52 protein-coding genes, 1 other RNA gene, 1 pseudogene and 1 riboswitch (1 of these 55 cut by a window edge) are annotated in these 57,319 nt (G+C 60.4%); of the genes and pseudogenes, 16 read left to right on the forward strand and 38 right to left on the reverse strand.

Translation table 11 applies throughout. From position 1 onward, the window contains the following. The 4 genes from PMI34_RS25460 to PMI34_RS25450 all read left to right on the forward strand — a co-directional run. Window positions 1-336: winged helix-turn-helix domain-containing protein (locus tag PMI34_RS25460; protein ID WP_008045906.1), on the forward strand; the 336-nt coding region annotated here is incomplete at its 5' end. Then, window positions 326-1,690, forward strand: coding sequence for a heavy metal sensor histidine kinase (locus tag PMI34_RS25455; RefSeq protein ID WP_008045909.1), 1,365 nt, complete (start codon window positions 326-328; stop codon window positions 1,688-1,690). The genes PMI34_RS25460 and PMI34_RS25455, both read left to right, overlap by 11 nt. Window positions 1,691-1,878: 188 nt before the next feature. Further along, complete coding sequence (locus tag PMI34_RS29570) at window positions 1,879-2,103, forward strand: hypothetical protein (RefSeq protein ID WP_032829320.1); 225 nt, start codon at window positions 1,879-1,881, stop codon at window positions 2,101-2,103. A gap of 247 nt (window positions 2,104-2,350) precedes the next feature. Further along, the gene (locus PMI34_RS25450) at window positions 2,351-3,853 is read left to right on the forward strand and encodes a sensor domain-containing diguanylate cyclase (protein WP_008045913.1); all 1,503 of its coding nucleotides are present in this window, start codon (window positions 2,351-2,353) and stop codon (window positions 3,851-3,853) included. 148 nt (window positions 3,854-4,001) lie between these two features. Here PMI34_RS25450 and lpxC read toward each other — a convergent pair whose 3' ends face one another. The 18 genes from lpxC to rsmI form a co-directional block, all read right to left on the reverse strand. Continuing rightward, window positions 4,002-4,913 carry a UDP-3-O-acyl-N-acetylglucosamine deacetylase gene (gene lpxC, locus PMI34_RS25445; RefSeq protein ID WP_007916984.1) on the reverse strand — a complete coding sequence of 304 codons (912 nt, stop codon included), beginning with the start codon at window positions 4,911-4,913 and terminating at the stop codon, window positions 4,002-4,004. Between the two features lie 112 nt (window positions 4,914-5,025). After that, a complete protein-coding gene (gene ftsZ / locus PMI34_RS25440; protein WP_007972612.1) occupies window positions 5,026-6,219 on the reverse strand; it encodes a cell division protein FtsZ in 1,194 nt (397 codons plus the stop codon). A 73-nt stretch (window positions 6,220-6,292) separates the two neighbouring features. After that, window positions 6,293-7,552 carry a cell division protein FtsA gene (ftsA, locus tag PMI34_RS25435; RefSeq protein WP_007989901.1) on the reverse strand — a complete coding sequence of 420 codons (1,260 nt, stop codon included), beginning with the start codon at window positions 7,550-7,552 and terminating at the stop codon, window positions 6,293-6,295. Between the two features lie 15 nt (window positions 7,553-7,567). Next, window positions 7,568-8,437 (reverse strand): cell division protein FtsQ/DivIB, encoded by an 870-nt coding sequence (locus PMI34_RS25430; RefSeq protein ID WP_008045915.1) that lies wholly within the window; start codon window positions 8,435-8,437, stop codon window positions 7,568-7,570. Window positions 8,438-8,441: 4 nt separating this feature from the next. Next, a complete protein-coding gene (locus tag PMI34_RS25425; RefSeq protein ID WP_008045916.1) occupies window positions 8,442-9,425 on the reverse strand; it encodes a D-alanine--D-alanine ligase in 984 nt (327 codons plus the stop codon). Continuing rightward, a complete protein-coding gene (murC, locus tag PMI34_RS25420) occupies window positions 9,422-10,882 on the reverse strand; it encodes a UDP-N-acetylmuramate--L-alanine ligase (protein ID WP_007989894.1) in 1,461 nt (486 codons plus the stop codon). The genes PMI34_RS25425 and murC overlap by 4 nt, the downstream gene beginning before the upstream one ends. After that, window positions 10,875-11,945: an undecaprenyldiphospho-muramoylpentapeptide beta-N-acetylglucosaminyltransferase gene (gene murG, locus PMI34_RS25415; RefSeq protein WP_008045918.1), complete on the reverse strand. Its 1,071-nt coding sequence runs from the start codon at window positions 11,943-11,945 to the stop codon at window positions 10,875-10,877. The genes murC and murG overlap by 8 nt, the downstream gene beginning before the upstream one ends. After that, window positions 11,935-13,152 carry a putative lipid II flippase FtsW gene (gene ftsW / locus PMI34_RS25410; protein WP_008045920.1) on the reverse strand — a complete coding sequence of 406 codons (1,218 nt, stop codon included), beginning with the start codon at window positions 13,150-13,152 and terminating at the stop codon, window positions 11,935-11,937. The genes murG and ftsW overlap by 11 nt, the downstream gene beginning before the upstream one ends. Continuing rightward, the gene (murD, locus tag PMI34_RS25405) at window positions 13,149-14,495 is read right to left on the reverse strand and encodes a UDP-N-acetylmuramoyl-L-alanine--D-glutamate ligase (RefSeq protein ID WP_008045922.1); all 1,347 of its coding nucleotides are present in this window, start codon (window positions 14,493-14,495) and stop codon (window positions 13,149-13,151) included. The genes ftsW and murD overlap by 4 nt, the downstream gene beginning before the upstream one ends. Window positions 14,496-14,501: 6 nt before the next feature. Beyond that, window positions 14,502-15,584, reverse strand: coding sequence for a phospho-N-acetylmuramoyl-pentapeptide-transferase (gene mraY, locus PMI34_RS25400; RefSeq protein ID WP_008045924.1), 1,083 nt, complete (start codon window positions 15,582-15,584; stop codon window positions 14,502-14,504). After that, window positions 15,584-16,951, reverse strand: coding sequence for a UDP-N-acetylmuramoyl-tripeptide--D-alanyl-D-alanine ligase (locus PMI34_RS25395; protein WP_008045926.1), 1,368 nt, complete (start codon window positions 16,949-16,951; stop codon window positions 15,584-15,586). The genes mraY and PMI34_RS25395 overlap by 1 nt, the downstream gene beginning before the upstream one ends. Beyond that, window positions 16,944-18,407: a UDP-N-acetylmuramoyl-L-alanyl-D-glutamate--2,6-diaminopimelate ligase gene (locus PMI34_RS25390; protein ID WP_008045928.1), complete on the reverse strand. Its 1,464-nt coding sequence runs from the start codon at window positions 18,405-18,407 to the stop codon at window positions 16,944-16,946. Before PMI34_RS25390 ends, PMI34_RS25395 begins: the two co-directional genes overlap by 8 nt. Continuing rightward, window positions 18,407-20,146, reverse strand: coding sequence for a peptidoglycan D,D-transpeptidase FtsI family protein (locus PMI34_RS25385; RefSeq protein ID WP_177318792.1), 1,740 nt, complete (start codon window positions 20,144-20,146; stop codon window positions 18,407-18,409). Before PMI34_RS25385 ends, PMI34_RS25390 begins: the two co-directional genes overlap by 1 nt. Then, window positions 20,146-20,439, reverse strand: coding sequence for a cell division protein FtsL (gene ftsL / locus PMI34_RS25380; protein WP_032829321.1), 294 nt, complete (start codon window positions 20,437-20,439; stop codon window positions 20,146-20,148). Before ftsL ends, PMI34_RS25385 begins: the two co-directional genes overlap by 1 nt. Continuing rightward, window positions 20,436-21,383 carry a 16S rRNA (cytosine(1402)-N(4))-methyltransferase RsmH gene (gene rsmH, locus PMI34_RS25375; RefSeq protein WP_008045933.1) on the reverse strand — a complete coding sequence of 316 codons (948 nt, stop codon included), beginning with the start codon at window positions 21,381-21,383 and terminating at the stop codon, window positions 20,436-20,438. The genes ftsL and rsmH overlap by 4 nt, the downstream gene beginning before the upstream one ends. Further along, window positions 21,380-21,835 carry a division/cell wall cluster transcriptional repressor MraZ gene (mraZ, locus tag PMI34_RS25370; RefSeq protein WP_007917012.1) on the reverse strand — a complete coding sequence of 152 codons (456 nt, stop codon included), beginning with the start codon at window positions 21,833-21,835 and terminating at the stop codon, window positions 21,380-21,382. Before mraZ ends, rsmH begins: the two co-directional genes overlap by 4 nt. Before the next feature lie 541 nt (window positions 21,836-22,376). After that, window positions 22,377-22,730: RNase P RNA component class A (gene rnpB, locus PMI34_RS27620), an RNA gene on the reverse strand. 75 nt (window positions 22,731-22,805) lie between these two features. Beyond that, on the reverse strand, window positions 22,806-23,711 hold the full coding sequence (gene rsmI, locus PMI34_RS25365) for a 16S rRNA (cytidine(1402)-2'-O)-methyltransferase (RefSeq protein ID WP_162130349.1): 906 nt from the start codon (window positions 23,709-23,711) through the stop codon (window positions 22,806-22,808). A gap of 177 nt (window positions 23,712-23,888) precedes the next feature. Here rsmI and PMI34_RS25360 point away from each other — a divergent pair, with 177 nt between their 5' ends. From PMI34_RS25360 to PMI34_RS25345, 4 genes are all read left to right on the forward strand, one after another. Further along, window positions 23,889-25,700, forward strand: coding sequence for a penicillin-binding protein activator (locus PMI34_RS25360; RefSeq protein WP_008045937.1), 1,812 nt, complete (start codon window positions 23,889-23,891; stop codon window positions 25,698-25,700). Then, the gene (locus PMI34_RS25355) at window positions 25,700-26,062 is read left to right on the forward strand and encodes a YraN family protein (protein ID WP_008045939.1); all 363 of its coding nucleotides are present in this window, start codon (window positions 25,700-25,702) and stop codon (window positions 26,060-26,062) included. The genes PMI34_RS25360 and PMI34_RS25355 overlap by 1 nt, the downstream gene beginning before the upstream one ends. Before the next feature lie 104 nt (window positions 26,063-26,166). After that, complete coding sequence (locus tag PMI34_RS25350) at window positions 26,167-26,760, forward strand: phosphoheptose isomerase (RefSeq protein ID WP_007972584.1); 594 nt, start codon at window positions 26,167-26,169, stop codon at window positions 26,758-26,760. After that, window positions 26,757-27,335 carry a BON domain-containing protein gene (locus PMI34_RS25345; RefSeq protein WP_008045952.1) on the forward strand — a complete coding sequence of 193 codons (579 nt, stop codon included), beginning with the start codon at window positions 26,757-26,759 and terminating at the stop codon, window positions 27,333-27,335. The genes PMI34_RS25350 and PMI34_RS25345 overlap by 4 nt, the downstream gene beginning before the upstream one ends. Window positions 27,336-27,484: 149 nt before the next feature. Here the strand turns inward: PMI34_RS25345 and PMI34_RS25340 are convergent, their stop codons facing one another. The 7 genes from PMI34_RS25340 to rplM form a co-directional block, all read right to left on the reverse strand. Next, entirely contained in the window at window positions 27,485-27,898 is a 414-nt protein-coding gene (locus PMI34_RS25340; RefSeq protein ID WP_007998247.1) for a ClpXP protease specificity-enhancing factor, read from the reverse strand. A 16-nt stretch (window positions 27,899-27,914) separates the two neighbouring features. Further along, window positions 27,915-28,532, reverse strand: a complete 618-nt coding sequence (locus tag PMI34_RS25335; protein WP_007989864.1) for a glutathione S-transferase N-terminal domain-containing protein — start codon at window positions 28,530-28,532, stop codon at window positions 27,915-27,917. 150 nt (window positions 28,533-28,682) lie between these two features. Then, window positions 28,683-29,465 (reverse strand): cytochrome c1, encoded by a 783-nt coding sequence (locus PMI34_RS25330; RefSeq protein WP_008045953.1) that lies wholly within the window; start codon window positions 29,463-29,465, stop codon window positions 28,683-28,685. Then, complete coding sequence (locus tag PMI34_RS25325) at window positions 29,465-30,676, reverse strand: cytochrome b (protein ID WP_008045954.1); 1,212 nt, start codon at window positions 30,674-30,676, stop codon at window positions 29,465-29,467. Before PMI34_RS25325 ends, PMI34_RS25330 begins: the two co-directional genes overlap by 1 nt. Beyond that, window positions 30,676-31,269 (reverse strand): ubiquinol-cytochrome c reductase iron-sulfur subunit, encoded by a 594-nt coding sequence (gene petA, locus PMI34_RS25320; protein ID WP_008045955.1) that lies wholly within the window; start codon window positions 31,267-31,269, stop codon window positions 30,676-30,678. Before petA ends, PMI34_RS25325 begins: the two co-directional genes overlap by 1 nt. Before the next feature lie 268 nt (window positions 31,270-31,537). Continuing rightward, window positions 31,538-31,930 (reverse strand): 30S ribosomal protein S9, encoded by a 393-nt coding sequence (rpsI, locus tag PMI34_RS25315; protein WP_003228056.1) that lies wholly within the window; start codon window positions 31,928-31,930, stop codon window positions 31,538-31,540. A 14-nt stretch (window positions 31,931-31,944) separates the two neighbouring features. Then, a complete protein-coding gene (gene rplM, locus PMI34_RS25310) occupies window positions 31,945-32,373 on the reverse strand; it encodes a 50S ribosomal protein L13 (protein WP_007917032.1) in 429 nt (142 codons plus the stop codon). Window positions 32,374-32,618: 245 nt separating this feature from the next. Between rplM and PMI34_RS25305 the strand changes: the two genes are divergently transcribed. Beyond that, window positions 32,619-33,659, forward strand: coding sequence for an NADP(H)-dependent aldo-keto reductase (locus tag PMI34_RS25305; protein WP_008045956.1), 1,041 nt, complete (start codon window positions 32,619-32,621; stop codon window positions 33,657-33,659). A gap of 104 nt (window positions 33,660-33,763) precedes the next feature. Here PMI34_RS25305 and PMI34_RS25300 read toward each other — a convergent pair whose 3' ends face one another. Next, window positions 33,764-34,900 (reverse strand): acyl-CoA dehydrogenase family protein, encoded by a 1,137-nt coding sequence (locus tag PMI34_RS25300; RefSeq protein WP_008045957.1) that lies wholly within the window; start codon window positions 34,898-34,900, stop codon window positions 33,764-33,766. 220 nt (window positions 34,901-35,120) lie between these two features. On the opposite strand from PMI34_RS25300, the gene PMI34_RS25295 reads away from it, so the two are divergent. After that, window positions 35,121-36,041 (forward strand): GlxA family transcriptional regulator, encoded by a 921-nt coding sequence (locus PMI34_RS25295; RefSeq protein WP_177318793.1) that lies wholly within the window; start codon window positions 35,121-35,123, stop codon window positions 36,039-36,041. Window positions 36,042-36,169: 128 nt separating this feature from the next. Here the strand turns inward: PMI34_RS25295 and zapE are convergent, their stop codons facing one another. From zapE to PMI34_RS25280, 3 genes are all read right to left on the reverse strand, one after another. Further along, a complete protein-coding gene (zapE, locus tag PMI34_RS25290) occupies window positions 36,170-37,264 on the reverse strand; it encodes a cell division protein ZapE (protein ID WP_007998226.1) in 1,095 nt (364 codons plus the stop codon). A gap of 90 nt (window positions 37,265-37,354) precedes the next feature. Beyond that, window positions 37,355-38,710: a tryptophan--tRNA ligase gene (locus tag PMI34_RS25285; protein ID WP_008045968.1), complete on the reverse strand. Its 1,356-nt coding sequence runs from the start codon at window positions 38,708-38,710 to the stop codon at window positions 37,355-37,357. Between the two features lie 24 nt (window positions 38,711-38,734). Beyond that, window positions 38,735-39,379, reverse strand: coding sequence for an alpha/beta hydrolase (locus PMI34_RS25280; RefSeq protein ID WP_032829323.1), 645 nt, complete (start codon window positions 39,377-39,379; stop codon window positions 38,735-38,737). Window positions 39,380-39,523: 144 nt separating this feature from the next. Here PMI34_RS25280 and PMI34_RS25275 point away from each other — a divergent pair, with 144 nt between their 5' ends. After that, window positions 39,524-39,958, forward strand: coding sequence for a YhcB family protein (locus PMI34_RS25275; protein ID WP_008045970.1), 435 nt, complete (start codon window positions 39,524-39,526; stop codon window positions 39,956-39,958). Window positions 39,959-40,230: 272 nt separating this feature from the next. Here the strand turns inward: PMI34_RS25275 and PMI34_RS25270 are convergent, their stop codons facing one another. From PMI34_RS25270 to PMI34_RS25240, 7 genes are all read right to left on the reverse strand, one after another. After that, window positions 40,231-40,971: an OmpA family lipoprotein gene (locus PMI34_RS25270; protein ID WP_008045971.1), complete on the reverse strand. Its 741-nt coding sequence runs from the start codon at window positions 40,969-40,971 to the stop codon at window positions 40,231-40,233. A gap of 103 nt (window positions 40,972-41,074) precedes the next feature. After that, window positions 41,075-41,716 carry an MBL fold metallo-hydrolase gene (locus tag PMI34_RS25265; protein WP_008045972.1) on the reverse strand — a complete coding sequence of 214 codons (642 nt, stop codon included), beginning with the start codon at window positions 41,714-41,716 and terminating at the stop codon, window positions 41,075-41,077. 86 nt (window positions 41,717-41,802) lie between these two features. After that, window positions 41,803-44,541, reverse strand: coding sequence for a LuxR C-terminal-related transcriptional regulator (locus PMI34_RS25260; protein ID WP_008045973.1), 2,739 nt, complete (start codon window positions 44,539-44,541; stop codon window positions 41,803-41,805). Between the two features lie 176 nt (window positions 44,542-44,717). Further along, window positions 44,718-46,082 (reverse strand): DUF1329 domain-containing protein, encoded by a 1,365-nt coding sequence (locus PMI34_RS25255; RefSeq protein ID WP_008045975.1) that lies wholly within the window; start codon window positions 46,080-46,082, stop codon window positions 44,718-44,720. Window positions 46,083-46,110: 28 nt separating this feature from the next. Further along, complete coding sequence (locus PMI34_RS25250) at window positions 46,111-48,012, reverse strand: DUF1302 domain-containing protein (RefSeq protein WP_008045976.1); 1,902 nt, start codon at window positions 48,010-48,012, stop codon at window positions 46,111-46,113. Window positions 48,013-48,350: 338 nt separating this feature from the next. Next, window positions 48,351-50,033 (reverse strand): fatty acid--CoA ligase, encoded by a 1,683-nt coding sequence (locus PMI34_RS25245; RefSeq protein WP_008045977.1) that lies wholly within the window; start codon window positions 50,031-50,033, stop codon window positions 48,351-48,353. Between the two features lie 161 nt (window positions 50,034-50,194). Continuing rightward, on the reverse strand, window positions 50,195-50,824 hold the full coding sequence (locus PMI34_RS25240; RefSeq protein WP_008045978.1) for a LysE family translocator: 630 nt from the start codon (window positions 50,822-50,824) through the stop codon (window positions 50,195-50,197). 91 nt (window positions 50,825-50,915) lie between these two features. Here PMI34_RS25240 and PMI34_RS25235 point away from each other — a divergent pair, with 91 nt between their 5' ends. The 3 genes from PMI34_RS25235 (at window position 50,916) to PMI34_RS25225 (ending at window position 53,763) form a co-directional block, all read left to right on the forward strand. Beyond that, on the forward strand, window positions 50,916-51,881 hold the full coding sequence (locus tag PMI34_RS25235; protein WP_008045979.1) for a 2-hydroxyacid dehydrogenase: 966 nt from the start codon (window positions 50,916-50,918) through the stop codon (window positions 51,879-51,881). A 33-nt stretch (window positions 51,882-51,914) separates the two neighbouring features. Further along, window positions 51,915-52,913 (forward strand): class I SAM-dependent methyltransferase, encoded by a 999-nt coding sequence (locus tag PMI34_RS25230; RefSeq protein WP_008045980.1) that lies wholly within the window; start codon window positions 51,915-51,917, stop codon window positions 52,911-52,913. 51 nt (window positions 52,914-52,964) lie between these two features. After that, a riboswitch (yybP-ykoY riboswitch) is annotated at window positions 52,965-53,089 on the forward strand. 89 nt (window positions 53,090-53,178) lie between these two features. Next, complete coding sequence (locus PMI34_RS25225; RefSeq protein ID WP_008016665.1) at window positions 53,179-53,763, forward strand: TMEM165/GDT1 family protein; 585 nt, start codon at window positions 53,179-53,181, stop codon at window positions 53,761-53,763. Window positions 53,764-53,843: 80 nt separating this feature from the next. Here PMI34_RS25225 and PMI34_RS25220 read toward each other — a convergent pair whose 3' ends face one another. Then, window positions 53,844-54,659, reverse strand: coding sequence for a M48 family metallopeptidase (locus PMI34_RS25220; protein WP_008045981.1), 816 nt, complete (start codon window positions 54,657-54,659; stop codon window positions 53,844-53,846). A 1,361-nt stretch (window positions 54,660-56,020) separates the two neighbouring features. On the opposite strand from PMI34_RS25220, the pseudogene PMI34_RS29605 reads away from it, so the two are divergent. Together PMI34_RS29605 and PMI34_RS29610 are read left to right on the forward strand one after the other, a co-directional pair. Further along, a pseudogene (locus PMI34_RS29605) lies at window positions 56,021-56,218 on the forward strand (HAMP domain-containing protein); the annotation flags it as partial. Window positions 56,219-56,329: 111 nt separating this feature from the next. Further along, window positions 56,330-57,073: a methyl-accepting chemotaxis protein gene (locus PMI34_RS29610; RefSeq protein WP_411741538.1), complete on the forward strand. Its 744-nt coding sequence runs from the start codon at window positions 56,330-56,332 to the stop codon at window positions 57,071-57,073. Window positions 57,074-57,178: 105 nt separating this feature from the next. On the opposite strand, the gene PMI34_RS25210 is transcribed toward PMI34_RS29610, so the two are convergent. Beyond that, window positions 57,179-57,319 carry the 3' portion of an SOS response-associated peptidase gene (locus PMI34_RS25210; RefSeq protein WP_007981312.1) on the reverse strand. It continues 483 nt past the right edge of the window, so the window shows 141 of its 624 coding nt (coding positions 484-624); its start codon lies off the right edge, out of view; its stop codon occupies window positions 57,179-57,181.

The following is a 57,319-nucleotide window of genomic DNA, read 5'->3' on the forward strand; positions in this document are numbered from 1 at the left end:
CCCCGCCGTAGCGGCGGCCATGAACCGGTGCAGGTGAGCATCGCCGACCTGTGGATCGATTTGATCAGCCGCAAGGCCACCCGCGCCGGTACACGCCTGGACCTGACCGCCAAGGAGTTCTCGCTGCTCAGCGTGCTGGCCCGGCGCCAGGGCGAAATCCTTTCGAAAACCGCCATTGCCGAAATGGTCTGGGACATCAATTTCGACAGCGACGCCAACGTCGTCGAAGTCGCGATCAAACGCCTGCGGGCCAAGCTCGACGGACCGTTCGAAGAGAAACTGCTGCACACCATTCGTGGCATGGGTTATGTGCTGGAGAGCCGTGGTGTCCAGTAATTCGATCGCGCTGCGCCTCAGCGGGATGTTTACGCTGGTAGCGCTGCTGGTGTTCCTGCTGATCGGCTGGGCACTGTACCAGCAGGTCGACAAAAGTCTGGGCCTGTTGCCCGAAGCCGAACTGGATGCGCGCTACAGCGTGCTCGAATCCACGGTCGGCCGTTATGGCACCCCCGAGCACTGGGTGAAGATCAAAAACAAGCTCAACCTGCTGAGCGAAGAAGACAAACGCATCAGTTTCTGGATCATCAGCGGTGATCCGCACTACGAATACGGCAACCTGACCCCGCAGCTCCGCGCCTTTGCCCAAGGGCCGCTGGGTACGCGCGACATGCATCTGCCGGATCACCCATATCCGCTGAAAGTGCTGGTCAGCGAGTTCCCGGCCAAGGATCAGCGCCCACCGTTGCGCTTCATGATCGCCATCGATACCGAAACGTTTTTCCATACCCAGCATGACCTGCTGGTCGCGCTGATCAGCCTGGCGATTGTCGGCGTGCTGCTGGCCTCGGCACTGGGTTATTGGGTGGCGCGGATCGGCCTCAAGCCGCTGATCAAACTGTCCCAGGAAGCCCAGCGCCTGGCCCCGCCGTTACGCTCGGGGCGCTTGCGACTGTCACCGTTGCCGCCGGAGCTGGATCAATTCGTCCGTTCGTTCAACTCGACCCTGGAACGGGTTGAACAAGCCTACTCACGCCTTGAATCGTTCAATGCCGACGTCGCCCACGAACTGCGCTCGCCACTGACCAACCTGATCGGCCAGACCCAGGTCGCTCTGACCCGCGGACGCTCCGCCGAGCATTACTTCGAAGTGCTGCAATCGAACCTCGAAGAGCTTGAGCGACTGCGCTCGATCATCAACGACATGCTGTTCCTCGCCAGCGCCGATCAGGGCAGCAAGGCGACCAAACTCACCTCGACCTCGCTGGCCGATGAGGTGGCCACGACCCTGGAATATCTGGACTTCATTCTCGAAGACGCTCAGGTCCAGGTTGAGGTCAGCGGTGACGCGCAGGTGTGCATCGAGATCGCCCATCTGCGCCGGGCATTGATTAACTTGTTGAATAACGCGGTACAGCACACCGCGCCCGGGCAGGTGATTCAAGTACGGATCGAAGCCCAGGAGCATCAAGTCAGCATCGGCATCGCCAACCCCGGCTCGCCGATTGCCAGCGAACATCTGCCGCGCCTGTTCGAACGCTTCTACCGGGTCGATGCCTCACGCAGCAACAGCGGCCACAATCACGGCCTGGGGCTGGCCATCGTCAAGGCGATTGCGTTGATGCATGGCGGGGATGTGTTCGTGCGCAGCGACCATGGGATGAATACCTTCGGCATACACCTGCCCGTCTGATCCCCAACTTTTCTGAACCACTTCCCCCCCTGTGGCGAGCGAGCTTGCTCGCCACAAAAGCGCTCGACACCGCCAACTGTTGCTCAAGTCGCAACAGTCCTTTCATGAATCCGCTCTTTTTCCCCTCGCCTCATATCCTTATCTTTGCCCGCACCAAACAGCACTTGCCAAGCAAGAAGGTTTTAAAGATGTACAACCGTATGGGTATTGCCAGCGCTTTCGTTTTGTCCTCTTTGTTCCTGTCGCCATTGGCGATGGCGGAAGAATCGCAGACTTTCGTCGCGCATAACACCGCACGCGCTGCGACGTTCGAAGAGCATCAGATCGAGATGACGGCCAAGGCTTCGCAAGACTCCCAGGCCCCGCAAACATCCAGCATCCAGGCCCAGCCACTGGCCGAAAAAGACAGCTGATCTGCACCAGTCTCTCGCGTTTCCCTCGACACTTTTCATCGGCTCTTCCCTTTGAAAAGTTGTCCTCAAAGCCGCTGCTGTCAGCGGCTTTTTTTATAGCTGCGACTCGGCCTTCATTGCAATTTATGCAACGAAAGTCACTGACGCCCAGGCAATTGATCAATCGTTCCGGCAACAGGAAGGATTCACTCGGCTGCGACGTTTATGCAACTACGCTTATAGCGTCCCTTTAGCAGACGTCAGCCCTATGACCGCAAGCCGCACCGCACATTTTCAAGGCCCGACCGGGCGACCCGAGATCATGGTGATCTTCGGCAGCACCCTGACAGTCATCTCGATCCTGTGCATCGTCACTTTCCTGCTGATCCGCGAACACGCCAACGCCCAGCAGACCGCCACACGCAGCGCGACCACCATCGCGCAACTGATCGATGCCGATGTCCTGCGTACGGTCGAGCTCTATGACTTGACCTTGCAAGGCCTGATCGCCGCCGCCCAACGGGACGACCTCAAACAGGTTGCACCGCAGATCCGACATCTGGTGCTGTTCGACCGCTCCACCACCGCGCGCTACAAGGGCGACATCCTGCTGCTGGACAAACACGGCGACGTGCTGGCCGACTCTTCATTGATCGAGCCAAAACCGGGCAACTTCGCTGACCGCGATTATTTCCTGGCCCATGTCTTCAACCACGACACCGGCATGTTTATCAGCCGGCCGTTCAAACCACGCTGCGACTGCGATGACAGCGACGAATGGCGCATCAGTTTCAGCCGGCGCATTTCTTCGCCCACGGGCGAGTTTCTGGGTGTCGCGGTGGCGTCGATGCGCATCAGCTACTTCGATCAACTGTTCAACAGCCTCGACATCGGCAACGGCAGTACGCTGGGCATCATCAACGATGACGGGATCCTCCTGGCGCAGAAACCGTACCGGGAACAAAACGCCATCGGCAAAAACTTCTCCAGCCGTCCCAACGTCGTACGCATGCTACGCGAGCGCAGTGGCACCTTTGAAAGCGTGTCGAGTGTCGACCATCAACGGCGCCTGTACACCTTTACCCGGGTCGGCAACCTGCCACTGACTGTCATCGTGGCCCTGTCCATCGACGAAGTGTTCGCCACCTGGAACCGCACGGCCTATGTGATCAGCGGTGCGACAGGGGTTTTGTGCATCGGCCTGTTGTGGCTGACCTGGATGCTCTGCCGCGAGCTGCGACGGCGCCAAAGTGCCGAGCAGGAACTGGCGCAACTGGCGGCCACCGATGCCTTGACCGGCGTGGCCAACCGTCGCTCCCTTGATCTGACCCTGCGCCATGAATGGTTTCGCGCGCAACGCAGCGGCAAGCCGTTGTCGTTGCTGATGATCGATGCCGATCACTTCAAGGCCTTCAACGACCGGCACGGGCATCAGGCCGGCGACGACGCCTTGCGGGCGTTGGCCGAAGTCATCCGCGCCAATGTCCATCGCCCGGCGGATCTGGTGGCTCGTTATGGCGGCGAAGAGTTTTCGGTGGTCCTGGCCGAAACTGAGAGTGAAGGCGCGAAGCAGATCGCCGAGCACATCCGCGAGGCGGTGCAGAAACTGCCGCTGGTAGACCCCGGTGAGCCGCCGATGAGCGTAAGTATCGGCATTGCCACCTGGACGGCGGCCAGCGAGATCAACCTGGAACAGTTGCTGTTCAGCGCGGACAAGGCGTTGTATCAAGCCAAGGAAGGGGGGCGTAACCGGGTGGTGTATGCCAGCTGAATTTTATGCTGAACCGACCGGCCTCTTCGCGAGCAAGCCCGCTCCGGGCGGCGTTCCGACGAAGGGGCCTTCATTGCCACCATCAAAATCAGGGCATAAAAAAAGGCCACCCGAAGGCAGCCTTTAAAAAACTAGAGAGGTTTTTTGCTTACACCGCCGCAACCGGACGCATGTAAGAGATCGGTGCAGTACTGGCGTCTTCGAACGTCACGACTTCCCAGGCATCTGTCTGCTCAATCAACTTGCGCAGCAGCTGGTTGTTCAGTGCGTGGCCGGACTTGAAGCCCTTGAACTCACCAATCAGGCTATTGCCCAGCAGGTAGAGGTCACCGATTGCATCGAGAATCTTGTGCTTCACGAATTCGTCTTCATAGCGAAGGCCGTCTTCGTTCAGTACGCCATCGGCATCGACCACGATTGCGTTTTCAACGCTGCCGCCGAGTGCGAGGTTGTGCTTGCGCAGGTACTCGATGTCACTCATGAAACCGAAAGTACGGGCGCGGCTGACTTCTTTTACGAACGAAGTGCTGGAAAAATCCACGCTTGCACTTTGGGTGCGGTCCCGGAAAACCGGGTGATCGAAATCGATCTCGAAGCTCACCTTGAACCCTTCGAAAGGGACGAAAGTGGCGCGCTTGTCGCCGTCTTCCACTGTCACTTCACGCAGGATGCGGATGAATTTCTTGGCGGCGTCCTGTTCTTCCAGGCCTGCCGATTGAATCAGGAATACGAAAGGTCCAGCGCTGCCATCCATGATCGGGACTTCGGACGCGGAGAGCTCGACGTAGGCGTTATCGATGCCCAGGCCAGCCATGGCCGAGAGCAAGTGCTCTACCGTGTCCACTTTGACGTCGCCATTGATCAGCGTGGTCGACATAGTGGTTTCACCGACGTTTTCCGCGCGGGCAGGAATCTGCACCACAGGGTCGAGGTCAGCGCGACAAAACACAATGCCAGTGTCGACAGGCGCAGGCTTGAGGGTCAGGTAGACCTTCTCCCCGGAGTGCAGGCCTACACCTGTGGCACGGATAATATTTTTCAGTGTGCGTTGTTTAATCATGGCTTGGGCCGCTTCAGCGCAAATTGCGAACTGGTATCAACAAAGGCTGGCGATGATAGCAGACCGAGCCTTTGCTGAACACCAATCACCTTCATAGCCCTGATACATTCCATCAATCGGCCTGACGACGCAGGAAAGCCGGGATGTCCAGGTAGTCCAGGTCATCTTGCGGATTCATCTTCGCGGCAGTCGCAGCACCGGCCTGGGCCTGGTTGCGCATGACGGTCGGACGGTCCAGGTCACGGTAGTTCACCGCTGGAGCTTCCTGACGAACAGGGGCCTGTTGTTGTGGCTGTGCAGCCATCGAAGTGTGGACGGTGTTGTCGATGACCTTCACAGGCTTCTCGATTTTAGCGCCAAGACCTGTGGCAACGACAGTCACGTGCAGCTCGTCGCGCATGTCCGGATCGATAACGGTACCGACCTTGACCATCGCGTGCTCGGAAGCGAAGGCTTCGATGATGCTACCCACGTCGGAGTACTCACCCAGGGACAGGTCAGGACCGGCGGTGATGTTCACCAGGATGCCGCGTGCGCCTTGCAGGTTCACGTCTTCGAGCAGCGGGTTGCGGATGGCCGCTTCGGTCGCTTCACGTGCACGGTTCGGACCGCTGGCGCAGCCAGTGCCCATCATCGCCATGCCCATTTCGCTCATCACGGTACGCACGTCGGCGAAGTCGACGTTGATCATGCCCGGACGCTTGATGATGTCGGAGATACCGCGGACGGCACCGGCCAGTACATCGTCAGCCTTGGCGAAAGCCGACAGCAGGCTTGCGTCTTTACCGAGGATGGTCAGTAGCTTCTCGTTGGGAATAGTGATCAACGAGTCGACGCTTTCGGAGAGCATGCGGATGCCTTCGTCGGCGATCTGCATACGCTTGCGGCCTTCGAACGGGAACGGACGGGTCACGACCGCAACGGTCAGGATGCCCATTTCCTTGGCCACTTCGGCGATGATCGGCGCAGCACCGGTACCGGTACCGCCGCCCATGCCAGTGGTGATGAACACCATGTTGGTGCCCTGCAGGACTTCGGCAATACGCTCACGATCTTCCAGAGCGGCCTGACGGCCGACTTCAGGGTTGGCGCCAGCGCCCAGGCCCTTGGTCACGCCCGTGCCCAGTTGCAGGATGGTCCGCGCGCCGATGTTTTTCAGCGCTTGAGCATCGGTGTTGGCGCAGATGAACTCGACGCCTTCGATGTTGCTCTTGACCATGTGGTTGACAGCGTTGCCGCCGCCACCGCCGACACCGATAACTTTGATTACCGGGCTTGCGGGGATGTTGTCTACGAGTTCGAACATTTTCCCTCTCCTTTACATTCTCTAGTTTTTTCGCCTACTGCGTGCTTCGGTATAACGGTATTGCGGTAAATCTTCAGAAATTGCCCTGGACCCACTTCTTCAGGCGGTCCAGCAGCGGAGCCTGTGGCTCTTCGTTGCTGTAGCTGTCGCGGCTGCCGATGCCCGAGAACGAGATGCCGTCGGACTGTTTCTGCAGGCCGTACATCAACAGGCCGACGCCGGTGGAATAGATCGGGTTGCGCACCACGTCATCCAGACCTTTCACGCCGTGAGGCACGCCCAGGCGCACCGGCATGTGGAAGATTTCCTCGGCCAGTTCGGTAGCGCCTTCCATCTTCGACGTACCGCCGGTCAGCACGATGCCGGCCGGGATCAGGTCTTCGTAGCCACTGCGGCGCAGTTCGGCCTGGATCAGCGTGAACAGTTCGTCGTAGCGCGGCTCGACCACTTCGGCCAGGGCCTGGCGGGACAGCTCGCGCGGCGGACGGTCGCCGACGCTTGGCACCTTGATGGTTTCACCGGCACCGGCCAGCTTGGCCAGGGCGCAGGCGTAACGGATCTTGATTTCTTCGGCGTACTGGGTCGGAGTGCGCAACGCCATGGCAATGTCGTTGGTCACCTGGTCACCTGCAATCGGGATCACCGCAGTGTGACGGATCGCGCCTTCGGTGAAGATCGCGATGTCGGTGGTGCCACCGCCAATGTCCACCAGGCACACGCCCAGCTCTTTCTCGTCATCGGTCAGTACCGAGTACGCGGAAGCCAGTTGCTCGAGAATGATGTCGTCGATTTCCAGACCGCAGCGACGCACGCATTTTTCAATGTTCTGTGCTGCGTTGACGGCGCAGGTGACCACGTGGACCTTGGCTTCCAGACGCACGCCGGACATGCCCAGCGGTTCGCGGACGCCTTCCTGGTTATCGATCACGTAATCCTGCGGAAGGGTGTGCAGCACGCGCTGGTCAGCCGGGATCGCCACGGCCTGGGCGGCGTCGAGCACACGCTCAAGGTCGGCAGAGCTGACTTCGCGATCACGAATCGCCACGATGCCGTGGGAGTTCAGGCTGCGGATGTGATTGCCGGCCACGCCGACGAACGCCGAGTGAATGCGGCAACCAGCCATCAGCTGCGCTTCTTCGATGGCGCGCTGGATCGATTGCACGGTGGATTCGATGTTCACCACCACGCCTTTTTTCAGGCCACGGGACGGATGGGTACCGATCCCGACGATTTCCAGCGTGCCGTCGTCCGCGACCTCGCCCACCAGCGCCACCACCTTGGAGGTGCCGATATCGAGACCGACGATCATTTTGCCGCTTTGCACGTTTGCCATGGGTCCTGCCTCTTCTTAATTCTTCGCGACAGCGGGTTGGGCTGCCGTGGGCGCTACAGGTTCCCGCCAGCCAACAGCGAGGCCGTTGGCGTAGCGCAGATCGATGCGCGCAATGTTCGTAATCTGTTCTTTGAGCGTCTTGTCATAGATGGCGATGAAACGGCGCATCTTTTCCACCTGGTTGCCGCGTCCCAGCAGCAGTTCAATCCCGGGACCCGCGCTGCCGGGACCGGTGGTCAGGAACCAGCTGCCGCGATCACGCAGCTCGAGGCGTGCAATCGAGAAGCCCAGCGGCCTGAGCATCTGACTCAGCACCTGATATTGCTGCATCACTTGCTGCTGGGCCCGCTGTGGGCCGAACAGCTGTGGCAAGTGTTCATAGTTCGCCAGCTCGCGCGGGGTGAAGGCCTGGCCCTGATTGTTCAACAGCGACTCGTCGCCCCAACGGGCCACGGGCAGTTGTTCTTCCAGGCGGATCACCACTTGATCCGGCCACACCCGGCGCACTTCGGCGTGGGCAATCCATGGCATCGTTTCCAGCTCGGTGCGCATGCTCGCCAGGTCGATGGTGAAGAAGCTCGACGCCACGTACGGGGCGATCCGCTGCTGCACCGCTTGCTGGCTGATGTAACTCAGGTCGCCCTGCACGTTGATTTTGGTGATCGGCCGGTCGGCATACGGCAACAACCGTGTCGCGCCTTCGTAAGTACCGAACCCCAACGCCACCAGCAGTACCGGCCAGAACAACGCTTTGAGAAAACCGAAGTTGGCTTTCGGCAGGCGCGCGGACATCGGCTCTTTGGCCACCATTCGGCTGGCACCCCGCGGTACCGGCTTGCGGCCGGTCGGTGCGGTGGGCTGATGTCTGAGTTGAGCGCCTTGCATGGCCTTAACCTCTCATCGACTCTTGGTTACCGGCAGTGTTGCCGACAACGCTCTCGGCCAAAATGGCCAGAACCAGTTGCTGGAAATCCAGACCGGCGGCACGGGCCGCCATCGGCACCAGGCTGTGATCGGTCATGCCAGGTGCGGTGTTGACTTCCAGGAACCAGAACTGCCCGTCGGCGTCCTGCATCACGTCTGCCCTGCCCCAACCGGCGATACCCAGCGCTTCACAGGCTTTCACCGTGAGGTCCATGAGTTCCTTTTCCTTGGTGCTGTCCAGGCCGCACGGAATGCGGTACTGGGTATCGTTGGCGATGTACTTGGCGTCGTAGTCGTAGAAGCTGTGCGTCGTGCCCAGGGCAATCGGTGGCAACACCTGGTCACGCAGGGTGGCGATGGTGAACTCCGGACCGTGAATCCATTGCTCGACCAACACTTGCGAATCGTAGGTACTGGCCGCTTTCCATGCGTCGATCAACTCGGACGCAGAACTCACTTTGGCCATCCCGATACTTGAACCTTCATGGGCCGGTTTGACGATCAAAGGGAAGCCCAGTTCCGTCGCCGCCGAAATACAATCGGCCTCGCTGCAAAGGACCGCGTGACGTGGGGTCGGAATGCCCAGACTGTGCCAGACCTGCTTGGTACGCAGCTTGTCCATGGCCAGGGCCGACGCCAGGATGCCGCTGCCGGTGTACGGAATGCCCAGGCATTCGAGCAGGCCCTGCATGCTGCCGTCTTCACCGCCACGACCGTGGAGGATGATGAAGGCGCGGTCGATCTTTTCGCTCTGCAGACGCTGCAGCAGGTCATCGCCCACATCGAGGCCGAACGCGTCCACACCGGCGGTTTGCAGTGCATCCAGAACGGCGTTGCCGGATTTCAGGGACACTTCGCGCTCGGCGCTCTTGCCGCCGAACAGCACGGCGACGCGGCCGAAGTTTTTCGGCGCGATCGTGGAGACCAGGTTGGCGTAGGCAGCACTCATTTCAACTTCCCCTTCTCCGGCGCGGCAACGGCACCGGCGAACAACTCACTTTTCAACAGTTTTGGTGCGAGACCGCCGATATCGCCGGCGCCCTGGCACAGCAGGATGTCGCCCGCGCGCAGCAGCGGCTTGACCACTGGGGCCAGGTCGACACCACGCTCGATGTAGATCGGGTCAAGCTGGCCACGCTGACGGATGCTGTTGCACAGCTTGCGGCTGTCGGCGCCCGGAATCGGCTCTTCGCCGGCCGGATAGACTTCCATCAGCAGCAGTACGTTGGCGTCGGCCAGCACATTGACGAAATCGTCGTACAGGTCACGGGTGCGGCTGTAACGGTGCGGCTGGTAGACCATCACCAGGCGGCGCTCCGGCCAGCCACCGCGTACGGCCTTGATCACGGCCGCGACTTCCGTCGGGTGGTGACCGTAGTCATCGACCAGCATCACATTGCCACCATCCACCGGCAGTTCGCCGTAGACCTGGAAGCGTCGGCCGACACCCTGGAACCCGGACAGGCCCTGGACGATGGCTTCATCGCTGACGCCTTCGTCGGTGGCGATGCAGATGGTCGCCAGTGCATTCAATACGTTGTGGTTGCCCGGCATGTTCACCGAAACATCCAGCGGCTCGCGGTCAGGGCGCAGCACGGTGAAGAAGGTCTGCATGCCTTGCTGGCGCACGTTGATGGCGCGCACGTCGCAGTCTTCGCCGAAGCCATAGGTGACCGTCGGGCGTTTGACCTGCGGGAGGATTTCACGCACCACCGGATCGTCCAGGCACACCACCGCCAGACCATAGAACGGCAGGTTGTGGAGGAATTCGACGAAGGTTTTCTTCAGCTTGTTGAAGTCACCGTCGTAGGTCGCCATGTGATCGGCGTCGATGTTGGTGACCACGGCCACCAGCGGCTGCAAGTGCAGGAAGCTGGCGTCGCTTTCGTCGGCTTCGGCGATCAGGTAACGACTGGTGCCGAGCTGGGCATTGGTGCCCGCGGCGTTCAGGCGTCCACCAATCACGAATGTCGGGTCCAGGCCACCAGCGGCGAACACCGAAGCGATCAGGCTGGTGGTGGTGGTTTTGCCATGGGTACCGGCAACGGCAATGCCGTGGCGATAACGCATCAGTTCAGCCAGCATTTCAGCACGCGGCACCACCGGGATACGGCGTTCCAGGGCGGTGGCGACTTCCGGGTTGGACGTGTTCACGGCGCTCGATACGACCAGCACATCAGCGGCCGCGGCGTTCTCGGCGCGATGGCCGATGAAGATCTGCGCCCCGAAAGACTCCAGGCGCTCGGTCACCGGCGAAGCCTTCAGGTCGGAACCGGACACGGCATAACCCAGGTTCAGCAACACTTCGGCGATCCCGCACATGCCCACACCGCCGATACCGACGAAGTGGATGCGACGGATGCGGCGCATTTCCGGTTGCGGCATGGCTTTCTGACTCTCAACCATGGGCCACCTCCAGGCAGCTATCGACCACGTTACGGGTGGCATCGGGTTTGGCCAGGCGGCGTGCCGCGGTAGCCATTTCGTTGAGTCGTTGTGGTTGCATCAGGACCTCTGTCAGGCGAGCGGCAAGATCCGCTGCGCCAGTCGTTCTTTGTGGCATCAGGAAGGCTGCGCCTTCACGGGCCAAATATTCGGCGTTGCGGGTCTGGTGATCGTCGATGGCATGGGGCAAAGGCACCAGCATCGAGGGCAGACCGGCGGCGGCCAGTTCACTGATGGTCAGCGCGCCTGCGCGACAGACCACCAGGTCGGCCCAGCCGTAGGCTTGGGCCATGTCTTTTATGAAGGGCTGCACCTGCGCCTCGACGCCAGCCGCGCGATAGCGCTCTGCAGTCACTTCATCGTGGTTTTTGCCGGCCTGATGGAACACTTCCGGACGCAAGTCGGCAGCGACTTGCGACAGGGCTTCAGGCAGCAACTTGTTCAACGGCTCTGCGCCCAGGCTTCCGCCCAGGATCAGCAAACGCGCCTTGCGACCGGCCAGGGCAGGTCGCGATGTCTCGAGGAACAGCTCTGTGCGCACCGGATTACCGGTGGTCCGGCGGCTGTCCGACAGGGTAAAGGTGTCGGGGAACGCTTCACAGACTCGGGCGGCAAACGGCACCAGCAACCGATTGGCGGTACCGGCCACGGCGTTCTGTTCGTGAACGATCACCGGCACGCCGGCCAGTTTGGCCGCGACACCGCCAGGACCGGTCACAAAGCCACCAAAGCCCACGACACAGACCGGTTGCAGACGACGAATGATCGCCCGCGCCTGCCAGACCGACTTGAGCAACATGAACGGCGCCTTGAGCAGGGACAATTTGCCCTTGCCCCGCAGACCGCTGGCGTTGATCCGATGCAACTCGATACCGGCCATCGGCACCAGATCGTTCTCGATGCCACGCGGAGTACCGAGCCAGTGCACGGTATATCCGCGTGCCTGGAATTCGCGGGCACAGGCCAGCGCCGGGAACACATGTCCACCGGTGCCACCGGCCATGATCATGACGTTAGCGCCCATGGTTCGGCTCCTCGGCGAAGTCGCTTTCATGGAACTCCATCTCTTCACTGCCCAGGTGGGTACGACTTTCCCACTCGATGCGCAGCAACAAGCCGAGACAGGCACAGCAGATCACCAACGAACTGCCGCCATAACTGAGGAACGGCAGGGTCAGCCCCTTGGTCGGCAGCAGACCGACGTTCACGCCGATGTTGATCAGGAATTGACCGATCCACAGAAACGACAGACCGTATGCCACGTAAGCAGCAAAAAACTGCTTGGCCTTTTCAGCCCACAATCCGATGTACATGCCGCGAATACACACGAAGACGAACAGTGCCACGGTGCACAACGAACCCACCGCACCCAGCTCTTCGGCCAGGACCGAGAACACGAAGTCAGTGTGGGCTTCCGGCAGGTAGAACTGTTTCTGCACGCTGTTGCCCAGGCCGACACCCAGCCATTCGCCACGACCGAAGGCGATCAATGCCTGGGACAACTGATAGCCGGCGCCGAACTGGTCGGCCCACGGGTCGGCAAAGTTGGTCAGACGCGCCATTCGATACGGCTGCATTTGAATCAACAGCACCACCGCGCCGACGGCCAGCACCACCATCAGGGAAAAACGGAACAGCCCGACGCCGCCAAGGAACAGCATCGCCGCCGCCGCGCCCATCATCACGACGGTGGCACCGAAGTCCGGCTCCATCAGCAGCAGACCCGCCATCGGCAGCAGCACGATGAACGGCTTGAAGAAGCCCATCCAGCTTTCACGCACTTCTTTCTGGCGACGCACCAGATAACCGGCGAGGTAGATCACCACGAAGACCTTGGCGATCTCGGAAGGCTGGACGTTGAAGAAACTGAAGCCGATCCAGCGCATCGAACCGTTAACCTCGCGGCCGATCCCCGGAATGATCACCATCACCAGCAAGCCGAACGCCCCCAACAGCATCAACCAGCCCAGGCGTTGCCAGGTGGCAATCGGGATCATCATGGTGACGATGCAGGCACCCAGGCCCAGCACCACGTAAATAAGGTGGCGAATCATGTAGTACAGGGCGCTGCCCGACTGCACGGCCGCCACTTCGGTCGATGCCGAGGCGATCATGATCAGCCCCAGGCCGAGCAGCGTCAGGCAACCGGCGAGCATCGGGAAGTCGAGGTCGATCCCGCGCCCGGTGATGAGCGGCGATGGAAACGGCTTGATGATGCCTTTGAGGCTCATGCCAGATCCTCCACGGCTTGGACGAACTGGTGACCACGGTCTTCGTAGTTCTTGAACATGTCGAAGCTGGCGCAGGCTGGCGACAGCAGCACCACGTCGCCCGGCTGGGCGGCGGCGCGGCATTGTTCGACGGCTTCGACCAGGGAAGCGACGCGGATCAGCGGAACGGCGTCGCCAATGGCCTCGCCGATCTTGTCGGAGTCGCGGCCCATCAGCACCACGGCGCGGCAGTTGGCCGCCACCGGATCGCGCAGGTCCTTGAACTCGGCACCCTTGCCGTCACCGCCGGCGATCAGCACGACCTTGCCGTCGATGTCCGCGCCCAGGCCCTCGATGGCCGCCAGTGCGGCACCGACGTTGGTGGCCTTGGAATCGTTGTAGTAGCCCACGCCTTCGAGGTCGCGGACCCACTGGCAGCGGTGCTCGAGACCGGCGAAGGTGCGCAGGCTCGACAGCATGGCATCGAACGGCAGGCCGACCGCATGGCCGAGGGCCAGGGCCGCCAGGGCGTTGGACTGGTTGTGGGCGCCGCGAATCTTCAATTCGCGCACTGGCATCAGGTTCTGGAATTCGAAGGCCAGGTATTTCTCGCCGTCTTCTTCACGGATGCCAAAGGCCTTGAAATCGGGTTTGCTCAGGCCGAAGGTCCAGCACGGCTGGCCCTCGCCCATCAACGGACGGCTCAGGGCATCCTGACGATTGACCACGAACTGCCTGGCGCCCCGGAAGATCCGGTGCTTGGCCAGGTGATAGGCCGGCAGACCGCTGTAACGGTCCATGTGGTCTTCGCTGACGTTGAGCACGGTCGCCACTTCGGCGTTGAGCTGATCGGTGGTTTCCAGCTGGAAACTCGACAGTTCCATCACGTACAACTCGATGTCGTCGCTGAGCAAGTCCAACGCCGGGGTACCGAGGTTGCCACCGACGGCAACACGTTTGCCGGCCGCCGCCGCCATTTCGCCGACCAGCGTGGTGACGGTACTTTTCGCGTTGGAGCCGCTGATGGCCACGATCGGTGCCTTCGCGTTACGCGCGAACAGCTCGATGTCACCGGACAACTTCACGCCACGGGCGGCGGCAGCCTGCAGGGCCGGGGTCGCCAGCGCCAGGCCGGGGCTCACGTAGAGCTCATCGGCACGGCACAGGAATTCGACGTCCAGCTCGCCACAACGCACTTCCACGTGGGGGTAGTCACGCTTGAGCGTGGCCAGTTCCGGTGGATTTTCCCGCGTATCGGCCACTGCAAACGCCACGCCCCGGTTCGCCAGGAAGCGAACCAGGGACATGCCGCTCTTGCCGAGGCCGACAACGATGCGGAAGTGGTCAGAAGCGATCAGAGACACGTGTTTCTACCTCAGCTTCAGGGTGGCAAGGCCGACCAGCACGAGAATCACGGTGATGATCCAGAAACGGACGATCACGCGCGGCTCGGGCCAGCCCTTGAGTTCAAAGTGGTGGTGAATGGGCGCCATGCGAAATACACGGCGACCGGTCAGTTTAAAAGAGGCAACCTGAATGACGACTGACAGGGTTTCCATCACGAACACGCCGCCCATGATGAACAGGACGATTTCCTGACGGACGATCACCGCGATGGTGCCCAGGGCCGCGCCCAGCGCCAGTGCGCCGACGTCACCCATGAAGACCTGTGCCGGATAGGTGTTGAACCAGAGGAAGCCCAGGCCGGCTCCGATCAACGCGCCACAGAACACGATCAACTCACCGGCGCCCGGTACATAAGGAATCAGCAGGTATTCGGCGAATTTCACGTTACCCGACAGGTAGCAGAAAATGCCCAGGCCACCACCGACCATCACGGTCGGCATGATCGCCAGGCCGTCGAGGCCGTCAGTCAGGTTGACCGCGTTGCTTGAACCGACGATCACGAAATAGGTCAGGACGATGAAGCCTGCTCCCAGCGGAATGCTGTAGTCCTTGAGCATCGGCAGGATCAGCGTGGTTTCCACCGGCGTGGCGGCAGTCATATAAAGAAAGACCGCCGCGCCCAGACCGAACACCGACTGCCAGAAATACTTCCAGCGGCTCGGCAAGCCACGGGAGTTCTTCTCGATGACCTTGCGGTAGTCGTCGACCCAGCCGATGGCGCCGAACAGCAAGGTCACCAGCAGTACGACCCAGACGTAACGGTTGCTCAGGTCAGCCCACAGCAGGGTGCTGACACCGATGGACGACAGAATCAGCGCGCCACCCATGGTCGGTGTACCCGACTTGGACAGGTGCGACTGCGGGCCGTCGTTACGAACGGACTGGCCGATCTGACGGTTCTGCAACGTGCGGATCATCCATGGGCCATAGCACAGCGACAAGACCAGCGCGGTCAGTACACCGAGAATCCCGCGCAGGGTCAGGTACTGGAAGACCGCGAAGCCTTTGTAGAACTGTTGCAGATACTCCGCTAGCAGCAGCAGCATTAATGTTTCTCCAGACTGGACCCGCACAAGGCGGCGACGATGTTTTCCATCGCAGCGCTGCGCGACCCCTTGATCAAAATGGTGGTATTTGTGTCTTGCTCGGCACCCAGGGCCTTGATCAGTTCAGCCTGAGTGCTGAAGTGAAAAGCCTGCGGACCGAATGCGTTCACGGCGTGAGCCATCATTGGCCCGACGGCGTACAGCGCAGAAACCTTGCCACGGGCGTACTCGCCCACGTCGCGGTGCCCCTGCTCCGCCCATTCGCCCAACTCGCCGATATCCCCGAGCACCAGGACGGTGCGACCGGAAAAGCCGGCCAGTATATCAATGGCAGCGCACATGGAGGTGGGGTTGGCGTTGTAAGTGTCATCGATCACGCGCATGCCGTTGGTGGCCAGTTGCGCGACGGTGCGCCCCTTGACCGGTTGCACCGCGCCAAGGCCGGTGGCGATACCGAACAGCGACACACCCAGGGCATGGGCGGCAGCGGCGGCGGCCATGGCATTGGCGACGTTATGGGTGCCGAGCAGGTTCAGTTGAACGCGCTCCACACCTTCAGGGCTGTGCAGGTTGAACGCCGGGCAGCCGCGGGCATCGGTGGCCGGGTCACTGCCATGAAAATCGGCGCTGGAATTGCTCAACGCAAACGTCAGCACTTTGCGATCACCGGCGCGTGCCTTCCAGATACCGAATGCCTTGTCGTCGAGATTGAGAACGGCGACGCCATCGGCATCCAGCCCTTCGATGATCTCGCCCTTGGCTTCGACGATTTTGTCCGGCCCGCCGAACTCGCCGACGTGGGCGGTCCCGGCATTGTTGAGAATGGCCACGTGCGGCCTGGTCAGGCCGACGGTGTAGGCAATTTCACCCAGGCGCGAAGCGCCCAGTTCGATCACGGCAGCGGTGTGTTCCGGCGCCAGTTCGAGCAAGGTCAGCGGCACGCCGAGGTCGTTGTTCAGGTTGCCACGGGTGGCCAGCACCGGACCGCGAGTACGCAGGATGCTCGCAAGCATTTCCTTGACCGTGGTCTTGCCACTGGAACCGGTGACGGCCGCGACAGGATGGGTGTAGGCGGCGCGATTCAGCGCGCCCAACTGGCCCAGGGCCTGGCGGGTGTCGCTGACCAGTAACTGCGGCAGCGTGCTGCCGGCGACCTCACGCTCGACCAGCGCGGCCACGGCGCCCTTGGCGGCGACTTCATTCAGATAATCATGACCGTCAAAACGCGGACCGGTCAGGGCAATAAACAACTGACCCGGCCTGATTGCACGACTGTCGATGCTGACGCCGTCAAAACCGGCATCGGCGGACACCAGGCGAGCATTCAACGCACCGGTCAGTTCACTCAGTTTCAAGGCCTTAAGCATGGGCCACCTCCCACGCGGTCAAGGCATGATCGGCCTCGACCAGATCGGAAAAGGCATGGCGTTCGCCGTTGATTTCCTGATAGTCCTCGTGACCTTTACCGGCCAGGACAATCACGTCATCCACCGAGGCACTGGCGATCAGCCGGGCAATCGCCTGACCACGACCGGCAACGAACTCCACTTTATCCACAGCCGTGAAACCGGCGCGGATGTCATCGAAAATCACTGCTGGGTCTTCAGTACGCGGGTTGTCGTCGGTGACCAACACTCCATCGGCCAGGCGCTCGACCACTTCGGCCATCAACGGACGCTTGCCGCGATCGCGGTCGCCGCCACAGCCGAACAGGCACAACAGCCGGCCCTTGGCGTGCGGACGCAGTGCCAGCAGTACTTTTTCCAGGGCATCCGGGGTGTGGGCGTAATCGACCACGACCAGCGGCTGCGAGCCTCCACCCAGACGCTGCATGCGACCGGCAGGGCCTTCAAGCTTCGGCAGGACCTTGAGGATTTCGTCCAGGGCATAATCCAGACCGAGCAACGCGCCGACCGCCGCCAGGACATTGCTCAGGTTGAAGCGACCGAGCAAGGTGCTGCGCAGGTGGTGCTCGCCCTGTGGCGTGACCAGCGTGGCGCGCACGCCTTCGTCGTCGAATTGCGCCTGGCGGCAATACAGGTAGGCTCTGGAATCTTCCAGGCTGTAGGTGATCAATCGCGATTCGAGCTTGTCGGCGGCCAGTTGCCGACCAAACTCGTCGTCGAGATTGACCACACGGCATTTCAAGTCATTCCAGGCAAACAGCCTGCCCTTGGCTTCGCCGTAAGCCTGCATGGTGCCGTGGTAATCCAGGTGATCGCGGGACAGGTTGGTCATCACTGCCACATCGAACGCCAATGCAGTCACGCGGCCCTGGTCCAGGCCATGGGAAGACACTTCCATCGCCACGGCTTTGGCCCCGGCCTTTTTCAGGTCCGCCAGGGTCGCTTGCACGGCAATCGGATTCGGCGTGGTGTGCAGGCCGCTTTCCAGCGCGCCGTAGAAACCGGAACCGAGCGTGCCGACCAGGCCGCAGTGCTGGCCGAGCAGGTCTAGTGCCTGGGCAACCAATTGAGTCACGCTGGTCTTGCCGTTGGTGCCGGTCACGCCCACCAGGTTCAGGTGATGGCTTGGCTCGCCATAAAAACGCCCGGCGATGTCCGACAGCTGTGCCGCCAGGCCTTTGACCGGAATCAACGGCACTTCAGTGATCGGCAGGACCGTGGCGCCTTCTACTTCATAGGCCACCGCGGCAGCACCGCGCTGCAAGGCGTCGGCAATATGCGCGCGGCCATCGAATTTCCCGCCCGGCACGGCGAGGAACAGATCGCCCGCGCGCACATTGCGGCTGTCCAGGGCGAGCTCGCGAATCAGCAGATCGTGGCCGGCGTGAGGGAAAATCTTGTTCAGGCTCAGAGACATCAGCCGCGCCCTCCATTGGCTTTCAGCGGAACGACCGGTGTTGCGTTCGCTTGTTGAGTGGGTGGCAGGTTGTCCGGCGTAATGTTCATCAGGCGCAGGGTGCCCGACATCACGCGACTGAACACCGGCGCGGAAACCAGGCCGCCGAAGTAACCGGCCTTGGTCGGCTCGTCGATTACCACCACGATGGCGTAACGCGGATCGCTCATCGGGCCGAAGCCGGCGAACAGCGAACGGTAGGAGTTTTCGGCGTAACCCTTGGTGCCGACCGAGGTTTTACGCGCAGTACCCGACTTGCCGCCCACGTGATACGCCGGCACCTGCGCACGGAACACACCGCGAGGGGCCTCGATCACTTGCTGCAGCATGCCTTGCATGGTTTTCGCGACCGCCTCCGGCAGCACCTGAGTGGTTTGCGGCGCCTTGTCGGTCTTGATCAGGGTCAGCGGTGCGAGGCGACCGTTGTTGGCCAGGGCCGAGAAGGCGTGGACCAGCTGGATCGCGGTCACGGAGATACCGTAGCCGTAGGACAGCGTGGCGGTTTCTGCCTTGCGCCATTCGCGGTAGTTCGGCAGGTTGCCGACGCGCTCGCCCGGGAAGCCCAGGCCGGTGTCCTGGCCGAGGCCGACTTTCTGCGCCAGACGGAAAATGGTTTCGCCGCCGATATCGAACGCGACCTTGCTCATGCCGACGTTACTGGAGTTGATCAGGATGCCGGTCAGGTCGAGCACCGGACCTTCGGTCTTGGAAACGTCCTTGATGGTGTACTTGCCAATCTGCAAGGAGCCCGGATACACCTCGACGGTGTCGCTCGGTTTCCAGCGGCCGGATTCGATGGCGGCGCTCATCGAGATCGCTTTCATGGTCGAGCCTGGCTCGAACACGTCGATCATCGCGCGGTTACGCATCATCGCCGGCTGCAGGTTGCGACGATTGTTCGGGTTGTAGGTCGGTTGGTTGACCATCGCGAGAATCTCGCCGGTCTTCACGTCCATGATCACCAGGCTGCCGGCCTTGGCGCCGTTCTCGATGATCGCGTTGCGCAGTTCGCGGTTGGCCAGGTATTGCAAGCGCAGGTCAATGGACAACGCCAAGGGCTTACCGGCCTTGGCGTTTTTGGTGACCTGCACATCCTTGATCAGCCGGCCGCGCCGGTCCTTGATCACCTGACGCTTGCCGGGAACCCCGGCCAGCCATTCGTCGTAGGCCAGTTCGACGCCTTCACGACCGTGATCGTCGATGTCGGTAAACCCGACCATATGGGCAGTGACTTCACCGGCAGGATAAAACCGCCGGAACTCTTCGATGCCATAGACACCCGGCACCTTCAGGTCGAGCACAGCCTGGCCCTGCTCCGGGGTCAACCCGCGCACCAGGTAAATGAATTCTTTGTTGGCCTGGGCTTCGAGACGCTCGGCCAGGGCTTTCGGGTCCTGCCCCAAGGCAGCCGCCAGTGCCGGCCACTTCTCTTTGGCCGTTTGCATTTCCTTGGCATTGGCCCAAAGGGTGGTGACCGGAGTACTCACGGCCAAGGGCTCGCCGTTACGGTCGGTGATCAGACCACGGTGAGCCGGAATCGGAATATGACGAACGCTGCGGGCATCGCCCTGACCTTTGAGGAAGGCACGATCGACCACTTGCAAATCGATGATGCGCCAGGCAATCGCGGCCACCATGATACCGAGCAACCCCAGCACCACGCGGAACCGCCAAGGAAAGAGTGCACCTTCGAGTTTCATCATGGCGCCACCATCTTCACGTCAGCGGCACCGGGGATGTGCATTTTCAATTGTTCGGTGGCCAGCACTTCGATACGACTGTGGGCGGTCCAGGTGCTCTGCTCCAGAATCAACCGGCCCCACTCGGCTTGCGCCTTGTCGCGCACGCTCAATTCGTTGTACAGCGAATTCAATAGCTGACGGTTCCAGTGGGCGCTGTAGGACACGCCGATGGCCGAAATGAGCACGCCGACAAACAGCAGCAGCATGAAGAAGCTTCCGCCGGGCAATGGCTTGGCGAAAAGCCTGCTCACCGCAGCTTCTCCGCCACACGCATGACAGCACTACGGGAACGCGGGTTGGCTTTGAGTTCGGCGTCGGAGGCCGTCTGCGCTTTGCCATGGATTTTGATTTTCGGTTCGAAGGCGACATGCCGAACCGGCAGGTTGCGCGGCAGGTTGTCGGCTTCGCCTTTGACCAGCTTGCGCATGAACAGTTTGACGATACGGTCTTCCAGCGAATGGAAGCTGATCACCACCAGGCGACCGCCCACTTCCAGGCATTCCAGCGCGGCTTCGAGGCCGGTTTCCAGGTCACCCAGTTCGTTGTTGACGTGAATACGCAACCCCTGGAACGCACGGGTTGCAGGGTTCTTGCCCTTCTCCCACGCCGGGTTGGCGACCTTCAGGACTTCTGCCAGGTCACCGGTGCGCTCGAATGGCTTGATGTCGCGGCGCTCGGCCACGGCACGGGCCATGCGGCCGGAGAAACGCTCTTCGCCGTACTCCTTGAACACCCGGGCAATTTCTTCCACGGGCGCGGTGTTGACGAATTCGGCGGCGCTGATGCCACGGGACGGATCCATGCGCATGTCCAGCGGACCGTCGTTGAGGAAGCTGAAGCCACGCTCCGGGTCGTCGAGCTGTGGCGAAGACACGCCCAGATCCAGCAGAACACCGCTGACCTTGCCGGCCAGACCGCGTTCGGCGACTTCGGAACCGAGTTCGGCAAAGCTGCGCTGCACAACGACAAAGCGGCCGTCTTCGGCCGCTAGCGTCTGCCCGGTGGCAATCGCTTGTGGATCTTTGTCGAATCCGAGCAACCGGCCATCGGGACCGAGCTGGCTGAGGATCAACCGACTGTGTCCGCCGCGCCCGAACGTGCCGTCCAGATAGCAGCCATCAGGACGTACGGCGAGAGCCTCGACGGCTTCGTCAAGCAGTACGGTGATGTGGTTAAAGCCGCTATCAATAGTCACAGGATCAAATCACGCAGTTCATCAGGCATCGCGCCCGGTTGTTGAATGGCAGCCAGGTCAGCGGCAGAAACCGCGTTCCAGGCATCCTCGTCCCACAATTGGAACTTGTTCAGTTGGCCTACCAACATCGCGCGCTTATCCAACTTGGCATATTCACGAAGACGCGGCGGAACCAGAAAACGACCACTGCCATCGAGTTCGAGATCGACGGCATTACCAATCAGTAAACGTTGCAGGCGGCGGTTCTCTTCGCGAAGCGAAGGCAGTGCGCGCAGTTTGGTTTCAATAATTTCCCACTCATCGAGGGGGTAAACACACAAACAAGGATCAACGGCATCAATTGTCACGATCAATTGACCGGAACTGCGCGAATCGAGCTCGTCACGGTACCGGCTCGGCATTGCGAGACGGCCCTTTGCATCGAGACTGATAGCGTTGGCTCCGCGAAACACGTCAGCGTTTCTCCAAATTCTAGCGTTTTGAGTTCAAAAAACCCACTTCATGCCACTTTCCGCCACTTGCGCACACTATAGGAATGCGCCCACCACACCGTCAAGGCGCGGAGTAAAGGAAAACCCTTACAGAACTGAGATTTAGGAGCATTAACGGAGAGGTAACGACAATCCGGGAGATGAAACTGACCAATAACTTGAATCAGCACGGGAGGCTGTGTTCAGAAGTTAAAGTAATTTATTAAGAGTAAGATTTTTTTGGTATTACAAAAGAGGTTCTGCGGACGATTGTGTAAGGAGGGAAACCGGTGCTGCGTGGAGTTGATGCGTTCACTACAAGCGCGGGCTAATCGATATCACAAAACCGCTCCTGCTGACGACCGTATAACGAAGAAAACCGGTGCTGCGTGGAGTTGATGCGATCACTACAAGCGCGGGCTAATCGATATCACAAAACCGCTCCTGCTGACGATTGTGCAAGGAGGGAAATTGCTACCACCGACACACTCTGCCCAATAAATTAAGCAGAGAGGAGAAAAAGGTGGAGAGTCGATCTGTAAGCCGGGTTCTGTCTTGAACAGTCATTCGTCTACGATGGCCATCACTGGACATCTTTAGCAACCTACCCGGTCCCAGCGCGGGCCACGCCTTGGGACCCTATTTGGTCTTGCTCCAAGTGGGGTTTACCTAGCCACGAACTGTTGCCAGACGTGCGGTGCGCTCTTACCGCACCTTTTCACCCTTACCGGCGCCGAAGCGCTTAGGCGGTTATTTTCTGTGGCACTTTCCGTAGGCTCGCGCCTCCCAGGCGTTACCTGGCACTTCGCCCTATGGAGCCCGGACTTTCCTCCCCCCCCTAATTTTCATAGAGGGCAGCGACTGTCCGATCGACTCTCCGCCGCGAAGGTTACCGGCACAACGCCCGAAGAACAAGCACCAAGCGCCATCAGGCACGCCTGCGCGTCAGCTTTTACTCGCCCTTCTGTTGGTCCAGCGCGATCTGGTACAGCACATTCTTTCGCTCGCCGGTGATTTGCGCCGCCAAAGCCGCCGCACGCTTGAGCGGCATTTCTTCGAGCAACAGGTTGAGGATGCGCATTGCCTCGCTACTGACGGCACCTTCCTCCTCGGGCGCGGACCAGCCCGCCACCAGCACCACGCACTCGCCGCGCTGCTGGTTGCTGTCCGACTCGACGAACTCACGCAGTTCAGCCAGCGGCAGCCCCTTGAGGGTCTCAAACGTCTTGGTCAGCTCGCGGGCAAGGAGCGCCGGGCGCTCGGGACCGAACACCAATTCCATGTCTTGCAGGCATTCGAGGATGCGATGCGGAGCCTCATAGAAGATCAATGTGCGAGGCTCTTCCTTTACCTGCTCGAGACGCGCTCGCCGCCCCACCGCCTTGGCCGGCAGAAAACCTTCGAAAATGAACCGGTCGGAAGGCAGCCCCGCCGCCGACAGCGCTGCAATCAACGCACAGGCACCCGGAACCGGCACAACATTGATGCCCGCCGCCCGGGCCTGCCGCACCAGGTGATAACCCGGATCGGAAATCAGCGGTGTCCCGGCATCGGAAATCAACGCCACGTTGTCACCGGCAAGCAGGCGAGTGATAAAGCGACTACCTTCATCCCGCTCGTTGTGTTCATGGCACGCCGCCAACGGCGTCGAGATGCCGAAGTGTTGCATCAAGCGCTGGGAATGACGGGTGTCTTCCGCGGCGACCAGGGCCACTTCACGCAGAATCTTCAGCGCCCGCGCACTGATGTCATCCAGGTTGCCGATGGGCGTCGCCACCACATAAAGCGAGCCAGCAGCGGAATTCAAAGCACCTGGAGCAGTCAAAGCGCACACCTCATGATCGGTAAAAGTCGCCATTGTAGCGCGTAGCGAGACTCACGATACCCGCAAGCAAACGAGGTATCGGTGACCGTTTGTTCGCTGGCGCAACATTTACACCAGCTAAATTGATCGATTCACGCCACTAACATCGCGCCCCGGCCAGTGCTTGGGTACAATTCCACGCTAATTTGATCGAGTATCAGGAACGCTTACATGATCGCTTGCCTGCGGCTGTTATCTGCCCTCTGCCTCGCTGCCTTGCTGGCGGCTTGCGCCAGCTCGCCCTCGTCCAGCCTTGGCGAACTACCACGGACACCGGACGCCAGTATCGAGCAACTGCTTGAGAAGGCCGCCCAAAGCAAATCTGCGGAAGATGCCGCCCTTCTGCGTTTGAGCGCTGCCGACCTGGCCTATCGCCAGGGCAATGCCGGCCAGTCCGCGCAAATCCTGCAACAGGTCCCGGTCGAGCAGCTCAAGCCGGGCCCACAGATTTTCGCCAACACCCTGGCGGCTGAACTGGCCATGACCCGCAATCAGCCCAAGGCCGCGCTGGCCGCCTTGAGCCATCCAAGCCTGCAATACTTGGGCGAACTGCCCGTCGAACAACAGGTCCGCACCGGCACCGTTCACGCCCGCGCACTTGAAGCCGATGGCCAGACCCTCGCCGCCGCTCGCGAGCGCATTTTCATCGCCCCGATGCTCAAAGGTGAAGCCGCGAGCAAAAACCACGAAGCCATCTGGACCCTGATCGCCTCGCTGCCGACCGATCAGTTGAAGCCAAACACCACCGACGATCTCGGCGGCTGGATGGCCCTGGCGCTGGCCGTGAAATCCGCCGGCACCCTGGAACAGCAACAGGCTGCCATCGACAACTGGCGCGCGCAGAACCCGAAACACCCGGCAGCCGCTCAATTGCCGCAGCCACTGACCCAACTCAAGGAGCTGGCCAGCCAGCCCCTGAACAAGATCGCCCTGCTGCTGCCTCAGGACGGCCAACTGGCCTCGGTCGGCAAAGCACTGCGCGACGGCTTCATGGCCGCTCACTACCAGGCCCAACAGGCCGGGCAGAAACCGCCCGCCATCGAGTTCTATGACAGCTCGCGCCTGACTTCCATGGACGAGTTCTACCGCAAGGCCCAGGCCGATGGCGTGCAACTGGTCGTCGGCCCGCTGGAGAAGCCGCTGGTCAAACAGCTGAGCACTCGCCCGCAATTGCCGATCACTACCCTGGCACTCAATTACAGTGAAGGCGATCAAGGCCCGGCGCAGCTGTTCCAGTTCGGTCTTGCCGCTGAAGACGAAGCCCGCGAAGTGTCACGCCGCGCTCGCGCCGACGGTCTGCATCGCGCAGCCATCATGGTGCCGAAAGGTGAATGGGGCGACCGCGTGCTCAAGGCGTTCAGCCAGGACTGGCAGGCCAATGGCGGCACCATCGTCGCCACCGAACGCGTCGACCAGCCGGTCCAACTGGCCCAACAGATTGCCGACATGTTCCAGTTGCGCCAGAGCGAAGGTCGCGCCAAGAGCCTGCAAAGCACCGTTGGCTCGCAAGTGGCTGCCCAGCCATCGCGCCGCCAGGACATCGAGTTCATTTTCCTCGCCGCAACACCGCAACAGGCACAGCAGATCAAACCGACCCTGAACTTCCAGTACGCAGGCGATGTTCCGGTCTACGCCACCTCCCACGTGTTCAGCGCCAGCGGTGACGTCAACCAGTACAACGATATGAATGGCATTCGCTTCTGCGAGACGCCATGGTTGCTGGACGCCAATGATCCACTGCGCCGCCAGGTCACCGCTCAATGGCCACAGGCCGCCGGCAGCCTGGGACGCCTGTATGCCATGGGTGTGGATGCCTATCGACTGGCGCCTCGCCTGGGCCAGCTCAAGTCTCTGCCGGACAGCCGCATCGACGGTGAGTCGGGCAGCCTTGGCATGTCTCAGAGCCAGCGGGTCGTGCGCCAGTTGCCATGGGCCGAGTTCGCCAATGGCCAGGTTCAGCGCCTGCCGGACACCGCTCGCTGATGCCCGACAGGTCACGCCAGCAAAGCGGCAAGGATGCCGAGCGCCATGCGCTCGAGCATCTTCAACAACAGGGTCTGCGCCTGCTGGCGCAGAACTGGTTGTGTAAACGCGGCGAGCTTGATCTGGTCATGCTAGATGGCGATACAGTAGTATTCGTTGAAGTCCGCTACAGAAAAAACACTCAATGGGGTGGCGCGCTCGATAGCATCGATGAGCGCAAACGGCAAAAACTGATTTTCGCCGCACAATATTTTCTTCAGCGCGAGCCGCGCTGGGCCAATTCCCCTTGCCGCTTCGACGTGATTGCCATCGACAGCAACCTCGATCAGTTGAACTGGCTACAGAATGCCTTCGACGGCTGATCGCCGGCATTGCGAACCGGACACTATCACCCAACACTTTTGCTCTTTGCTTTGCGGGCTGCACATTCATGTGCCGAACAGCCGCGCTACTTAAGGTCACACAGATGGACATGCAATCGCGAATTCGCCAGCTTTTTCAGGCCAGTATCGACACCAAGCAACAGGCGATGGAAGTACTTGCACCGCACATCGAGCAAGCCAGCCAGGTCATGGTCAACGCCCTGCTCAACGAAGGCAAAATGCTTTCCTGCGGCAACGGTGGCTCAGCCGGCGACGCCCAGCACTTCTCGTCCGAGCTGCTCAATCGTTTTGAGCGCGAGCGCCCGAGCCTGCCGGCCATCGCCCTGACGACCGACAGCTCGACGATCACCTCGATCGCCAACGATTACAGCTACAACGAAATCTTCTCCAAGCAGATCCGCGCACTCGGCCAGCCGGGCGATGTGTTGCTGGCTATCTCCACCAGCGGCAACTCGGCCAACATAATTCAAGCGATCCAGGCCGCACATGATCGCGAAATGATTGTCGTAGCATTGACGGGGCGTGATGGCGGCGGCATGGCGTCGCTACTGTTGCCCGAGGACGTCGAGATTCGCGTACCGGCCAACGTCACCGCTCGTATTCAAGAAGTCCACCTGCTGGCGATCCACTGCCTTTGCGACTTGATCGACAGCCAATTGTTCGGGAGTGAAGAATGACCCCTAATCGCCTTGGCCTACTGGCCTTGACCCTGTGCCTCGGCATCAGCGGCTGTACCTCGGTGGTGACTGCCAGCCGTGAAGCACCGATTGAAGATGACCGTGGCACTCGCACACTGGGCAGCAAGATCGACGATTCCCTGATCGACACCAAGGTCGGCGTGAACATCGCCAAGGCCGACCCGGCCCTGGACAAGGATTCGCACATCGTCGTCACCAGCTTCAACGGTGTCGTGCTGCTCGCCGGGCAAACACCGCGCGCAGACCTCAAGGCCAAGGCCGAACAGGCCGCCGCCGCTGTCCAGCGTGTGAAACAGGTGCACAACGAACTGCAAGTCCTGCCGCCCTCCTCGTTGCTGGCACGCCAGAACGACACCTGGCTGACCACCAAGATCAAGACCCAGATGCTCGCCGATGCGAACATCCCCGGCTCGCGCATCAAGGTTGTCACTGAAAACGGCATCGTCTACTTGCTCGGCCTGCTGACCAAACAGGAAGCGGCGCAGGCGACCAACCTGGTGCAGGGCGTTTCCGGCGTACAGAAGATTGTGAAGTTGTTTGAGTACATCGATTGATCCACATCTTGCAGGAGCGAGCTTGCTCGCGATGGACGTGAACGATGACGCGGCAATCCTGACAACCCGCGGGGCTTTCAGGTTTTTCGCGAGCAGGCTCGCTCCTACACAGTAATAAAAAAGGCGATCCTCTCGGATCGCCTTTTTTATTACTTCACCACTTTCAGACTGGGGCGACCGCTTGGACGCGGCGGCTCACTGTCGGGTGGCGGAAGATCGTCATCCGGTTCGATCTCGTCGTCCTCGCCCATCGGCGATTCCAGATCGAACACCATGCCCTGGCCATTCTCCCGGGCGTAGATACCCAGGATCGAAGCAATTGGCACGTACAAGGTGTGCGGCACGCCACCAAAGCGCCCCTCGAAACTGACCGCTTCGTTATCCATGTGCAAGTGACGCACGGCTTGCGGCGATACGTTCAGGACGATCTGTCCGTCACTGGCAAACCCCTGAGGCACCTGCACCGACGGGTACTCGGAATTGACCAGCATGTGCGGGGTGCAATCGTTGTCCACAATCCACTCATAGAGCGCGCGGACCAGATAAGGTCGACTGGAGTTCATAACGGCTCCTTAAGCCTTAGCGCATGTCGCGTTCGACACCAGACAGACTCGCCTGGAAAGCCTCACGCGCAAACTGGCGCTCCATATAATCAAGCAGCGGCTTGGCCGGCCGCGGCAGTTCTATACCCAGAATCGGCAATCGCCAGAGTATTGGCAATAGGCAGCAATCCACCAGACTTTGTTCCTCACTGAGGAAAAACGGTTTGTCGGCAAACAGTGGCGACACACCCGTCAGGCTTTCGCGCAACTCTTTTCGAGCCACGGCACGGGCTGCTTCCTTGGTCCGCGAATCCAGAATCAGGTCCACCAGACCACACCAGTCGCGCTGAATGCGGTGCATCAGCAGACGACTGTTGGCACGCGCCACGGGATAAACCGGCAGTAGCGGCGGGTGCGGGTAACGCTCATCCAGATATTCCATCACCACAGTCGACTCCCACAACGCCAGGTCGCGATCGACCAGGGTGGGCAGACTGCCATAAGGGTTCACTTCAATCAGTTTAGGTGGCTGACGACCAGCCTCCACGTAAATGATCTCGGCGCTGACACCCTTCTCTGCCAGTACGATGCGCACTCGGTGGGAATAGTGGTCGGCGGGGTCGGAGTAACAGGCCAACCGATTGGTCACGCCCATGGCGATCCTCCTCGCTTGTAGAAATTATCGAAAGCTCAAAAACGAGCGCGCCCAGAGGGCGCCTCCCGTAACGACTGGATCACCAGTTTCGCTACATCTTCAGAGGCGCCCTTGGGCGCGCGCGATTAACAGCAATAGCTTGAAGCTTTATCAGTGCACGTCTTTCCAGTATTCGCGCTTGAGCAGGTAAGCGAAGACGAAGAAGAACGCCAGGTACAACAATACGTACGTACCGATGCGCTGATGTTGCAGCTTAACCGGGTTAGCCGAGTAAGCCAGGAAGGTTACCAGATTCTTGACCTTCTCATCGAACTGCTCTGCAGTCAGGGCACCGCTTTTCGGCACGATGGTCAACTGATCGCACGCTTCATGAGTCAGCGCCGTACCGGTCAGAGGATCATATTGCTTCTTGCCGTCTTCGACGATCTGAACCTGCTTGCAACCAACCACCTGGCGACCTTGCAGGCCGGCCAGGACGTTAGGCATGCCCACGTTCGGGAAGACCTTGTTGTTCACGCCCCATGGACGCGCAGGATCTTCGTAGAACGACCTCAGGTAACCGTAGAGCCAGTCGGTGCCGCGAACGCGGGCAACCAGGGTCAGGTCCGGCGGCGCTGCGCCAAACCAGGCCTTGGCGTCCGCCGGCTGCATGCCGATGCTCATGTGGTCGCCGATCTTGGCCCCTGTGAACACCAGCTTCTCCAGCATCAATTCATGGGGAATGCCCAGGTCGTCGGCAACACGCTCATAGCGCTGGAACTTGGCACTGTGGCAACCCATGCAGTAGTTGGCGAACGTACGCGCGCCGTCCTGCATGGCTGCTTTATCGGAAACGTCGATGTCGACTTTTTCCAGCTCGGGGCCACCGTGCTCAGCTGCGAAAGCGAACACTGGCAATGCAGCAAGCATCAATACAGCAAATAGTTTTTTCATCAGCCAGTCACCCTTTCCGGAACCGGTTTGGTCTTCTCGAGCCTGGTGTAGAACGGCATCAGAATGAAGTAGGCGAAGTACAGGAAGGTACATACCTGCGACAGCAACGTACGCTCCGGGGTTGGAGCCAATACGCCCAGCACGCCCAGGATCACGAACGAGATGCAGAACACCCAGAGCCAGATTTTGCTCAGCCAGCCCTTGTAGCGCATCGACTTGACCGGGCTACGGTCCAGCCACGGCAGGACGAACAGCACAGCGATGGCCGCGCCCATGGCGATCACGCCCAGGAGCTTGTCCGGAATCGCACGCAAGATGGCGTAGAACGGGGTGAAGTACCAGACCGGAGCGATGTGCTCTGGAGTCTTGAAGGCGTTCGCCACTTCAAAGTTCGGCTTCTCGAGGAAGTAGCCGCCCATTTCCGGGAAGAAGAACACGATCGAGCAGAAGATGAACAGGAACACCACCACGCCGACGATATCTTTCACGGTGTAGTAAGGGTGGAAGGCAATGCCATCCAGCGGTATGCCGTTTTCGTCCTTGTGCTTCTTGATGTCCACGCCGTCCGGGTTGTTCGAGCCGACTTCGTGCAAGGCCAGGATGTGCAGCACCACCAGACCCAGGATAACGATCGGCAGGGCAACCACGTGCAAGGCGAAGAAGCGGTTCAGGGTAATACCGGAAATCAGGTAGTCACCACGAATCCACTGGGTCAGGTCATTGCCGATGACCGGGATCGCACCGAACAGCGAGATGATCACCTGGGCACCCCAGTAGGACATCTGCCCCCACGGCAGCAGGTAGCCCATGAAGGCTTCGGCCATCAGTGCCAGGTAGATCAGCATGCCGAAGACCCACACCAGCTCACGCGGTTTCTGGTACGAACCGTAGAGCAGGCCACGGAACATGTGCAGATAGACCACGATGAAGAACGCCGAAGCGCCGGTGGAGTGCAGCAGACGCAGGATCGAGCCGTACTCGACGTCGCGCATGATGTATTCGACGGAGGCGAACGCCTCTTCCGCCGACGGGTTGTAGCTCATGGTCAGCCAGACACCGGTAACGATCTGGTTGACCAGAACGAGCAGCGCCAGGGAGCCAAAGAAATAGAAGAAGTTGAAGTTCTTCGGAGCGTAATACTTGCTGAGATGGTCCTCCCACATCTTGGTGGCGGGAAAGCGCGCATCAACCCAATCCATGAACTTGCTCATCACGCTTTCTCCGTATCGACGCCAATGATAATGATTTCATCGGTCTCATAGGAATGCGGGGGTACTGGCAGGTTCAAAGGCGCAGGCTGCGACTTGTAGACGCGACCAGCCAGATCGTAGTGGGAACCGTGGCAAGGGCAGAAATAGCCGCCTACCCAGTCTTTACCCAGATCCGCAGGTGCCACTTCGGGACGGAAGGTCGGCGAGCAACCCAGGTGCGTGCAGATACCGATCAGCAGCAGGACCTCGGGTTTGATCGAACGGATTTCCGGATCAACGTAAGTCGGTTGTGTCGAGTTCTTGGAGGTCGGGTCAGCGAGCTGGCCCTCGATCTTCTTCAGATTCCCCAGGATTTCCTGTGTACGGCGGACGATGAACACCGGCTGGCCGCGCCACTCAGCAATCATCTGCTGGCCTGGCTCGATCTTGCTGACATTCACTTTCACCGGTGCACCTGCGGCTTTCGCCTTGGCACTGGGAAACCATGACCCCACGAACGGGACCGCAGCCCCCACCGCTCCTGCAGCACCCACCACGGATGTGGCTGCTACCAAGAAGCGACGCCGGCCTGCATTCACGCCGTCATTGCTCATTCAGTCCTCTCCCATCAGCTTTGTGGCCTGTTAAATCAGGCATCTACTAAGTAAAACTATGTACTTATAAAAATTTTGCCGAATGGTAATGAAAAGCCCCAATTCTGACAAGGTAATTACCGGAGCCCAGCACCCCCAAGCCTTGTAGTATAGGGCGTCTGCGGATGTGGCAAGTTGTCACAGCGCAATTCTTTGATAAATCGCAGACATAAAAAAACGCCCAGCTCCGCGAGGAAACTGGGCGTTCTTTTTTGAACGTGAAAGCGAATTAACGCTTCGAGTACTGCGGACGCTTACGCGCTTTACGCAGACCGACTTTCTTACGTTCAACTTCACGAGCATCGCGGGTTACGAAGCCGGCTTTACGCAGAGCGCTGCGCAGAGTCTCGTCGTAGTCCATCAATGCACGAGTGATGCCGTGGCGGATTGCGCCAGCCTGACCACTCACACCACCGCCGATCACGGTGACGTAGATGTCGAACTTCTCGACAGTCTCAGTCAATTCCAGCGGCTGACGAACTACCATGCGGGCAGTTTCGCGGCCGAAGAAATTATCCAGCGAACGGTTGTTGATGGAGATGTTACCAGTACCCGGACGCAGGAAAACGCGTGCGGTTGCGGTCTTGCGACGGCCAGTGCCGTAATTTTGAGTCGCCGACATAATGTACTATTCCGTTAAAACTTCAGTTCTTGGGGCTGCTGAGCAGTATGTGGGTGTGCAGCGCCCGCATAGACTTTCAGCTTACGGTACATGTCGCGACCCAGCGGGTTCTTAGGCAGCATGCCTTTGACCGCGGTCTCGATCACGCGCTCAGGGGCCTTGGCGATCAGCTTTTCAAAGTTGATCGACTTGATGCCGCCCGGGAAACCGGAGTGGGAGTAGTACATTTTGTCAGTGGTTTTAGCACCGGTAACACGGATCTGCTCAGCGTTGATTACGACGATGTAGTCGCCGGTGTCAACGTGAGGAGTGTACTCAGGCTTGTGCTTGCCACGCAGACGGCTCGCGATTTCGGTGGCCAGACGACCCAGGGTCTGACCAGCAGCGTCGACGACAAACCAGTCGCGCTTTACTGTTTCCGGTTTAGCAGTAAAAGTTTTCATTCTTTATAGCCTCAGGGGCCGCCCTGTAAATTAGACGGCGGATCTTACTGAATAGTGCGTACTTTGACAAGTCAAAGGCAGCCGGATACAGACGCTTTCGGGGGCTCGGGTCGGCGCGTCCGTTCAACGGCAAGATTCTTCGGCGGCGGCGCATCACTTCCACTGCAGAAAGAGGTGCGCAATTATGCAGATTGCGAAAAATAATTCAACCTGCTTTTATGATTGTTTTGCCCAAGGAGCACCCGATGGACTATCGCCAGCTAGGCCGAACCAATCTGAACGTGAGTGCCCTCTGCCTCGGAACCATGACCTGGGGCGAGCAAAACAGCGAAGCAGACGCCTTCGCCCAGATTGAACGGGCCAAGAGCGCCGGGATCAACTTCATCGACACCGCCGAGATGTACCCGGTGCCGCCCAAGGCCGAAACCTACGCCACCACCGAACGCTACATCGGCAATTACTTCAAACGCCGCGGCAACCGCGCCGACTGGATCCTGGCCAGCAAGATCGCCGGCCCCGGCAACACCATCGACTACATTCGCGATAAAAACCTGCGCCACAACCGCCAGCACATCACCGAAGCGGTGGATGCCAGCCTCCAGCGCCTGCAGACCGATTACATCGACTTGTACCAACTGCACTGGCCGGAGCGCAGCACCAACTTTTTCGGACAACTGGGCTACAAGCACAAGATCGAAGCCAACCTGACCCCGCTGGAAGACACCCTCGAAGCGCTGGACGAGCAGGTGAAGGCCGGCAAGATCCGCCACATCGGCCTGTCCAACGAGACGCCGTGGGGCACCATGCGCTTCCTGGCGCTGGCCGAAGCCCGAGGCTGGCCGCGCGCCGTGTCGATCCAGAATCCGTACAACCTGCTCAACCGCAGCTTTGAAGTCGGCCTGGCGGAAATCGCCATCCGCGAGCAATGCGGCCTGCTCGCCTATTCGCCGCTGGCGTTCGGTTTCCTGTCAGGCAAGTACGAAGGTGGTGCCCGCCCGCCAAAAGGTCGCTTGAGCCTCTACAGCCGCTTCAGCCGCTATTTCAACCCGCAGTCGGAAGCTGCCTGCAGCCGTTACGTGGCCCTGGCTCGCGAGCACGGCCTGGACCCGGCGCAAATGGCCCTGGCGTTCGTGACGCAGCAGCCGTTCGTGACCAGCAACATCATTGGCGCGACGACGATGGAGCAACTGGACAGCAACATCGCCAGTTTCGACTTGAAGTTGTCGGAAGAAGTGCTGGAGGGGATCGAGGCGATTCACAAGGATCACCCGAATCCTGCGCCTTGATCGACAGTTAAAAAGCCTTCGCGGGCAAGCCCGCTCCCACAGGTACTGCGTGATCCTTGTGGGAGCGGGCTTGCCCGCGAAGGCGTCAGTCCTGCCATCCGGGATCAAAGCGACCGCGCAATGATCTCCTTCATGATCTCGTTCGTCCCGGCATAAATCCGCTGCACCCGCGCATCCGCCCATGCCCGGGCGATCGGGTACTCCCACATGAACCCGTAACCACCGTGCAACTGCACACACTCGTCGAGCACCTTGCACTGCAGGTCGGTGCCCCAGTACTTGGCCATCGCCGCCGTCGGCACGTCGAGCTTGCCTTGCAGGTGCAGTTCCAGGCAGCGGTCGACGAAGACACGGCCGATCTGGATTTCCGTGGCCATCTCCGCCAGTTTGAACCGGGTATTCTGAAAGTCCGCGATCGACTTGCCGAACGCCTTGCGCTCGCGGGTGTAGTCCAGCGTCCATTGCAGCGCCGCTTCGGCCGAGGCCAGCCCGCCAACGGCCACCGTGAGGCGCTCCTGAGGCAATTCCTGCATCAGGTAGGCAAAGCCCATCCCGGCCTGGCCCAGCAGGTTTTCCTTGGGCACACGCACGTCCTGGAAGAACAGCTCCGAGGTGTCCTGGGCTTTCATCCCGACCTTCTCCAGGCGCTTGCCCTTGTCGAAGCCCGGCGTATTGGCTTCCACCAGAAACAGACTGGTGCCCTTCGCGCCGGCCTTCGGATCGGTCTTGGCGACGACGATCACCAGATCGGCCAGGTAGCCGTTGGTGATGAAAGTCTTGGAGCCGTTGATCACATACTCATCGCCATCGAGCACGGCCGTAGTTTTCACTCCCTGCAGATCGGAACCGGCGCCCGGTTCGGTCATGGCGATTGCGGTCACCATCTCGCCGGACACCAGTTTCGGCAGGTACTTCTGCTTCAGCGCCTCACTGCCGTAATGCAGGATGTACGGCGCCACGATGTCCGAGTGCAGGGAAAAACCGATGCCGGTAAGGCCCAGTCGCCCCACTTCTTCGATCACCACCGCGCTGTAGAGAAAGTCCGCCCCCAGGCCGCCGTACTCTTCCGGCAAGTGCGAGCAAAGCATCCCCGCCTCCCCTGCCTTGTTCCATAGTTTGCGGTCGATATAGCCTTGTTTTTCCCATTGCCCATGGAACGGCACCGCCTCTTTTTCGAGGAACGTCCGCACGCTGTCGCGGAAAAGCTCGTGCTCGGGACTGAACAGGGTTCTGGGGATCATGCGGCACCTTATCTTTGTTTTTAGAAGGAGTTGACCTCAAAGACTATGCCTCGCTTCCGATACAGGACACTGGACACATCCGACAAAAAATAAGACGATCCAGCCGTCTGGTGACCACTTCCCCCTATAAAAATAAAGTTGAATTATGTCTAACCAAGCCTCCACGCCCCTGCGGCGCGTCAGCATCCTGGCCATCGACCGGGTTTTCGCTTCCACCCTCATGCAAGCCAAGGATTTCTTCCACCTCGCCAGCCTGCGCTACGGCAAACAGCTGGGCCAGGGCCTGACACCGGCGTTCGAAACCCGCCTGGTCAGCCCCGACGGCAAACCGGTCAACACCTTCAGTGACGTGATGATTCCGGTGGATGGCGGGCTGGAAAACGCCGACATCATCGTTCTTCCCGCGTTCTGGGACGATTTCGACAGCCTCTGCAAACGTTATCCGCAAGTCCTGCCCTGGTTGCGCCAGCAACATGCGCGCGGCGCCGTATTGTGCGGCGAGGCCACCGGTGTTTTCTGGCTGGCCGAAGCCGGGTTGCTCAATGGCAAGGAAGCGACCACCTACTGGCGCTTCTTCAATGCCTTCGCCGAACGCTTCCCCCAGGTCCAGCTCAATCAGGACAAGCACCTGACCGACGCCGACAACCTGTACTGCGCCGGAGGCACCACCTCGGCATGCGATTTGTACATTTACCTGATCGAGCGCTTCTGCGGCGCCAACGTGTCCCAGGCCGTAGCCCGGGACATCCTCTATGAAGTGCAGCGCAGCTACTCGCCAGGACGGATTGGATTCGGCGGGCAGAAGCTGCACCAGGACGTGATCATCCTGCAGATCCAGCACTGGCTCGAAGAACACTTCGCCGACAAGTTCCGTTTCGAAGACGTCGCCCGCGAACACGGCATGAGCATCCGCAACTTCATGCGCCGCTTCCAGACCGCCACCGGCGACAAGCCATTGCATTACCTGCAACGCCTGCGCATCGAAACCGCCAAGGGCTTGCTGTCCGCCAGCCGCAAGAGCATCAAGACCATCAGCTATGAAGTTGGCTATGACGATGCGAGCTTCTTCGCCCGGCTGTTCCGCCAGCACACGGAGTTGTCGCCGAACCAGTATCGGCAGCAGTTTCAGCAAGCTGCGTAGATCCAGGCCCAACACAAATCCAATGTGGGAGCGGGCTTGCTCCCACAGGGATTGCGGTGAATTTGAGGTTTCCTCAGCGCAAAAAAAAGGGCCTGCATGTGCAGGCCCTTTTCATTTTCCGAATTATCTTACGGCTTGTGCGCCCGGGACAGGAATTCGTGGGATTGCATTTCCAGCAGTCGGCTGAGGGTACGCTGGAACTCGAAGTTCAGGCGGCCACCGGTGTACAGGTCTTTAAGCTCGACTTCGGCGGAGATGATCAGCTTCACGTTGCGGTCATAGAACTCGTCGACCATGTTGATGAAGCGTCGGGCGATGTCGTCGGTGGTGACGCTCATCTGCTCGACATCGCTGAGCAGCACGGCGTGGAAGATCTTGCCCAGCTCGATGTAGTCGTTCTGGCTGCGCGGGCCATCGCACAGTTCGCGGAAGTTGAACCAGGCCACGTCATCGCATGTGCGCAGGGCACGAATTTCACGGTTTTCGATCATTAGCACGTCATTTTCGACCGCCGCCGTGCATTCCGGTGTCAGCGCACGGAAGCTCTTGCGCAGGCTTTCGTTGGCGGCTTCGTCGAGCGGATAGTGGAACAGCTCGGCTTGTTCGAGGTGACGCAGACGATAGTCGACGCCGCTGTCGACGTTGACGATCTCGGTGTTCTGCTTGATCAGCGCAATGGCCGGCAGGAAGCGCGCGCGTTGCAGGCCGTCCTTGTACAGGCCGTCCGGCACGATGTTCGAAGTCGCGACCAGGGTCACGCCGTTCTTGAACAGTTCTTCCATCAGAGTGCCAAGGATCATGGCGTCGGTGATGTCGGAAACGAAGAATTCATCGAAGCAGATGACCCGGGCTTCGGTGGCGAAACGCTTGGCGATGATGGTCAGCGGGTTTTTCTCGCCGCCCAGGGTTTTCATCTCTTCGTGCACGCGCTTCATGAAGCGGTGGAAGTGCGTACGGGACTTTTCCTTGAAGGGCAGCGCTTCGAAGAAGGTGTCCACCAGGTAAGTCTTGCCGCGACCTACGCCGCCCCAGAAATACAGGCCCTTGACCGGGGTCTGATCCTTCTTGCCAAACAACTTGCCCAGCAGGCCCGGCTTGTTTTGCTCGGCCGCGACCAGGTCGTCGTACAGGCGCTGCAAATGACGCACGGCAGTTTCCTGCGCGGCGTCATGGAAGAATTCCGGGCGTTTCAGATCAGCTTGATATCGTTCTAGGGGCGTCATAATTCGTTAGCAAGGCAACAAAAACGGGCCGACACTGTAGCGACGGCCCCGAGGAATGGCAATCGGCCCTTGGTCGGGCCGAACCGTTGTTTATTCCTGAACAGGCGTCAGGGCGATGCGCAAGGCTTCGATGGCCGCGTCGCGTGCGGCGTTGTCGGCGAAGGACGGGCTGTCGGCAACGCACTCGTCTTCCAGCCAGACACTGAAGCCCAGGGCTTCACTGCGCACGTCCAGACCCTGGCCCGCTTGCAACTGCTTGGTCACTTGCCCCGCGGTTTTGCCGTCGGCGAAGTTGCGCGACAACAGTAGTTGTTCGCCATCGGCCGCCAGCAGACGGAAGCGGAAACTGCCGTCGTCTTCGCGGAAGCTGACAAAACGCGCAGCTTTCGCGGCTTTTTTCTTGATGGTCGTCGCCACCTGGGTCTGGGCAACGAAGGAGCGCAGGCCCACCGCTTCACGCAGTTCGTTGAGGAACGGCGTCGCCACCGTACGGGCCTTTTTCGCGCCGTGTTGCAGGATGTCTTCCAGATCCGCCGGGCGCTCGATCAGCTGGTTGTAGCGCTCACGGGACTCGCCCAGTTCACTGTCCAGCAGCTGGAACAGACGATTCTTCGCCTCGCCCCAACCCAGGCCCTGCAACAGTTCGCTGCGGAACTCGTCGGCCTGCGCCGGGGTGGCGAACGCCTGGAACAGGGTGAACAGGTGCGAGTTATCCGGATCCTTGGCTTCGCCCGGCGCGCGGGAGTCGGTGACGATCCGCGAAATGGCGTCCTTCATCTCTTTGGCGCTGCTGAACAGCGGGATGGTGTTGTCGTAGCTCTTCGACATCTTGCGGCCATCCAGGCCCGGCAACGTGGCGACGCTCTCTTCGATCAATGCCTCGGGCATGGTGAAGAACTCTTTGCCCTGGCCAAACAGGTGGTTGAAGCGCTGGCCGATGTCGCGGGCCATTTCCACGTGCTGGATCTGGTCACGACCGACCGGCACCTTGTGCGCATTGAACATCAGGATGTCCGCGGCCATCAGCACCGGGTAGCTGTACAGGCCCATGGTGATGCCGGCGTCCGGGTCTTCGCCGGTCTCGACGTTCTTGTCCACCGAAGCCTTGTAGGCGTGGGCGCGATTAAGCAGACCCTTGGCGGCAACGCAGGTCAGCAGCCAGGTCAGTTCGGGGATTTCCGGGATGTCGGACTGGCGGTAAAAAGTCACGCGGTCGACATCCAGACCACCGGCCAGCCAGGTCGCGGCGATTTCCAGACGCGAGCGCTGGATGCGCAGCGGGTCATCGCACTTGATCAGGGCGTGGTAGTCGGCCAGGAAGTAGAACGAATCGGCATTACTGTCACGGCTGGCGACGATCGCCGGGCGGATGGCGCCAGCGTAGTTGCCCAGGTGCGGCGTGCCGGTGGTGGTGATGCCGGTGAGGATACGGGTACGAGTCGTCATGGGTAATCGCTTGTCAGACTGCAATCAATTCGAGAGACGCGGCAGGATCAGATCCTTGAGATCGGTCAGCTTGCCATGAAAAAAGTGTCCGCATTCTGCCACTTTCAGCAGCTCATGGGGGCGTTCGAGCTTGTCGGACCATTCGTAAACAAGCTGCGGATCGATCACTTCGTCGGTTTCCGGCTGGATCAGGGTCAACTCGCCGTGCTGCGGCAGCTGATCCTGATCGCCCAGGCGCATGACCGCTGGCGCGACCATGAACAAGTGCTTGAGCTTCTCGCCCTTCGCTTCCAGACGTCCGCCGAGACTTGCTGCAACAAATCCACCGAAGGAGAAACCGAACAGGGTCAGTGGCAATTGCGGGTGTCTGGCGCGAAACCATTCGGCGACAGCCTGTGCGTCATCGACTTCGCCGGTGCCCATGTCGTGGGTGCCTTCGCTGGCGCCGACACCACGGTAGTTAAAACGCAGGGTGATCAAACCGGCATCACGCGCAGTGCGCTGCAGGGTCGAGACCACTTTGTTGAGCATGGTGCCGCCCTGCACCGGGTTCGGATGGCAGATGAGCGCCAGGCCACGCGGCTGCTCGTTGTCCAGACTGTTGTTTTCCAGAAGCAGTGCTTCCAGTTGACCCACCGGGCCATCAATCACTACAGGGGTTTCACGCATAAGCAAGGAAGGAACTCCGTGACCCCGGATCGGGTCGACTCGTCTAGCAAATTGTCTGTGGCTGTCTATTGCGAGTGAATCGCGGTATACAGCGCAGGTTCGAGCCGTTAACGTAAAGCAAAGCCGTTTATAGAGGAAGGACTCGTGGAACACTCGCTCTTAGTTTGGTTGTTACCGACTCTTGCCCTGGTTGTGGGTGTCGCCATTGGGTTCCTGATCGCTCGCGTTGCACCGAACGCCGCGCCCAGCCGCACGCAGCGTCAGCTGGACGATATTCAGGAACGTTTCGACAGTTATCAGAATGAGGTGGTGACCCACTTCAACAGCACCGCGACACTGGTCAAGAAACTGACTCAGAGCTATCAGGAAGTGCAGGACCATCTCGCCGAGGGCGCCAACCGCCTGGCCCTGGACGAGCAGACTCGCCAACGCCTGCTGGCTTCCCTGCACGCCGACGCGGCGCAGGCGCCCCGTGAACGCCTGACGCCACCGCGCGATCAGGAGCCGCCGCGCGACTACGCACCGAAAGCCCCGAACTCGCCGGGCATGCTCGATGAGCATTATGGCCTGAAGAAGTAATCAGCTTTCGCGCAAAACAAAAAGCCCCCGGACAAGTGATTCTCCGGGGGCTTTTTTATTACTGATCCGTTTTATCTGTTGCCCACCCCGGCCCCTTCGCGGGCAAGCCCGCTCCCACAGTGGTCGATGTCGGACACAAAATCTGCATTCAACACTAACCTGTGGGAGCGGGCTTGCCCGCGAAGAGGCCAGAACTGACGATACAAAAAAGCCCGCCTGATCTACTTAGGATCGGGCGGGCATTTTTTTACACCTGGGGTTCAATCAGACGATCAAGGGTACTGCTGAACCGTACCTTGCTGCTGGGCACCGTACTGCTGGCCCGGAATCGCCTTGAGGTTGACCTCTACACGGCGGTTCTGCGCACGACCATTGACATCAGCGTTGCTGGCAACCGGGCTATCCGGGCCGGCGCCGCGAGCGCTCAGGTTGGCACCGCTGACACCTTGCGAGGTCAGGTAGGTTGCCACGCTCTGGGCACGACGCTGGGACAGGTCCATGTTGTGCTGACGGCTGCCGGTGCTGTCGGTATAGCCGACGATCTCGATCTGGTTCTGGTTGAACTCTTTCAGCGAGCCCGCCAGGTTGTTCAGCGGCTGATAGAAACCTGGGGCAATGTTCGCCGAATCGGTCGCGAACGTGATGTTGCCCGGCATGATCAGCTTGATCTGGTCGCCCTGGCGCTGAACTTCAACACCGGTGTTGGCCATGCTGGCGCGCAGCTTTTTCTCTTGCTGATCGGCGTAGTAGCCGTAGCCGGCGGCGGAAGCACCGACCACCGCCGCACCGATCAGTGCGCCCTTGCCACGGTTATCGTGGTTGATCGCAGCACCGGCCAGCGCACCGGCCAGAGCGCCGAGGCCACCGTATTTCGCGGTCTTGCTCATGCCTTCGGAGCCGCTATCCGCCTGGCCCTGTGCCTGGCCCTGACCGCCGTATGGGTTAGGCGAGGCACAACCGGACAAAACGGCCACAGCCGTAGCGAGAATAATCAAACGACGCGTGGTGAACATGTAAAGCTCCTACTTTTTTTGCATTCTGTGGTGCAACGGACCAAGGCACAGCCTTTGCGGGTGTTGGATCACTTCCGGGAACAAAAATTCCGCTCGTTACAAATCAGGCCCGCACAAAGGGGTTTTCGCGCATTTCATCGCCCAGACGGGTGTCCGGACCATGCCCGGCCACCACCGTCGCCTCTTCGTCAAGGGTGTACAAACGCTGCTTGATCGAACGCACGATGGTCGCCTGGTCACCGCCCCACAAATCCGTACGCCCGACGCCGCGACGAAACAGCGTATCACCGGCAATCAGCAACTTGGCCTCGGAAAACCAGAAGCTCATGGAGCCCGGTGTATGACCCGGCGTGTGCAGCGCCACGCCACAGCCGCAGGCCAGCTCTTCATCATCGGCCAGCCAGCGGTCCGGGGATGGCACCGGGGTATAAGGAACGCCGAACATCTGGCACTGCATTTCCAGGTTGTCCCAGAGAAACTGGTCTTCCTTGTGCAAATGCAGGGTCGCGCCGGTTTTTTCCTTGAGTTGGCCAGAAGCCAGGAAGTGATCGAGGTGCGCGTGGGTGTGAATGATGCTGACCACTTTCAGCCCCAGGGCATCGAGACGCGCCAGGATCAGCTCATGATTGCCACCCGGATCGACAACGATGGCCTTTTTCGTCACCGGATCGCCGATGATCGTGCAGTTGCACTGCAACGGGCCGACGGGGAAGGTTTCGCGGATGAGGGTGGGATGCTGGGACATCGGGGCCTGCTCGATAAACGGGGACGGGCGATTTTCGCACAATTGAGTATCCAGCCAATGGCCGCGATGTGTAACGTGAAAAATCCTTAACCCAGCATCCCCAATTCCTTGGCTCGCGCCACAGCCTGTGTACGCCTCTCGACCCCGAGTTTGCTGTTGATGTGGCTGGCGTGGGTCTTGACCGTGTGCAGGGAAATAAACAGCTGATCGCTGATTTCCTGGTTCGAACAGCCTTGGGCAATCAATCGCAGGACCGCCATTTCCCGGGTGCTGAGCTGTTCCGCGGTCGCGCAGGACTCCAGCCCGGGACGGACAGCCAATGCCGGCAGTTTTTCACTGAGGCTCAGGGACACGGGGGTTGGCGGACAGTTTTGAAGCTGTCCACGCACCCAGTCCGGGTGCTCGGCCAGCAAGCCCTCGAAGGGTTGCAGCACGCCTCCGCCGGCGGCGTCCAGCGCCTGGGACAGTGCCTTGCGTGCTTCTGGCTCCCGTCCGCTGCCCAGCAACAACGCCACTTTCTGGGTCAGCGCCATGACGCTGAGCATCTGCCGGCCGCTTTGCTGGCCATGTTCAAGCAGCGCATTCAAACGCCCTTCGGCCAGCATCGGCTGACCCTGGATGACGTCGAGCAAGGCTTGTTGCAATTCGATATGCAGCGGCAATTGCGGGTGGAATTCTGGTGGTGCCGCCCCGTTTTCGCCGTTATAGGTCTGCCCCAGGCGTGCCAGCCAGGCTTCGGCCAGATCGGTGCGCCCCTGGGCCAGCCAGAGTTCACATTTGACCAGGGTGATCATGGCCAGGTAGTAGATTGGTGGCACATCCCAGATGTGCATGAGGCGTTCGGCTTCGGCAAGTTCGGCAAAGGCCTTGGCAAACTCGCCACTGTTGCCTTCCAGCCTGGCAATCACGCAGTGGCCGATCAGCACGCTGATGTCACGGCAGGCACGCGCCTCGCTCAAACCGGCCTGTAATCGCACCCGCGCCAATTGTGGCTGCATGCGCAGGGCCAGCAAAAAGCCTTCGTACAAGGTCAGCCGGGCGCGAACCGCATACAGCCGCTGCGCAGACAAGCTCTGCAGGCGCTGCATTCCCTGACGAACCTCCTCCAGCGCCCGACAGATTTCCCCCCGCGCTTGCAGCACCCGGGCGCGGTCGTAGTGCGCCAGTGCTTCGAACAAGGGGTTGCCGACCCGTTGCGCCAGTTCCAGCGATTCGCGGTTAAGCCCTCGTGCCCGCCACAAATCACCGTCGGCAATGGCCAGGTTGGACAGGGTCGAGAGGCACATCAGCCGCTGGCCGTAACGTTTGGACGGAAGACTTTCCAACGCTTCGCCGCAGTACCGCAGCGTCAGTTCGCGGTTGCCGCGCCCACGGGCAATGATGCCGCTCAACGCCAGCCATTGAGCCAGCATCGACTTCTGGGCGGTGGCCGATGGAGCGGGCAGGAAACGGCTCAAATGGCTGGCCAGTTCTTCGGCGGCATCCAGTTGGCACGCCATCCCCAGTGCCCAGCTATAGAGCACGATCAGTCGCGGCGTGCTGATCAACAAGCTGTCAGGCAAGTCCATTTTCCAGCGCAGCAACATACCGACGTTCTGCTCCGCCAGCAGTTGCTCTTCGGAGAGGTTCTGCACCAGGTTCGCCGCGACGTCCAGGTGGCCGGCGCGCAAAGCCTGCTCCACGGCCTCATCGAGCAGGCCCTGGGCATTGAACCAGCGGCAGGCACGCAGGTGCAGGCTGGCGGGCGGCACCATCGACTGGGAAGTCGGGCGCGTGCGCAACAGATCGGAAAAAAGGTGGTGGTAACGATACCAGTGGCCATGCTCGTCCAGCGGCACCAGGAACACTTGGTGGGCGAGCAGGAAACGCAGGATCTCTCCGCTGTCATGGGCGTCGCGAACGGCGTCGCACAGTTCGCTGCAAAAACGTTCCTGGGGCGCTGTGTCATAGAGGAATGACTGGACCTCGGCCGGCAGGCAATCGATGACCTCTTCGAGCAAGTAATCGCGGATCAGCCCTTCCCCGCCGTGCAACGATTGCGGCAGCGCACCATCGGTGCCCGCCTCCGAGGCGGCCAGCAGCCAGAAACGTAACCCCGCGACCCAACCTTCGCTGCGCTGGATCAGGTTTTCCAGCGCCTCACCGCGCAAGGAACTGCTGTGCCGGTCGAGCAGACTCAAGGCCTCGTCATGGGTCAGGCGCAGATCCTGTTCATGCAACTCAAGCAGTTGTCGCGACAGCCGCAGCCGCGCCAGGTGCCAGTCGGGACGCTGGCGACTGGTGACCATCACGAGCAAGCCATCGGGGAGATGATTGAGGAAAAATTGCAGGCAACGATCCAGCACCGGCCCCTGGGCCAGATGGTAATCATCCAGCACCAGCAGCAATGGCGTCGCGGTGGACAGGTGTTCGGCCAGTTCGTCGAGCAGGCCGTCCAGCCACTCTTCGAACGCGAACGGCTGATGGCGCTGGCGCATTTTCAACAGCCCGAGGGATTGCCTGCCCAGGTGCGGAAAGTAGTCCTGAAGGCCTTCCAGCAGGCGTTCGAGAAAACGTCCCGGGTCACTGTCTCGCGGGCTCAAGCCCAGCCAGAGACTTCGCCAGTGCGCCGGCAACCCCTGACAGAATTCCACCGCCAACGAACTCTTGCCGAACCCTGCCGGTGCGCTGACCAGCAGCAACCTGCCACCGAGCCCGGCACTCAGGCGCTCACACAACCGTGGACGCAGCACATGGCCGTCGGGCAACGGCGGGCGGAAGAAGCGCCCGTCGAGTGTCGCGACAGCAACGTTTGCAGAACCTGGGGGTGTAGACAAATCAGTCATAGCCGGCTCTTGTTTGAATTGCGGGTGGCGGCGTTGCAGATGTCCGCAGACTAGCCGTAAACGGATAGGGAATGAAGGTAATTGCTACAAATGGCTACAAAAAGTCTACAAGCAAAAAAAAACGCCCCGAACCAGTCGGGGCGTTTTCAGAGGGTGCGGCCTCTACTCAGTACACCTTAGCGAACACCATCCTGACGCAACGCGGCCGGGGTGAAGTCGCTGGTGGTGGCAGTGAAGCCGAAGTCATAAGCCGACTTCTCTTCGTTCTTCATGCCCAGTGCCAGGTAACGACCCGACTGCAGGTCATACAAGGCTTCGAGGGCATACCACGGCACTTGCTTGTCGTAGTAGTTCTCGGCATGGGCCTCGGCGACGCGCCACAGTTGATCGCGACCGTCGTAATGGTCGATGACCGCTGCTTGCCAGGTGTCTTCGTCAATGTAGAAGTCACGCTTGGCGTAGATGTGACGCTGGCCTTCCTTCAGGGTTGCAACTACATGCCAGACGCGACGCAGTTCGTAACGCGCCAAGTCCTGGTTGATATGACCGGCCTTGATGATGTCGTCGTACTTGAGCGTTGGCGAGTCGAGTTTGTAGCTGTCGGAGGCGATGTACATCTCTTTCTTGCCTTCGAGCTTCCAGTCATAACGATCCGGTGCACCGTTGTACATGTCCAGGTTGTCGGAAGTACGCAGGCCGTCGGCCGCGGTACCCGGGCCGTCATAGGACACTTGGGGTGCACGGCGCACACGACGCTGACCGGCGTTGTAGACCCACGCCGAACGCGGTTCCTTCACCTGGTCGAGGGTTTCGTGCACCAGCAGTACACCACCGGCCAGACGCGCCGGCGCGGTCACTTTCTGCTTGAAGTAGAACAGGATGTTGCCCGGGTTTTTCGGGTCGTAATCCTTCATCTTGTCGCGGAACACGAACTGGTCCTGGAAGTACACCATGCTATATGAGCCATTCGGTTGCGGTGTCGCCTGGGTCACCAGACGGGTCACGCTGCCCCCGCGATAGCGGGTGATGTGGTTCCAGATGACTTCCACGCCGCTTTTCGGAATCGGGAACGGAATGGCGGTTTCAAAGTTCTCCAGGCCGTTGCCGCCGGACACCAGCTTGGTGTTGGTGGCGTTGCGCTTGATGGCGGCGAACACGTCATCCGGCACGGTGGCACCGCGGTGGGACGGGTACACCGGCATCTTGAAGGTTTCCGGGTAGCGCTTGAACATCGCGTACTGGCCCGGGGCGAGCTTGTCCTTGTACTGGTCGACGTTCTGCGCCGTGATGGTGAACAGCGGTTTTTCGCTGGCGAACGGATTGGACAGGAAACCTTTGCTGTCGACCGTACCGGCGTTTTTCGCCATCGGCTTCCAGGCCGGGATCGAACCGTCGGCGTTACCCGCCATTTCGGCGCCCATCGGGGTCAGGCTCTTGCCCAGCTTGTCGGCCTCGGCCTGGGGTACCGCTGCGATGACGCTGGTCGCCAGCAGCGAAAGACCCAGAACACCGGCGTGGAACAGACTCTTTGTTATTTTCATATGTGTGTTCGTCCTGAAAATACTGTGCTTAGAAGTTCACGCCGAGGCTGAGCGCAACGAAGTCGCGGTCATCCACGGTGGTGTACTTGCCGTCGAAGAAATTGGTGTAGGCCAGGCTCGCGGTGTAGGTGTTCTGGTATTCGGCGTCGACACCCAGGCTCACCGCCTTGCGACCTTCCTCGAAGTTGCCGCCAGGACCAGGGGAGTAACCGCTCACGTCATGGGACCAGGCAACGTTCGGCTTGAGGTTCACACCGGCAAACACGTCGTTGTATTCCCAGATGGCACGACCGCGGTAGCCCCACGAAGTCGCGGTGGTGAAGCCTTCGTCGGTGCAGTTGCGGCTGCGGTTGTTGGTCGGCGTACCCGGGCCGGCACCGTTGATGGTGCTGGAGTTGAGCGCCACGCAGGTATCGAGTGCGCCGGAGGCTGGCAACTCACCCGGGCCGTAGACCGGATCGCGGCCATAACGAACGTCAGACGTGCTTTCCAGGCCGCCGACGTGGGTCACGCCCACTTCGCCCACCAGGGTCAGACGGCTGGCGCCCATGACCTGGTCGAAGAAGTGCGTCAGGGTGGTCTGGAACTGGGTGACTTCCTTGCGACGGTACCCGTGCAGGTCCTGACCCGGCACGCCGGTAAGCAGCGATGCATTGGTCAACGGATTGTTCGGGTTGTTATTGCCCAAAGGACGAATACCGGAGAACAGGATGTCGGTGGAGTTGAGCTGCACTGGCGCGTTCGGACGGTAGCTGATCTCACCGCTCCACGCCGTACCGGTAGGCAGGGTAGTGGAGAAACTCAAGCCATACAGGCGAATGTCCTCGGGGTATTCGATGAAGTATTGCGAATTACCTGCCACCAGCAGTGGCCCGAGTGCCGCGAACGGGCCGGGCAACCCTCTGGCCGTGTTGTAGACCGACTGCGGCGCACCGGTGGCGCTGAAAATCGGCGCGCGGCTGTGGTAGTTCATGAAGTAGGCGCCGAACTCGGTGTCCAGCGGGTCGAACATGTACTTGAAGGACGCGCCCCACTGACCGCTGTCGCGGGCATCACGATCGGGGCCACGACGCACCAGAACACCCTCTTCGTTGACGTTGACGCCGTTGGCGGCCAAAGGCGCCAGGGCAATGGCCGGAATTTGCGAGCGCTTGTTCAGTACACGCAGGTTGTCGTCGCAGCCGTCGGCGACGATGTCCGGCTGGGAGAAGAACGTGCCGCAGTTGTCGACGACGGTCTGGTCCCATTCAATTTGGTAGAACGCTTCGGCCGAGAGGTTTTCGGTCAGGCTCTGGGACACATAGAACATGTTGACCGGGATCAGGCCTTCCTTGATCTCGGCACCCGGACGACGGAACGCGGACACGTCGATCGGGTTGATCGAGTTGATGCCGCCACCGATGAAGGTACTTTCACCCCAGCTCACGACCTGCTTGCCCAGACGCACGGAGCCCGGCTGATCGGCAATGGCGTAGTTGTGGTAGACGAAGGCGTCGAGGATCTGGCCGCCGGCGGACTTGGCGCCTTCCTTGCGGCCCTCGTCGCTGATGTCCTTGAACGGACGGCTTTCGTCCTTCAGTTCAAAGTCGTACCAGTATTTGCCACGGACGAAAACACCGGTATCGCCGTATTTCAGTTCAAGGTCATGGATGCCCTTGAAGATCTTCGAGAACGTTTCCCCGCTCTTGAAGTTCAGGTGACCGTCATCAGAAGTCTGGGACAGACCCTTGCCGCCGTTGTTGACACCGATGAGGTTCTTGTTGGCACTTTCGGTAGACCAACTGGCACCAATCGACAGGGATGAGTCGAACTGACCTTCGATTTCACCGACGTTGAAACTGACGCCGAATGCTGGCCCGGCGAGCGTAGAGGCAAGACTGACAGCCAGGGGCAGTTTCGCCCGGCGCCAGAACTGGTTTACTGATGTCATCGACCCTACTCCATGTGCATTTTATTTTTATGGCAAGAGCACTTCTAAAAACGCTGTGGATAACCGGGAGCCATGGCATCCCAAAGTCATTCCAAAGTTGCATCGCCCCGGTTCGTGCGGTTGCCCCGTTCTTAAAAATCCTTGAGCGGACTATAGCCAGCAGGTAGTAACGCTTGATCCCTCTAAAGTGTGATTTGCAGTTGCCAGCCACTCTGGAACAGTCCTTTCGCCAGTCCGACACCCGTCGGCACGGCAAGGATGGCTGAAAAATTCGATTTGACAAGCCAAGCGCTTGCTTGGTGGGGCCGGCGTGCCCTTTCGGGCACACCGGGAGACGCTTAAAGCGTCGAGAGGAAGGTGCTGTTGGTGGCCTGCCATTCGCTGATGTCGACACGAATGCGCTTCTTGTCGAGTTTGCCGACACTGGTCTTGGGAATTTCAGTAACAAGGGCGATCTGGCTCGGAATTGCCCACTTGCTCAGGTGCCCCAGCTCCACAAACGGCTTGAGGTGTTCCTTGAGTTCCCGCGCCCCGATTGCATGACCCTCACGGAGCACCAGCAGGGCAAACGGCCGCTCGCCCCACTGCGGGTCGGGGATCCCCACCACTGCTACTTCACGTACCGCCGCATGACGGCTGATCAGGTCTTCCAGGTCCAGGGAGGAGATCCACTCGCCACCGGTCTTGATCACGTCCTTGATCCGGTCACGGATGTCAATCACGCCCATGCTGTCCAGGGTCGCCACGTCTCCGGTGTGCAGCCAGCCTCCGGCCCAGAGCTCGGCGCCCTTCTGCGGCTCGTTGAAATAACCCTCCGTCAGCCATGGCGCGCGTAATACCAGCTCGCCCTGGGTCTCGCCATCGGCGGGCAGGAAGTTCCCTTCGGTGTCGACGATCGCCGCCTCCACCAGTGGCCCCGGCACGCCGGCCTTGATCCGGTAAGTGGTGCGTTCGTCTTCGGTACCGGCCATCAATTCGTCGTTGAGGTGCGCGCACGACACCAGTGGCCCGGTTTCCGACATGCCGTAGGCGGCCGTCAGCTGAATGCCTTTGGCCTTGGCCGCCTCGTACAACGTGCGGTTCAGGGCGCTGCCGCCGATGACGATTTTCCAGCCGCCGAAGTCGACGTTCTGCGCGGCCTTGGCATTGAGGACCATCTGCAAAATGGTCGGTACGCAATGGGAGAACGTGACCTTCTCCTTGCGCCACAACTCCACCAGGTACTCCGGGTCATAGCGGCCGGGATACACCTGCTTGAGCCCGAGCATGGTCGCCACATACGGCAAGCCCCAGGCGTGGACGTGGAACATCGGGGTGATCGGCATGTACACGTCGTTGGTGCCCAGCAGGCGCACACTATCGATCGCGCCCATGATGGTCGACACGCCCATGGTGTGCAGCACCAGTTGCCGATGGGTGAAGTACACACCCTTGGGGTTACCGGTGGTGCCGGTGGTATAGAACGTGGTCGCGACCGAGTTTTCGTCGAAATCCTCGAAGTCGTACTGCGGGCTCGCCGCTGCCAGCAACTGTTCGTATTCGCCGACGAGGTTCGGCAGGTCCGCGGTTTTTTCCGGCAGGTCAGTCAGCAGCAGGGTTTTGTCGACGGTGGTCAGGTGCCCCTCGATGGCCTTGTACAGGCCGACGAACTCGCTGTTGACCAGCACAAAGCGGTCCTCGGCGTGGTTCATGGTGTAGAGGATCTGTTCCGGCGACAGGCGCACGTTGATGGTGTGGATCACCGCGCCGATCATCGGGATGGCGAACATGCATTCCAGGTAACGATGGCTGTCCCAGTCCATCACACCCACGGCATCCCCGGGCTTGACCCCGGCCGCTGTCAGTACGTTGGCCAGGCGGGCCACCCGTTCGATCAGGGTCGGGTAGCTGTAGCGCAACTTGTCGCGGTAGATGATCTCGCGGGTTTTCTCATAACGGGCACCGGACATCAGCAGCCGTTTGATCAACAGCGGGTACTGGTAAGCGCCTTCGGCCGGGGGGATAACGCGAGTCTGCAACATAATAATCCCTTTAATCTGACTGCACGGTCGTGACTGAAAGTACGCACTGTAGTGCCCTTGAACGCCAGCCAAATCAGCCAAAGGAATGATTTGCAGAACCCCTCGGATACTAGCGTTGCGCCACCACCCGCAGGGATTCTCGATCTGAAGTAACTACGGAATCAATGCATCTCGGTAAAAGCCAGCTTCACGCCAATTGCAATCAGCACCGCACCCATGGTCCGGTCGAACCAGTGCCCCATGCGGGCGAAACCGGCGCGCACGCGCTGCTGACTGAACAACATCGCCACCAGGCAGAACCAGCCCGCTGTCGCCGCCGCCAGGTAAACCCCGTAACCGGCCTGCACCGCCAGCGGCGTGTGCGGGTTGATCACCACGGTGAACAGCGAGAGGAAGAACAGCGTGGCTTTCGGGTTGAGGCCGTTGGTGACGAAACCTGAGGTGAAAGCACCACGGGCGGTGCGTTCCCCGGCTTCCTTGTGCAGGTCGTCCGTCACAGGCTTGGCCGGTTGCGCGCGCAGCGCCTTGTAACCGATGTACAGCAGGTAAGCGGCGGCGGCCCATTTCAAGGCATTGAACAGCACGATCGACTGGGACACGATCAGGCCGATACCCAACAGCGAGTAACCCACGTGCAGGAAAATCGCCGTACCCACACCCAGCGCGGTCCAGGTGCCCGCGCGGCGACCGTGGGTAACACTCTCGCGCACCACCACGGCAAAGTCCGGGCCGGGACTGGCCACGGCCAGCAGGTGAATCAGGGCAACGGTCAAGAACTCTGTCCAGTACATGGGGGCTCCTTCAGGCCAAGCGTAACTATTTATTTCATCTGGTAGGCTCGGCAGATTACGCCTTCAGTTCATTGCACAAAAGGTACAGTTGATGACGAACACTCGCCGCGCCGTATTCCTCGACCACCCGTCCCTGGACCTCGGCGACCTTGACCTGGACCCGTTGCGCAGTTGTTTCAGCGATTTGCAGCTGTACGCCCAGACATTGCCCGATCAGGTCATCGATCACCTCAAGGGCGCCACCGTCGCCATCAGTAACAAGATCCTGATCGATGCCGCCGCCATGGCCGCCAGCCCTGATCTCAAGCTGATCCTGATCACCGCCACCGGCACCAACAATGTCGACCTCGCCGCCGCCCGCGCCCACGGGATTACCGTGTGTAACTGCCAAGGTTACGGCACTCCGTCGGTGGCGCAGCACACGATCATGCTGCTGCTCAACCTGGCCACGCGCCTGGCCGATTATCAAAAAGCCGTCGGCGAAGGTCGCTGGCAGCAAGCCAGACAATTCTGTTTGCTGGACTACCCGATCGTCGAACTCGAGGGCAAAACCCTTGGCCTGCTGGGACATGGCGAATTGGGCGGTGCAGTCGCACGGCTGGCTGAAGCCTTCGGCATGCGCGTTCTGCCGGGGCAAATTCCCGGACGCCCTGCCCGACCGGACCGCTTGCCGCTGAATGAATTGTTGCCGCAAATCGACGCACTGACTCTGCACTGCCCGCTCAACGAACACACCCGCCACTTCATCGGTGCCCGTGAACTGGCCGCGATGAAACCTGGCGCGTTCGTAATCAACACCGCCCGCGGAGGCCTGATCGACGAACAGGCGCTGGCCGACGCCTTGCGCAACGGACATCTGGGGGGCGCCGCCACTGACGTGCTGAGCATCGAGCCTCCCGTCAACGGCAATCCGCTGCTGGCCCACGACATCCCGCGCCTGATCGTCACCCCGCACAACGCCTGGGGCAGCCGCGAGGCGCGCCAGCGAATCGTTGGCCAAGTGACCGAAAACGCACGGGGATACTTCAGCGGTAAGGCGCTACGGGTCGTCAGTTGATAAACTGCGGCACTTTTTTCCACGGGAGCAGTTATGGATCCGCGCAGTGAAGTACTGCTTCGTCAGGCCGAGTTATTCCAGGGTTCGGTGTTGTTGGCCGGTTTGCCCGCCGACGACTTGCTGGGCCGCCTGCCCGAAGCTCATGGCTGGTGCTGGCACGCCGGCGATCAGGCCGCGCTGGACGCCCGCTTCGCCGAGCGCAGCCATTTTGGCGTGAATGCGCCCGAGCGCGAGTTCGATACAGCGGTGGTTTTTCTGCCCAAGGCCAAGGACCTGACCGACTACATCCTCAACGCCCTCGCCTCGCGGCTTGCCGGTCGCGAGCTGTACCTGGTCGGCGAGAAAAAAAGCGGCATCGAAGGTGCCGCCAAACAACTCAATCCGTTCGGCAAGCCACGCAAACTCGACAGCGCGCGCCACTGCCAGCTCTGGCTGGTCACCGTGGCCAACGCGCCTGAAGCCAAACCGCTGGAAAGCCTGGCGCAGACTTACGAACTGCCGCTGGCCGAAGGCCCGCTGAAGGTCATCAGCCTGCCGGGGGTGTTCAGCCATGGTCGCCTGGATCGCGGCAGCGCACTGCTGCTGGAGCATCTGGACAAACTGCCCAGCGGCCACTTGCTCGATTTCGGTTGCGGTGCAGGGGTCTTGGGCGCGGCGGTGAAACGTCGTTACCCGCACAACCAGGTCACGTTGCTGGATGTGGATGCCTTTGCCGCTGCCAGCAGTCGTCTGACTCTGGCTGCCAATGGTCTGGAAGCCGAGGTGATTACCGGTGACGGAATCGATGCCGCGCCGATGGGTTTGAGTGCAATCCTGAGCAATCCGCCGTTCCATGTCGGCGTGCACACCGACTACTTCGCAACGGAAAACCTGCTGCGAAAAGCGGCCAAACATCTGAAAAACGGCGGCGAACTTCGCTTGGTAGCCAATAGCTTCCTGAAGTATCAACCGCTGATCGAAGAGCACCTTGGCGTGTGTGCGATCAAGGCCGAAGGACAGGGCTTCCGGATCTACCGAGCCAAGCGCGGATAGAACTTCTTTTGAAAAAGAAGGCTTGCCGAATGGATTTTGCCTAGGCAGAATCCGCTCCGTCCTAGGGGAGTAGTCTCCCACGAGCGCCACGCTCGTCCGGCATGCGTCAACATACTTGGTCAAAAGACCATGGCGCATGCGACCCAAGCATCCACATCAGATGGATCGCAGGGTTTGACAAGACCTATGACACGAACACCTTACCCGGGGCGGGAAGGCTGTACGTGTCATAGCCGTGTCGACCCGCCCCTTAGGAAAACCCCTGATGCTGGATTCATTACTCGTACCCACCGCAATCGTTGCCTTGGCCGAAATCGGCGACAAGACGCAACTGCTCGCGCTCATTCTCGCCGCCCGTTTCCGCAAGCCCTGGCCGATCATCGCCGGTATCGTCGCCGCGACCTTGGCCAACCACGCGGCCGCCGGTGCAGTCGGTGCCTGGGTCGGCAGTTTCTTCTCGGATACGATGCTGCACTGGATCCTCGCCGCGAGCTTCGCCGCCACGGCGCTGTGGACCCTGGTCCCGGACAAGATGGATGACGACGAGGCCAGCACCGCCCGCAAGTTCGGGCCATTCCTGACCACGCTGATCGCGTTTTTCCTCGCGGAGATCGGCGACAAGACGCAGATCGCGACCGTGATGCTGGCTGCGCAGTATCCGGAACTGTGGCTGGTGATCATCGGCACCACCCTCGGCATGCTGATTGCCAACGTGCCCGTGGTATTGGCCGGTAACTTTGCCGCGGACAAATTGCCATTGACCCTGATCCGTCGACTGGCGGCGTCGGCGTTCTTCATCCTGGCGATTGTCGCGGTGTACAAGGCGATGCAGAGCAGCGGATGGGTTTAAAGCAGCGGCAAGCTTCAAGCAATGAGCCACAAGTTTGAAGCAGAGCAGATCTGCTTTGCTTCAAACTTGCAGCTTGCAGCTTATTTCTTGGCGCTGTTGTAGAGCGGCATGACTTTCGGAATCGCCGCCTGCAACGCCGCAATACGGCTCGACGATGTCGGGTGAGTGCTCATGAACTCCGGTGGCGAACCTTCCGAGACCTTGCTCATCTTGTTCCACAGGGTGATTGCGGCATTCGGGTTGTAGCCAGCACGGGCCGCCAGTTCCAGGCCGATCAGGTCCGCTTCGTTTTCATTGGCGCGACTGTTGGGCAAGGTCATGCCGTAGTTGGCCACGGTATCGGCCAGGGCCATGGTGTCCTGCCCCAATCCCAACAAGGCACCGGCGCCCTGCTTGGCCATTTCGATGCCGTAAGCCTTGGACATCGCTTCACGACCGTGCTCGCGCAGGGCGTGGGCGATTTCATGGCCCATGATCGCGGCGATTTCATCGTCGGTCAGTTTCAGGGTGTCGATCAGCCCGGTGTAAAAGATGATCTTGCCGCCAGGGCCGCAGTTGGCGTTGAGTTCATCGCTCTTGATCAGGTTGACTTCCCACTTCCACTGGGCCGCGTCCGGACGGAAGTTCGGCGCCTGGGCAATCAGCCGGTCGGCAATCAACTGAACCCGCCGGGCTTCATTGCTGGTCTTGTCCAGCACACCTTTGCCGGACGCTTCGCCCACAGTCTTCTGATACGACTGGGCGTACATCTGGTCGACCTCTTGCGCGGACAACATGCTGAACATGTATTGCTTGCGCTCAACGCCTACAGCACCGCCACTGGTGGTATTGACCGACTGGCAACCGGTGAGCAACAGCGCTGCGCCCAGCGCACTGACAACCAAAATCTTGTTCATCAAAAAACTCCCTGAAAACATGCTGCGTATCCTAGGCGCGGAAATGTATAGGCGCCAGATACAATGGACGTAAGACGCACAATTCGGACAAAGCTCTCATCGCCGTAGAAAAAAATTCACATACGGCGGCGCCCCACAGCCCATCACGCCGCGCATTGATTCAATTACGACATCCGGCATGTAAAAACAGTCATTTCAACCGCCCGCGCTCATGCCCGCCCGTCACCCTGCCGATACACCTGGGCAGTCGTCTTTTCCCGTGCGGAGCCCCCATGAAATTCAAGTCGATCCAGTTTTCCGTGGCAGCCCTTGCCGGCGCCATTGTCCTTAGTGTCGTGGCAGCGCTGGTGGTGTACGCGCTGTTTTCCGGGGCCCGGACGCAGGACATGGTCCAGGATCGGACCCAGGCCCAGTTCGAGCAAGTCATCGAACAACGCCTGACGTCCCTGGCGCAGACCCAGGTCAGCCAGATCCAGCGTGAACTCGAAGCACCGCTGCTGATCGCCGGCGCGCTGGTGCGGGTCAACGCCCTGATCGGCACACCCGGTGCCGATGGCCAGCCTGCGCTGAGCCTCAGCCGTGAGCAACTGATCGGCCTGATCAAGGAAAACGTGGTCAAGAACCCAAAGATCCTCGGCACCTACATCGGCTGGGAAAAAGACGCGCTGGACCACAATGATGCGGCCTACGTCGGCACCCAGGTGGTCGGCATCGACGCCAGCAACGGGCGCTTCCTGCCCTGGTGGTTCCGCAACGACGACGGCACCCTGGGCCTGGACAAACTGGTGGACGTCGACGACCAGAAAACCCTGTCCACCGGCGTGCGCGCCAGCGAGTACTACCTGTGCTCGAAAGAAACCAGAAAATCCTGCGTGATCGATCCAGCGCCTTATAAGGTCGGCGATAAAATCGTCATGCTCGCCTCTTTTATCGAACCGATCATGCTCAACGGCGCTTTCCAGGGCATCGTCGGTGCCGACCTGTCGGTGAACTTCATCCAGGAAATGCTTCTGGGCGCCAACCAGAAACTCTACGGCGGCGCCGGGGAAATGGCCCTGATCGGCGGCAATGGCCGGATCGTTGCCTACACCAAGGATCCGGGCAAATTCGGCGAGAAGGTCAGCGACATCCTCGACAGCAAACAGATCGCCAACATGGCCAATCTCAAGCGTGGCGAAGTCACCTACACCGTCGACAAGGCCCAGGGCCGGATCGAGTTGTACCTGCCCTTCGGTATCGGCCAGACCGACGCCCGCTGGACCCTGATGCTGCAATTGCCGCTGAATGCGGTCATGGCCGACCTGCAAAAACTCCAGGCCGACCTGGACGCCCAGCGTAAATCCGACACCTTCGGCATGGCGATGGTCGGCCTGGTGATTGCCGGTATCGGTTTGCTGGTGATCTGGTTGGTGGGCCACGGCATCGCCCGTCCGCTCAAGCAAATGGTGGCCATGCTCGACGATATCGCCCAGGGCGAAGGCGACCTGACCCGGCGCCTGACCAGCGACCGCGCCGATGAACTGGGTTCGATCGCCAAAGGCTTCAACACCTTCCTGGCCAAATTGCAGGCGATGATCACCCAGGTGGTGACTTCGGTGCAGAGCGTCAGCGACTCGTCGGAACACACCGCCGACATCGCTATCCGCACCAACACCGGCGTACACAAACAAATGGCCGAGATCGATCAGGTGGCCACCGCCGTGCAGGAAATGACCGCCACCGCCCAGGACGTTGCGCGCAATGCGACCCAGGCCGCACAAGCCGCCAGCCATGCCGATCAAGCCGCCAGCCAGGGCATGCAGATCGTGCGCGACACCTCGAATTCGATTGGCGCCCTCGCCGTGGAGATCGGCCGGGCCGTGGGCGTGGTGCAAACCCTGGCCAAGGACAGCGAAAACATCAACGCCATCCTCACCGCCATTCGCGGGATCGCCGAGCAGACCAACTTGCTGGCCCTGAACGCAGCCATCGAAGCCGCCCGCGCCGGTGAACAGGGCCGAGGTTTTGCCGTGGTGGCCGACGAGGTGCGCAACCTGGCGCAGAAGACGCAAAAGGCCACCGAAGAAATCCAGGCCATGATCCAGCAACTGCAGCAGGGCACGCGGGATGTGGTGCGAGTCATGGAAGACAGTCAGAACCGCACGGACGAAAGCGTGCAGCATGCGGCCAAGGCCGCCGAAGCGCTGGAAACCATCACTCAGGCGGTGTCGGTGATCAACGACATGAACACCCAGATTGCCAGCGCGGCCGAGGAGCAAAGTGCGGTGGCGGACGACATCAACCGCAACGTGATCAACATCGGTCAGGTGGCCAATGAAGTGGCCGGTGGTGCGGATGAGTCGAGCGCGGCCAGTGCGGACTTGACCAAGCTGGCCGAGCAGCAGCGGCGGCTGATCAATCAGTTCAGGGTCTAATTCAAGGGCCTCATCGCTGGCAAGCCAGCTCCCACAGGTTTTGTGAATGCCGCAAATCCCTGTGGGAGCTGGCTTGCCAGCGATGGCGTCAGCACAGACAACCTGTCATCCCGGCGTCAGACACTCCGGCCCATTGAGCTTCGGATCATTCACCATGTTGGCCAGCACCCGCTCACGCAATGCGGCGGGTTCACTGGCCAGCAAGGCTTGCAAAGCATGCAACGGCGTCTCGGGATCCAGCCACGC

Origin of the sequence: Pseudomonas sp. GM74 (assembly GCF_000282455.1) — a bacterium.
Lineage (GTDB): Bacteria > Pseudomonadota > Gammaproteobacteria > Pseudomonadales > Pseudomonadaceae > Aquipseudomonas.

Bases quoted from the DNA above. Each gene is read 5' to 3' on its own strand.
- PMI34_RS29570 (WP_032829320.1), top strand. From the start codon at position 1,879: ATGTACAACCGTATGGGTATTGCCAGCGCTTTCGTTTTGTCCTCTTTG.
- PMI34_RS25450 (WP_008045913.1), top strand. From the start codon at position 2,351: ATGACCGCAAGCCGCACCGCACATTTTCAAGGCCCGACCGGGCGACCC.
- lpxC (WP_007916984.1), bottom strand. From the start codon at position 4,913: ATGATTAAACAACGCACACTGAAAAATATTATCCGTGCCACAGGTGTA.
- ftsZ (WP_007972612.1), bottom strand. From the start codon at position 6,219: ATGTTCGAACTCGTAGACAACATCCCCGCAAGCCCGGTAATCAAAGTT.
- ftsA (WP_007989901.1), bottom strand. From the start codon at position 7,552: ATGGCAAACGTGCAAAGCGGCAAAATGATCGTCGGTCTCGATATCGGC.
- PMI34_RS25430 (WP_008045915.1), bottom strand. From the start codon at position 8,437: ATGCAAGGCGCTCAACTCAGACATCAGCCCACCGCACCGACCGGCCGC.
- PMI34_RS25425 (WP_008045916.1), bottom strand. From the start codon at position 9,425: ATGAGTGCTGCCTACGCCAACCTGGTCTCCACGATCGCGCCGAAAAAC.
- murC (WP_007989894.1), bottom strand. From the start codon at position 10,882: ATGGTTGAGAGTCAGAAAGCCATGCCGCAACCGGAAATGCGCCGCATC.
- murG (WP_008045918.1), bottom strand. From the start codon at position 11,945: ATGGGCGCTAACGTCATGATCATGGCCGGTGGCACCGGTGGACATGTG.
- ftsW (WP_008045920.1), bottom strand. From the start codon at position 13,152: ATGAGCCTCAAAGGCATCATCAAGCCGTTTCCATCGCCGCTCATCACC.
- mraY (WP_008045924.1), bottom strand. From the start codon at position 15,584: ATGCTGCTGCTGCTAGCGGAGTATCTGCAACAGTTCTACAAAGGCTTC.
- PMI34_RS25395 (WP_008045926.1), bottom strand. From the start codon at position 16,951: ATGCTTAAGGCCTTGAAACTGAGTGAACTGACCGGTGCGTTGAATGCT.
- PMI34_RS25390 (WP_008045928.1), bottom strand. From the start codon at position 18,407: ATGTCTCTGAGCCTGAACAAGATTTTCCCTCACGCCGGCCACGATCTG.
- PMI34_RS25385 (WP_177318792.1), bottom strand. From the start codon at position 20,146: ATGAAACTCGAAGGTGCACTCTTTCCTTGGCGGTTCCGCGTGGTGCTG.
- rsmI (WP_162130349.1), bottom strand. From the start codon at position 23,711: ATGGCGACTTTTACCGATCATGAGGTGTGCGCTTTGACTGCTCCAGGT.
- PMI34_RS25360 (WP_008045937.1), top strand. From the start codon at position 23,889: ATGATCGCTTGCCTGCGGCTGTTATCTGCCCTCTGCCTCGCTGCCTTG.
- PMI34_RS25355 (WP_008045939.1), top strand. From the start codon at position 25,700: ATGCCCGACAGGTCACGCCAGCAAAGCGGCAAGGATGCCGAGCGCCAT.
- PMI34_RS25350 (WP_007972584.1), top strand. From the start codon at position 26,167: ATGGACATGCAATCGCGAATTCGCCAGCTTTTTCAGGCCAGTATCGAC.
- PMI34_RS25345 (WP_008045952.1), top strand. From the start codon at position 26,757: ATGACCCCTAATCGCCTTGGCCTACTGGCCTTGACCCTGTGCCTCGGC.
- PMI34_RS25340 (WP_007998247.1), bottom strand. From the start codon at position 27,898: ATGAACTCCAGTCGACCTTATCTGGTCCGCGCGCTCTATGAGTGGATT.
- PMI34_RS25335 (WP_007989864.1), bottom strand. From the start codon at position 28,532: ATGGGCGTGACCAATCGGTTGGCCTGTTACTCCGACCCCGCCGACCAC.
- PMI34_RS25330 (WP_008045953.1), bottom strand. From the start codon at position 29,465: ATGAAAAAACTATTTGCTGTATTGATGCTTGCTGCATTGCCAGTGTTC.
- PMI34_RS25325 (WP_008045954.1), bottom strand. From the start codon at position 30,676: ATGAGCAAGTTCATGGATTGGGTTGATGCGCGCTTTCCCGCCACCAAG.
- petA (WP_008045955.1), bottom strand. From the start codon at position 31,269: ATGAGCAATGACGGCGTGAATGCAGGCCGGCGTCGCTTCTTGGTAGCA.
- rpsI (WP_003228056.1), bottom strand. From the start codon at position 31,930: ATGTCGGCGACTCAAAATTACGGCACTGGCCGTCGCAAGACCGCAACC.
- rplM (WP_007917032.1), bottom strand. From the start codon at position 32,373: ATGAAAACTTTTACTGCTAAACCGGAAACAGTAAAGCGCGACTGGTTT.
- PMI34_RS25305 (WP_008045956.1), top strand. From the start codon at position 32,619: ATGGACTATCGCCAGCTAGGCCGAACCAATCTGAACGTGAGTGCCCTC.
- PMI34_RS25300 (WP_008045957.1), bottom strand. From the start codon at position 34,900: ATGATCCCCAGAACCCTGTTCAGTCCCGAGCACGAGCTTTTCCGCGAC.
- PMI34_RS25295 (WP_177318793.1), top strand. From the start codon at position 35,121: ATGCAAGCCAAGGATTTCTTCCACCTCGCCAGCCTGCGCTACGGCAAA.
- zapE (WP_007998226.1), bottom strand. From the start codon at position 37,264: ATGACGCCCCTAGAACGATATCAAGCTGATCTGAAACGCCCGGAATTC.
- PMI34_RS25285 (WP_008045968.1), bottom strand. From the start codon at position 38,710: ATGACGACTCGTACCCGTATCCTCACCGGCATCACCACCACCGGCACG.
- PMI34_RS25280 (WP_032829323.1), bottom strand. From the start codon at position 39,379: ATGCGTGAAACCCCTGTAGTGATTGATGGCCCGGTGGGTCAACTGGAA.
- PMI34_RS25270 (WP_008045971.1), bottom strand. From the start codon at position 40,971: ATGTTCACCACGCGTCGTTTGATTATTCTCGCTACGGCTGTGGCCGTT.
- PMI34_RS25265 (WP_008045972.1), bottom strand. From the start codon at position 41,716: ATGTCCCAGCATCCCACCCTCATCCGCGAAACCTTCCCCGTCGGCCCG.
- PMI34_RS25260 (WP_008045973.1), bottom strand. From the start codon at position 44,541: ATGACTGATTTGTCTACACCCCCAGGTTCTGCAAACGTTGCTGTCGCG.
- PMI34_RS25255 (WP_008045975.1), bottom strand. From the start codon at position 46,082: ATGAAAATAACAAAGAGTCTGTTCCACGCCGGTGTTCTGGGTCTTTCG.
- PMI34_RS25250 (WP_008045976.1), bottom strand. From the start codon at position 48,012: ATGACATCAGTAAACCAGTTCTGGCGCCGGGCGAAACTGCCCCTGGCT.
- PMI34_RS25245 (WP_008045977.1), bottom strand. From the start codon at position 50,033: ATGTTGCAGACTCGCGTTATCCCCCCGGCCGAAGGCGCTTACCAGTAC.
- PMI34_RS25240 (WP_008045978.1), bottom strand. From the start codon at position 50,824: ATGTACTGGACAGAGTTCTTGACCGTTGCCCTGATTCACCTGCTGGCC.
- PMI34_RS25235 (WP_008045979.1), top strand. From the start codon at position 50,916: ATGACGAACACTCGCCGCGCCGTATTCCTCGACCACCCGTCCCTGGAC.
- PMI34_RS25230 (WP_008045980.1), top strand. From the start codon at position 51,915: ATGGATCCGCGCAGTGAAGTACTGCTTCGTCAGGCCGAGTTATTCCAG.
- PMI34_RS25225 (WP_008016665.1), top strand. From the start codon at position 53,179: ATGCTGGATTCATTACTCGTACCCACCGCAATCGTTGCCTTGGCCGAA.
- PMI34_RS25220 (WP_008045981.1), bottom strand. From the start codon at position 54,659: ATGAACAAGATTTTGGTTGTCAGTGCGCTGGGCGCAGCGCTGTTGCTC.
- PMI34_RS29610 (WP_411741538.1), top strand. From the start codon at position 56,330: ATGGCCGAGATCGATCAGGTGGCCACCGCCGTGCAGGAAATGACCGCC.